This is a genomic window from Sphingomonas paeninsulae, from assembly GCF_003660165.1.
Taxonomy (GTDB): domain Bacteria; phylum Pseudomonadota; class Alphaproteobacteria; order Sphingomonadales; family Sphingomonadaceae; genus Sphingomonas_O; species Sphingomonas_O paeninsulae.
In genome coordinates, this window is record NZ_CP032829.1 from 1,910,573 (window position 1) to 1,968,243 (window position 57,671).

Consider the following 57,671-nt stretch of genomic DNA (forward strand, 5'->3'; position numbering starts at 1 on the left):
GCTGTCGGCGATCACGTCATCCCGCTCTACACGCCCGAATGTCGCCAGTGTAAATCATGCCTGTCGGGTAAAACCAACCTGTGTACCGCGATCCGCGCGACGCAAGGGAAAGGCGTGATGCCAGACGGTACCAGTCGGTTCAGCTACAAAGGCCAGTCGATCTTTCATTATATGGGCTGTTCGACCTTCTCGAACTTCACCGTGTTACCGGAGATCGCGGTCGCCAAGATCCGCACCGATGCGCCGTTCAAGACGAGTTGCTACATCGGATGCGGTGTCACGACGGGCGTGGGCGCTGTGGTCAACACCGCAAAGGTTCAGGTCGGCGACAATGTGATTGTATTCGGCCTTGGCGGCATCGGCCTGAATGTATTGCAGGGCGCACGGCTGGCGGGCGCAGGCATGATCATCGGTGTCGATATTAACCCCGACCGCGAGGAATGGGGCCGCAAGTTCGGTATGACCCACTTCGTCAATCCAAAGGACGTCAGTGATATTGTCGCACACCTTGTCGCTCTGACCGATGGTGGTGCTGACTATACGTTTGATTGCACAGGCAACACGACGGTGATGCGTCAGGCGCTGGAAGCCTGTCACCGTGGCTGGGGAACGAGCATCGTCATCGGCGTGGCAGAGGCGGGCAAGGAAATCAGCACACGTCCGTTCCAGCTTGTCACCGGCCGTAACTGGCGCGGCACGGCCTTCGGCGGAGCCAAGGGGCGGACCGACGTCCCCAAAATCGTCGACTGGTACATGAACGGCAAGATCGAGATTGACCCGATGATTACCCACGTCCTGACCCTGGAAGAAATCAACAAGGGTTTCGACCTGATGCACTCGGGCGAGAGCATCAGGAGCGTCGTGGTTTACTGATCAGGCGAATTCTTCGGTATCGATCGTCTGTTGCTGGGCCGTGGGATAGCGTGATCCGGCGACACTATCCTGATTGATCAGAGCATCGACCCGCGCGATCGTTTCGGCATCGGGTTGCCAGTCGTGCCGCGCGATGTTTTCTTCGAGGTGCGCAATCGATGCCGTTCCCGGAATGGTCACGATGTGGTCACCCTTTGCAAGAACCCAGCCCAGCGCGAGTTGGGCTGACGTCGCGCCAATATCGGCGGCAATCAGCGCAAAAGCGTCGATCAGCGCCAGATTGTACTTCCAGTTTTCAGCGGTGAAGCGTGGCCAAGTCTTGCGCAAATCGCCGTCGGGCAGAGTTGTCGGATCCCGCAACACGCCGCATAGCGAACCGCGCCCGACAGGCGAGAACGCCACGAACGTCGTACCGAGTTCGCGGCAGGCTTCCAGAACAGCGATTTCGGGATTGCGGGTTTGTGGCGAATATTCAGTCTGCATCGCGGCAATCGGATGGACGGCGGATGCTTTGCGCAGAGTGTCGGCGGACATTTCTGACAGGCCGATGCTGCCGATTTTTCCGGCCTTTACCGCATCTGCGAGTTCACCGATTGAATCCTCGATCGGCGTGTTGAAATCGCGGCGGTGGAGGTAATAAAGATCGATGTGATCGGTTTGGAGAAGTTTCAGGCTCTCTTCCAACGCAGCACGGATTGTTGCTGGTCGACAGTCGATCCTCCGCTTTTCCCCATCAACGATGATACCGGTTTTCGATGCGAGAAAGAATTCCTTGCGCCGCCCCTTCAAAGCTTCGCCGATCAGCGTTTCGTTCTTGCCGACGCCATAGATGCGGGCGGTGTCGAGGTGGTTATAGCCAATGTCGAGCGCACGGTTCAGTAAGATCGCGCCATCTTCGGGACTCGGCGGTATGCCATAGGCCCAGGACAGTGACATACAGCCAAGACCGATCGGGTTGACTGCGTGCCCATTAATCGTTCGCGTCATCGATTATATCCTGACTGTCGAGAGGTTTGCGGACGTGTAGCGGATGGTTCTCGTCCGGGTCCAGCGGCTAAAGCGGAAGGGCTGGCTGACGGGATTCTGCCTCAGCTTCGCTCTGTTCGATCCCCGACAATGTGAGGCCGAGCAGGCGGATACCCCTGGTCGTGGGAAGCATCGTTTCCAATAGCGCAACGCCAGCGTCGCGAAAACTGGTTGGTATGTCGGGTGCCACCAACGTCGATCTAGCTCGCGTAATCGTGTGGAAGTCGGAAAAGCGGACCTTCAGCGTCACCGTTCGCCCGCACACACCATGGCGTTCGATACGTGTCCAGGCCGCCTCTGCCACGTGATCAAGAGCCGCCATCAATGCATCGCGATCGGTGATGTCGGTTTCGAACGTCCGCTCTGCACCCACCGATTTGGTAGCACGATGTGAGCGGACAGGGCGGTCGTCGCGGCCGCGCGCTGCGTTGAACAAATAGGATGCACTGCTGCCGAAATGAGCTTGAAGATATTCGAGAGACTGTGCGCACAGATCGGCACCGGTGAGGATGCCGAGGCGCTCCATTTTGGCGGCGGTGACCGGCCCGACACCGTGAAAGCGGCGAACCGGCAGACTGGCCACAAACGCGGCCCCGCTTTGCGGCGGGATGACGCACATTCCATCGGGTTTGTTTTGGTCTGACGCGAGCTTTGCAATGAACTTATTATAGGAAACGCCAGCCGACGCGGTCAGCCCGGTCATTTCGAAAATGCGCGCGCGTATCTGCTGTGCCGTCACTCGGGCCGATCCGACGCAGCGTCGGTCTTCACTTACATCGAGATAGGCTTCGTCGAGGGAAAGGGGCTCGATAAGATCGGTGTATTCGGCGAAAATCTCACGGATCTGTTGCGACACTATGCGGTATGCTTCGAAACGGGGCGGGACGAAGATGAGGTTGGGGCATTGCCGGGCCGCCGTGACCGAGGGCATTGCGGACTTCACGCCGAAGACCCGGGCTTCGTAGCTGGCCGCCGCGACGACGCCGCGCGCTCTGCTGCCACCGACTGCGACCGGCTTTCCCCGTAACTCCGGGTTATCGCGCTGTTCGACCGAAGCGAAAAACGCGTCCATGTCGATGTGGATAATTTTGCGGACAGGCGCCGTGTATGAGTCGGGAAGAGGGGCGGGGGCTGCGATGTCGGCCATCGAGTCGTAGCGTAGCCATCTATAGAACTTATTACCAGAACAAACCGGCAACGATCCGGCGGATTAAACCTTGTCGGAATAAAGCATCCGGCCAGAGCCGAGCAGGCCGATCACCTGCGGCAACATATGTTCGGCAACCGCAAAACAACCTTCGCTGCGGCCGATTTTACCCCATGTGCTGATCTGGTTTTCGCTGACATAGGGTGCGCCATGAATTACGATGGCGCGCGGTTCGGCGTTGTAATTATCGGGGTCCAGCCCCTTCAACCGCATAGCCTGTCCATGCACGCCATTGTAGAAATCTCCGGTGACATAGGCACCTGATGATGACGCCAGCGAGTTCGGCTCGTTCGAAAACCGTTCCAGCCAACCCGTATGAGTGGGGTCTGAACCGCGACCATGAGCGACCAGATAGGATGAAACCGTCCCACCCATCAGATCGACAATATGAAAGCGCAGTTCGCGGGACGGGCGGGAGAAGTCGGCGATGCCTACGCGATCGCGCAAGGCGAAATTGCTGTGATGCCGGTCCAGCGATGCCTTTGCGCGGGCCAGAAGAACGTCCTGTGTCGAGCCCGTCGCCCAGGCCTGCCGCGTGAAGGCTAGCGCGGCCCCGCCGATGGCAAGCGAAGTGAACTGACGTCGATTCATGCTCATCTCATAGCAGACTTCGCATTAATCCCAAATAAACAGACCATTACCGGCGGTAGCGCGGGCTGGACTGGCCGTTCGAACCCGATTTCCAGTCGTCGATAACGGCGCGGGCAACATTGGCGATGATCGCCTGACGCTCGGCGATCGGTCGCGAACTGCGTGCGACCATGACGGCCACGGCATAGATATGGCCATCTGGCGCAGTCAGCAGGCCGACATCGTTGAAGCCCGCGACGACACCGCCCAATTCCTGCCCGGTGCCGGTCTTGTGGGCGAGCAGCCAGTCGGGCTCTATCGCAGCCTTCATGCGCGCGCGGCCGGTCTTGCTGCGCTCCATCAGGGCAAGCAAATTCTGTGTGCCGGTCGGTGTCAGAAGATCGCCGCGAACCAGTCGGGCCAGCGCAAGTGTAATCGCATTCGGCGCTGCGCCATCGACCGGGTTTTCAGCATAAGCCTCGATCGCCGCACGTCGTTTCTCGAGAGGGATGCTAGCGCGAGCCTGTTCGAATCCGTTGCCGCTCGAGAAAGCCTGTCGCCAGGTTATGCCGGCAATTCCACTTTGCAGCAGCCGTTCGCCGGGGCCGAAGCGTACATTGGAAATCCGCAGGCGCGTCAGCATGGAGCGGATGGCGGTGGGACCACCGATGCGACGAAGCAGCATATCGTTTGCGGTATTGTCGCTCTGCGTCATCTGGCGTTCGAGCAATTCGGAAACGGTCGCGCGATAACCCTGTTCGCCGACCAGCGCCCGGATGGGCTGGTGGAACAGCGTCAGGTCGTTGCGGGTAACGATCATGGCATCGTCGGGCCGAAGCGCGCCGCGGTCCATTGCGTCGAAAACGGCAAGGGCGACCCAAAGTTTGCTGACCGACTGCTGCGGGCAAAGGCGATCGCCGTTCCATGAGGTCGACCAGCCTTCGCGAATGTCGCGTACCGAGATGCCGACGCCGGGACCGAAAGCGCGACCGAGTTCGGCGATCTTTGCCGAAATCCGCGCGGGGGCAGGGCGATCGGGTGCTGCCGCGATCGACTGGTATGTAGGGGATGTCGACTGTGCGGGCAGGATCGATTGCGGACGGCGGTTGCCTTCTTCTCCGCCATATTGTGCGTCGCCGGATGCCGACCATGTAAAAGTAGCGGCCACTGCGACCAGCAATGGTGGGATCATCCGGCGCGACATGGCAAAACTCATTGAACCTTCTCACTCACATTGGCTGGAGCTGTCTGATCCGGACGGGGCAGACGCGATGTCATGCCCGACGCATCGGCGTCTTCCTGCATCTGCTGATCCTCTGTCGTATGGTCGACAGGCGCCGCGACCGCTACGTTGGAAGGGGGAGGAGTTTCGTGCAACGTTTCGACAGGCTGCGGGGCCGCCTCGGGCGGAATTTCGCCTGTATTTTGATCGTCGGCGTAATTTCCCGGCTCGTCCGTCTGCTGGTGGTTCGGCTCTTTCGAGCAGGCAGCGAGGCCCAGCAGAGCGGCAAATGCCAGCGGACCAGCGATGCGCGCGACTTTTGAAAACTTCATCATTGCGATACCCCCTGGACTGCCACGGTCATTGCCGCGCGCCGTGTTGATGCTTCGATCTTGCTCGCCAGTAATTTATCCCAGCCATAGGGATCGTCCCGAAAGTTCATCTGCCCGTTACCGCTGGCAAATGCAGTCCAATAAAGCAGATAGACGGCCACCTGTTGCGGAAGCGCGACGCGCTGAGTCGGACCGGCATCAATAGCGGCCTGAACCGCGTCGCCGGTCCACTTCGGATCATCCTTCAGCACGAGTTCGGCCAATTCCACCGGCTTTTCGAGCCGCACGCAACCGTGACTGGCAAGGCGACTATAGCTCGAGAATTTTGCCCGGCTTGGCGTATCGTGGAGATAGACCGAGAAAGAATTGTCGAAATCGAACTTCAGGCGACCCAGCGCACTTGTCGCTCCGGCGGCCTGTTGCAGCCGCTGACCCGTCGCAGGTGTGCCGATAATCTTGAAACCATGCTTAGCCAGATAGCCCTTGTTCGCACGTTCTTTCGGCCAAAGCTCACGCGTGGCGATCGATGTCGGCACGTTCCACGGTGGATTGATGACGATGCTGCGGATGTTCGATTGCAGCATCGGCGTCTCGTCACCGGGGCGGCCAGTGACGGCGCGCATCGACTTCACCGGTCGGTCGCCTTCGAATACCGTGAGCACGGCTGCGGCGATATTCACCTGAATGCGGTGCGTCGGCAATTCGGCGGGCAACCAGCGCCACCGCTCCATATTCGCCATGATCGCGCCAATCCGGTCATCGACGCCGACGTTCAGCGCGGCGAGCGTCTCTGCACCGGCGCTGCCGGTCGGGTTCAGCCCATAACGTCGCTGCGCACGCTGGACGGCATCGCGTAACGGCGCATCGAAGGTTGTCCCTTTCACTGAAACGTCGCGATCCTCAACCGCAAGACGTTGGCGCAAGGCGAGAACGCGCGCATCGGTTTGCCCCATCGACAGCGCGGGGCCAGCAGGAATTGCGCGCCAGCCGCCATTATCCTTGATCGCGCGATAGTTGACCAATCCGCGCCGAAGCCCGTCATAGCCCGCATAGGGAGGCGCAAGATTGACGATCCAGCTTTGCAACTGGTTGCCGGCAACGGCATCGGCAAAGCTCCGCGTCGGATCATAAGCCGCCGGACGCAGCGCCCACACCGTCAGGAAGTCGGTTGTGTCGAGCCGCCCGGCATGGATTGCCCGCGCTCTATCAAGTGCCTCTGCAACGAGCGCGTCGCCCGTAAGTGTCGCGGTCGCGGCCGGATTGGTGCGCGCCAGCCCCGGCGCGGCGACATCGGCCAGCCAGCTTGTCAGCGTGGCTTCCTGCGCCGCAGACAGTCGCGGGATGCGGATTGGTGGCAATGTGGGGACAACCGGCGGTTGAACCAACGTCGGCTGGACCGGAGCGGGCTTTGTCGCGGGCTTTAGCGTGTCGGGCAGGATATTGACCGGCGCGTTCTGGGCCTGCGGGTTCTGAGCCTGCGCAATGCCCCCGGCCAGTGCGGCGGAAGCCATTGATAACGCCAAAAATGTTAGTTTGAGTGCCATTAAGTCCCGCGTTTCTTTTGATGAGCCGTTCGCCACGCAATACCATGGCAAATACAGCCTGTGAATCATATGAACAGCGCCGCTGTCCAGAGCGTCGATTTATAATCGGCACTGATATAGTGGGAAAAGGGCGACATTGCTGCCATTATCGTCTATGCGCGCCGGCATGACAGAATTTGGTAATCTCCCGCCGCTTCTCGCTGAAGCGCTCCTTGACCACGGCTATACCGCACCGACTCCCGTTCAGGCTGCCGTTCTCCAACCCGAAGCGGATGGACGCGATCTGATCGTTTCCGCGCAGACCGGCTCCGGCAAAACCGTTGCTTTCGGCATCGCGATGGCCGCCCAGATGCTCGACGAGAACGGACGTATTCCGTTTACGTTGAAGCCTTTGGCGCTGGTGATCGCGCCGACGCGTGAGCTTGCGTTGCAGGTCAGCCGTGAGTTCATGTGGCTCTATGGCAAGGCCGGTGCGCGTATCGCAACCTGCGTCGGCGGCATGGATGCTTCGAAAGAGCGTCGCAACCTTTCGCACGGCGCGCACATCGTCGTTGGTACACCGGGTCGTCTCCGCGATCACCTTGAGCGTGGCGCTCTCGACCTCAGCGCGCTGAAAGTCGCTGTTCTCGATGAAGCCGATGAAATGCTCGACATGGGTTTCCGCGAGGATCTTGAGCAGATTCTCGACGCTTCGCCGAAAGAGCGTCGTACATTCATGTTCTCGGCAACGATGCCCAAGCCTATCGTGGCGCTTGCCAAGCGTTACCAGAACGACGCGCTCCGCATTTCGACCGTCGGCGAAGACCGCGGTCACGGCGATATCAGCTATCGCGCCGTAACGGTTGCGCCTGCCGATATCGAACACGCCGTCGTTAACCTGTTGCGCTTCTATGAAGCCGAATCGGCTATGTTGTTCTGCGCGACCCGCGACAATGTTCGTCACCTTCATGCCAGCCTGATCGAGCGTGGCTTTGCCGCCGTCGCATTGTCGGGTGAGCATAGCCAGAACGAGCGCAACCATGCGCTTCAGTCGCTGCGCGATCGTCGCGCGCGTGTTTGCGTCGCCACCGACGTTGCCGCGCGCGGTATCGATTTGCCCACGCTGTCGCTGGTCATCCACGTCGAACTGCCCCGCGATGGTGATGCCCTGAAGCATCGTTCGGGTCGTACAGGTCGTGCTGGTAAGAAGGGCACGGCCGTTCTGATCGTTCCGCATCCACGTCGTCGTCGTGTCGAAGCGATGCTGCGCGATGTCAAAATTACCGCCGAGTGGACGCCAGCGCCTTCGCCTGCGGACATTCGCAACAACGATCGCGAACGTCTGCTCGTTGCCTTGATGGCTCCCGTCGAAGCGGACGAAGAAGACAAGGCATTGGCAGCGCGCCTGATGGCCGAACGCACCCCGAGGACATCGCGGCCGCACTCGTTCAGGTCCACCGTGCGAAAATGCCGATCGTCGAGGAAATGCTCGATGCAACGGCACGCGGCCCGCGCGAAGACACACGCGAGCAGGGTCCACGTCAGGGCTTTGAGGATACCGTGTGGTTCCGCATGGATGTCGGTCGTCGCCAGAACGCCGATCCACGCTGGTTGCTGCCGCTGATCTGCCGTCGCGGTCACATCACGCGTACCGAAATCGGCGCAATCCGCATCGACGCGACTGAAACCCTGTTTCAGATTCCCCGCGCCGCTGCTGCCCGTTTCAAGGACGCGTTGAAGCGCAGCGAAGGTACGGGCGATCCCGATGGCGAGGATGGCATCCGTATCGAAGCGCACACAGGCGCTCCACCGGAAGCAGATCGCAGTCATCGTCGCGGTGGTCCGTCTTCTTCGAATCATGGCGGTCCCGATCGCAGCGGCCAGAATCGCGGCGGTCCAAACCGTGGCGGACCCGGCGGTCGTCCCGGTGGCAAGCCTCCTTTCCGTGCTCGACCAACCCAGGGTCGCTGAGCATAGTCGGTAAGGTTTAGTTGATGACCGGCATCGTCCGTATCCTTGTGGATGCCGACGCGTGTCCGGTTAAAGACAAAATCTACAAGGTGGCGTACCGGCTGAATGTGCCGGTCGTCATCGTGGCGAACAGTCACTTTCGGGTGCCTGTCCATCCGCTCATCGAACGCGTCGTGGTCAGCGACGGGTTCGATGCGGCGGACGACTGGATCGCCGAACAGACCAATGCCAAATCCGTTGTGGTTACAGCGGACATATTACTCGCCGACCGCTGTATCAAAGCGGGTGCGACGGTGCTGTCCAACACGGGCAAGCCCTTCACCGGCAATTCGATCGGTGGTGCCATTGCGACCCGCGCGATCATGGCCGATCTGCGCGCAGGCGGCGACATCATCGGCGGCCCCGCACCATTTTCAAAGACCGACCGTTCGCGATTTCTGTCGGCGCTGGACGCCGCGATCATGCGGTTACAGCGTGGCAATTGACTCCCGCTTCGTTAAGACCGTCGGCTTTCTGCACTGCAGAGTTGACATGCGCGCCGTGGCGTTCTTTCGGGGAGCAAAGATGGAGAGCAAATTATGAGCGCAAGCAGCTATGATGTCCTGATCGTCGGTGCCGGACACGGCGGGGCACAGGCTGCTATTGCGCTGCGTCAGGCGGGTTTTGCCGGTAGTATCGCGATGGTGACCGAAGAAGCGGACCTGCCCTATGAGCGGCCGCCATTGTCGAAAGAATATTTGGCAGGCGACAAGCCGTTCGAACGCATCATGATCCGCCCCGCCGCCTTTTGGGGAGAGCGCAATGTCGACATTCTGACCAAACGGCGCATCGACAAGGTCGATCCTGCTGCTCATCAGGTTACTGACAGGGCCGTTGCGACAATCGGTTATGGCAAACTGATCTGGGCGACCGGCGGCCATGCCCGTAAATTGAGTTGCGATGGTTTCGACCTTGAAGGCGTCCACGGTATTCGCACCCGCGCCGATGTCGACAAGCTCGAACAGGAATTGCAGCACGCCGCGCGTGTCGTCGTGATCGGCGGCGGTTACATCGGCCTCGAAGCCGCAGCAGTAATGACCAAATTCGAAAAGTCGGTGACGGTTCTGGAGGCGATGGACCGCGTTCTGGCGCGCGTTGCGGGCGAACCACTGTCGCGATTCTATGAAGCCGAACACCGCGCACATGGCGTTACCGTCCACCTTGGTGTCGCGGTGGATTCGCTGGTTGGCGACGGCGTCAAAGTGACCGGAGTGAAGCTTGCGGACGGTGAAGTTCTGCCTGCCGAAATCGTCGTTGTCGGTATCGGCATCGTGCCCGCGGTCGAGCCTTTGCTCGTTGCGGGAGCCACGGGTGGCAACGGCGTCGATGTCGATGCGCTGTGTAAGACCAGCCTGCCGGATATCTACGCGATCGGCGATTGTGCGCGGCACGAAAACAGCTTTGCCGAAGGTGGCTGGATCAGGCTTGAATCGGTGCAGAACGCCAACGATCAGGCGACCACAGCCGCCAAGGACATCATGGGCGAACAAAAGCCGTATCACGCGGTTCCGTGGTTCTGGTCGAACCAATATGATCTGCGTTTGCAGACTGTCGGCCTGTCCATCGGCTATGACGATATTGTGGTGCGCGGCGACATTGCGGCGCGGTCGTTTTCCGTCGTTTACCTTCGCCGGGGGCAAGTTATCGCACTCGACTGTGTGAACGCGGTGAAGGATTATGTGCAGGGCAAGGCACTTGTTACCGGTGGGATCGCTGTGGCTCCAGCGTTGCTTGCCGACAGCGCGATCCCATTGAAAACACATGTAGGAGTGGCTGCGTGAACGAACGTTATGAAACCACACTCTCACTTCATATCGATGGTGAGTGGATCGGCACCGGTGATCGACAGACGCATGATGTCGTCAATCCGGCCACTGGCGATGTGCTCGGTGTGTTGCCGATGGCGACTGCCGACGATCTCGATCGCGCGCTGGACGCTTCGGCGCGGGGATATCGCATCTGGCGGGCAAAGACTGCTGACGAACGTGGCGCGGTCTTGACGATAGCGGCGCGGTTATTGCGTGAGCGGGCTGACAGGATTGCCACCATCGCGACGCTTGAACAGGGCAAGCCGTTTGCCGAAGCCAAGGGGGAACTCGCTTATACGGCGGCTTTGATTGACTGGTACGCAGCCGAAGCCAAGCGCGTTTACGGGCGTGTTTTGCAGCGTCCGGCGGGCAGCCGCTCGGTCGTCGTCAAGGAACCGGTCGGCCCGGCGGTCGCATTCTGCCCGTGGAATTTCCCGATCCTGAACCCCGCGCGAAAGATTGCGCCTGCGTTGGCCGCAGGGTGTTCGATGATCGTGAAGCCGCCTGAAGAAGCGCCGGGTTCGGCGATCGAAGTCGTCCGTTGCTTCATTGACGCCGGACTGCCGAATGGCGTTCTCGGCATGGTGTTCGGTGTGCCCGATACCGTGTCGCGCCACCTGATTTCGTCGCCGATCATCCGCAAGATCAGTTTTACGGGGTCGGTGCCGGTCGGTAAACACCTGATGAAGCTGGCCGCCGACGGTATGAAGCGCACGACGATGGAGCTTGGCGGACATTCTCCGGTGCTGATCTTCGATGATTGCGATTTCGAAAAGACGGTGCCGATGCTGGCGGCGGCCAAGTTCCGTAATGCCGGGCAGGTCTGTGTTTCCCCGACGCGCTTCTATGTGCAGGAGGGGATTTACGAGCGGTTTGCCAAGGCGTTCGTGGAACGGGTCGACAAGATCAACCTCGGCAGCGGTATGGATGCCGCGACGAACATGGGGCCACTCGCGAACCCGCGCCGTCCCGATGCGATCGAGGCAATGGTTGCCGACGCTACAAAAGCTGGAGCGCGGCTCGCGACCGGGGGCGAACGGAGCGGAGGCGACGGGTTTTTCTATCGTCCGACCGTGTTGCTGGATGTGCCACTCGAAGCGCGCATCATGAATGACGAGCCGTTCGGTCCCGTCGCGATGATGCGGCCGTTCAAGACGCTGGACGATGCGGTCGAGCAGGCGAACCGGCTACCCTATGGGCTGGCCGCCTATTGCTTCACCGAAAACGGTCGGCGTCAGTTGCTGCTTGGTGACGCGATCGAGAGTGGGATGATCGGGATCAACACAGTCGGCATGAGCGCGGTCGATGCGCCGTTCGGTGGCGTGAAGGATTCAGGGCATGGGTCGGAAGACGGCCCCGAGGGACTGGACGTGTTTCTGGTGACCAAGGCCATCCACCAGGCGTGAGGCGTTAAAGGTCGGGCAGCGTCTGGTTTGCCCGACCCCAGCCCGCAAGGTTTTTGGATCTGGACCGTTCGATCAATTCGGCGGCATCTTCGATATGCCAGCGCGCAGCCCCGTCCAGCTTGCGAAGCTCCTCCCAGATGATCGGGGCCGCAACCGGCGCATTGGGCCGTGAGCGCGCACTGTAAGGCATCACAGCCGTCGAACCGCGCTGGTTGCGGAGGTAGTCCACAAAGATGCGGCCCGTGCGTTTCGCCTTTGCCAGCGCGGCGGTAAATCGATCGGGTTGAGACTGTGCCAGTGCGCTGGCGAAACGGTGGGCGAAGTCCTTTACCGCAGGCCATTCGGCTTGCGGGGTCAGGGGCGCGATGATGTGAACACCTTTGCCGCCGGTCACCATCGGGAAGGTCGCCAGCCCCATTTCCGCCAGCAAATCACGGACGTGGAAGGCGGCGGAGATGACGTCCTTAAAGTTCAGCCCTTCGTCCGGGTCTAGATCAAAGACCAGGCGGTCGGCCTTTTCGATATCTTCTATCCGCGCGCCCCAGCCGTGAAATTCGATCGTTCCCATCTGGACGCAGGTCAGCAGGCCGTCGGCACTGTCGACGAAGATGTAGGGTTCCTGATGGCCGTCCTTTTCGGTGATGGCGATTTGCTTAACGCTCTCACCGAACACCCCGGCATCGTGTTTCTGGAAAAAGCATTTCTTGCCGCGCCCCTGGGGACAGCGGACGAGGCTGATCGGGCGGTTCCCGGCCCAGGGGAGCATTATCTCTGCCACCGCCTGATAATAGGCGGCGAGTTGGCCTTTGGTCTGGCCGGACTCCGGGAAGATCATGCGGTCGGGATTGGTGATTTTCACTGTGGATTTTTTCACGGCCGCGACTGGTTTTTCCAGCACCACCGCCTCAGCGTTTTTGTCTTCGCGCAGGCCGATATAGCTGGGGTGGCGCATCACGCCTTCTCCGGTAAATTCTGTAAAGGCTATCTCGGCGACGAGCTTTGGCCTTACCCAATGTGCCCCGCGAACGGCGGCGCGTGGGGCTTCGACTGTCGGGGACTTTACTTCGAGGGGCTCCATCAGTTTCAGGAGGCGGTCCATCTCGTCAGACGAGAAACCGGTGCCTGCCTTGCCTGCATAGCGGAGGCCGTCCTTGTCATTTATGCCCAACAACAGAGACCGGAATCCTCTGGTTTTTTCCGAGGGCGTCCATCCGACAATGATGAACTCCTGCCGCTTGATACACTTTGTTTTCAACCAGTTGGATGATCGGGTGCCGGAATAGGGGGAGTCTGCGCGTTTGGAGATTACGCCCTCCAGACCGGCCTTGCAGAAACTGCTGAATAGTTGTTCGCCCTTGCCGACGATATGGTCGGAATAGCGGATGCGGTCGGTGCCGTTGCCGATCAGCGCGGCCAGTTTCGCTTTGCGTTCAAGGAGGGGGAGTTTGGTCAGATCCTCGCCGTCCAATTCCAGCAGGTCGAACGCGTAATAGATTATTGCTGAGCGGTCGCCCTTCAACGCGGCCTGAAGTCCTTGAAAACTGGTTTTTCCTTCGGCGTCCAGAACGACTGCCTCGCCATCGAACAGGGCAGAGCTGGCCAGTGTCGCGGCGTCATCGACTATGCCCTGAAAGCGGTCGGTCCAGTCGAGGCCGGAGCGGGTATAGGCTTTGCCGGCGTTTCCACCGACCGAGATCAGGGTGCGATAGCCGTCGTACTTCATCTCGTGGACCCAGCGGTCGCCCGAGGGTACGGTATCCACCAGAGTTGCAAGTTGAACAGCGCGAAACGGGGGTGATTTTTGCCCGTTTTTGGTTGGTTTTGGCTGTTTCGTGGCGGCTTTCGGCGCAGAAACGGCCTTTCCGTCGGCTATTTCCTCCATCGAGCGCCCGGTTTTCACACTGGTAAGCTCGCGCGTCACGAGGTCGTCCGATCCGCCCGCGTGCTCGTCGGCGATTTTACGCAACAGCCAGTTCTCACTCTTTTCCTTTCCGCGCGGTTTCAGGCGGATCAACAGCCATTCGCCTTTCATGCGGTGGCCGTGGAGGAAGAAGTGTAGGTGACCCTCGACGATGGTCTTGCGCGGGTCTTTGCCGGGCAGCGATTCCCATGTGCCGTCGTCCCACAGCATGACGGTGCCGCCGCCGTATTCGTCCTTTGGGATCGTGCCCTCGAACGTCGCATAGTCGAGCGGATGGTCTTCGGTGCGGACGGCGAGGCGCTTGTCGTCGGGGTTGAGGCTTGGCCCGCGCGTGACGGCCCAGCTCCAGAGTACGCCGTCCATTTCCAGTCGGAAATCGTAATGGAGGCGGGATGCGGCGTGTTTCTGAACGATGAAGTGATTGTCGGTGGGGGAGGGCGCGCCGCCTGAAGGTTCGGGGGTTTTCCTGAAGTCGCGTTTTTCGCGGTAGAGAGTGAGTGCGGCTTCGGAAGTTGGAAGCGGTTTGGGTTTGGCTGGGGCGCGGGCCATCAGATTGGTGTCCTTGGGCGGGTGTTAGAGGGGGAGAGAACCCCAAAACCCCGCTTCCCTCAGCTTGTCGAAGGGTTGTCCTGCTTGGCTCAGATAGGAAGCAGGGCAGTTCTTCGACAAGCTCAATGAAGCGGGGTTTTTTGCTCATCGGACTTTTCTGCTCATCGGGCTTTTGCAGTTTTGGCGGTACGCTTTTTGGCAGGCGCTTTTGCCGAGGCCTGTGCCGCAGCGGGAGCTGGTTTCTTCCCCGGTCCATCGAGCGATTTCTTCAGCGCGGCCATCAGGTCGATAACGTTCGATCCGCCCTTCACCGGGCCATCATCCTTGTCGATGGTGATGGTCTTGCCCTTCTTCTTGCGCTCGATCAGGTCGCGCAGCGCGTCGACATAGCGGTCGTGGAAGTCGCTGGCGTCGAACTTGCCCGACTTCTTGTCGATCAGCGTGTTGGCGAGGTCGAGTAGATCTTCGTCGGGCGTGGTGTCGGGGATGTCACGGAAATAGCCTGCCGCCTTGTGAACCTCGTCGGCGTAGCGCAGCGTTTCCATGACCATGCCGCGCCCGCATGGTTTCAGGCTGACGACATATTCGCGGCCGCGCATGACAAGCTGACCAAGGCCGATCTTGTGCGCGCGGCGGAGCGCTTCGCGCAGGACGATGAATGCTTCCTCAGCCAGATCGTCGGCGGGGACGACGTAATAGGGTTTTTCGAAATAGATGGCGTCGATGTCTTTGCTATCGACGAACTGGGTCAACTCGAGCGTCTTCTTGCTCTCCAGCTTGACGCCCTCGATCTCCTTTTCTTCGAGCAGGACGTATTCGCCCTTTTCATATTCGAAGCCCCTGATGATTTTATCGACGTCAACCGGGCCGATGCCGGGCACGGTCTTTTCATATTTGATGCGCTGGCCGGTCGGTTCGTAGATCTGGTGAAAAGCAATTGCCGCGCCGCTTTTGGTGGCGGAAAAGATTTCGACGGGAATGGAGACCAGCGCCAGTCTGATCTGCCCGCGCCAATAGGGTCGTGCCGCCATCGGTTATTCCCCTGTATGGGTTTGGTTTCGTTACAGGGTTGAATGTTTAAGAGGCAGGGGTGTTCCGACCAGCACGGTTCACGGCAATTCGCCTGCCGATGCTGTCGATCCGATTGCTGAATATTTCAGACGTAAGGCCGACCGAAATTACCGCCAGATTGTCAGCCGACAAGTCTCGCACCCGTTCCGCCGCGGCGGCAAACTGGCGGAGTGGGTATGGGGGCGCTGGGCGCGGCGATCGATGCGGAGTTCGCGGTTGTGGGCCATTGGCTCCGGGCGGAAGCCTGAATTGAAATGGCGAAACTCGGAAGGGGCTTCGCGCCACCCTATTGCCGGTACGGTGGTCGGGCGGCCGTCGATCGAACGCGCCATTTCGCCGCCGCCTGAAATCTTATCGACCGGAACCGCATTTATCGACCCGGCGCTGAGCGACAGGCTAAGCAACATTACGAACGCAAACACTGTATCCTCCTGCCGCTATGACTCATGCGGCTTGGGTGCGGACTATATATGAACGGCGGGCGACACTCCATACATCTCTCGTTATGCAACGAATGGGCATGGGGGCCGTTCTGACCACGTAACAGGATAGGAAATCTGAAATGAGCCGTTTTACCCGTCTGGCTGTGATTGCCGCGACGTCTTGCCTTTCGCTCGCGACGCCAGTGCTGGCGCAGAGTGCGCAGGACGATGCGCGCTTCAATGCGGCGCAGCGTCGCTATGACAGTGAATATCAGACGTACCGGGCGGAGGTGGATCGTTATGTCGCCGCGCGGAACTATCGGGGCGGGGGATATCAGGATCAGGGTTATCGTCCCGATCCGCGTGATGGCTATCAGGACGATGTGGTCGACCAGAATTACGAGCCTTCGCGTTATTACCGCGATGGACCGAATTATCAGGAGCGCGTGCTGACGTCGGACGATCGCGTTTATCGTGGCAATGACGGGCGCTATTATTGCAAGCGCAACGACGGCACGACCGGGCTGATCATCGGTGCGGCTGGTGGCGGCGTGTTGGGCAATGTGATTGCCGGCGGTCATTCGCGCACTGTCGGGACTTTGCTGGGTGCCGGGATCGGTGCGCTGGCGGGTCGGGCGATCGACCAGAATAATCAACAGGTTAAGTGCCGCTAAAACCATGATATGAGGCGGTGTGGCCGAGGGACCGGTCGCGCTGCCTTTTTCTTTTCGTAAAGAGAGAAATGAATGAGTGAGTCCCAGGCCGTGGCGTTTGTTACGGGTGCTGAATCGGGCATTGGCGCTGCGTGCGCGGGTGCTCTTGCTGCGGCTGGCTATGATGTCGCTGTGCTGTATTTTCATGACATTGATGCTGCGAACAAGACGGTGGCCGTGGTGACGGCTGCGGGTCGGCGCGGGATCACGGTGCAGGCAGATGTTGCCGATGAAGCTGCGGTCGAGGCGGCTTTCGATACGGTGATCGCGGCGCTGGGCGTGCCGGGGGTGCTTGTCAATTCGGCAGGGTTAAACCAGTCGGGTGTGCCGGTTGCGGACATGACTTTGGTGCAGTGGCAGCGGTTGATCGGGAGTGATCTGACGGGACCGTTCCTGACGTCGCGGCGGTTCGTGCAGGAGCGGCTGAAGGCTGGTGGGCCCGGTCAGATCATCAACATATCGTCGATCCACGCGGAGGACGCGCGTGCGGGCGGCGCGGATTATTGTTCGGCCAAGGGCGGCCTGAAAATGCTCACCGAGACGATGGCGCTGGAGTGCGCGGGGGCGGGGATAACGGTGAACGCGATTGCGCCGGGCATGATCCTGACGCCGATGAATGCCAAGGCTCAAGCCGATGCGACGTATCGGTCGAGTCTGGAGGCGGCAATTCCGGTGAAGCGGGCTGGGACGGCGGAGGAGGTGGCGGCGCTGGCCGTGTACCTCGCGTCACCGGCTGCGGCCTATATTACGGGCACTACGGTGACGATCGATGGCGGTCTGTCGCTTGTTCTTGCGCAGGGAGCTTAAGGCATGGGTCTGGATTTTAACGTCGAGGCGATCGATGCGGTGCGGCTGGAGGCGACGGGCGTTCTGGCGACGCGGGATTTGATGAGTCCGTATGTTTGGCAGCTTGATGGTGGGCGGTTCGCGATTTTGGTGCGGGCTGTGCCGCGCGCCGGATCGAGCGATCAGGATACTGGCACGATCTGGTATGGCGAGGGCAGCGACGGGCTGAGCTTTACTATGGACGATACGCCGGTGCTGGTTCCGGGGCCGGGCGCGCTGGATATCGGGGGATGCGAAGACCCTACGCCGGTGCTGATCGATGGGCGCTGGGTGGTCTATTATACCGGGGTCGATGCGACGCATTCTTCCGGGCAGATGCTATATGCCGAAGGGCCAGATTTGCGGTCGCTGGTGAAGAAGGGCGTGGCACTGGCGTCTTCGAAGACTGAGGGTAACACCAAGGAAGCGACGATCGAACGGACGGCGGACGGGCGCTGGCGGTTATTCTATGAATATGCGCGGGACAATGCTTCGCTGATCGGGCTGGCGATCGGCAACGATGTGGCGGGGCCGTGGACTGAGCAGCCCGCTCCGTTCGGACCGCGAACCGACCAGTGGGATTCATGGCATTTGTCGACCGGGCCGATGCTGACGAGCGACCCCGACCAGCCGGTGATGTTCTATAATGGTGCGACGCAAGACGCGCGCTGGCGGATCGGCTGGGTGGCGTTCGACCGGGACTGTACGAAGGTCGTGGACCGCTGCATCGAGCCGCTGATCGTGCCACCGCCGCAGTTGCAGCGTGCAGCGGCCGATATCGCCTTTGCGGCGTCGGTGGTCGATCTGGGCGAGACGGCGCACCTGTATTATTCGCTGGCCGACCGCACGTTGGAACGTGCGGTCGTGCGCAAGTTTATTGAGGTGCCGGCGGGGTAACTTTCGGAACGGTGGTGAAGGGTTTGATGCCGAAGCTCGGGTACACTTCGGTGGGGTAATAGAAGGTGCCGTCCTTCACGACCATGCGGATCGTCTTGATTGCCTTCAGGTCTTTGGTCGGGTCGCCGGGGATGAGGAAGAAGTCGGCGAGCTTGCCCTTTGCGATTGATCCCATGCGCTGGTCCTGACCCAGATATTGCGTGCTGTCGAAAGTTGCGCGCTTCAGAATTTCGGGGGCGGTCATGCCCGCCTTCTGATACAGTTCCAGCTCGCGGTGATACGTGAACGAGCCGCCGGTATCGGTGCCGAACACGATGAAGATGCCGCGATCGTGGAGCATCCGGACGGTCGCGAGTATCTTGTCGAACGCACCACGATAAAGCGCGTCGTCACCGGGCGCGGACACGTCGATCCAGCCCTTTTTTGCGCTGCGCTGATAGCCGATCGGCATATGGTCGAAATAATCGACCGCGCCGGGGGGAATGATGCCGTCGCGGTTTTCGGTGAGCTGTTCGTGGATGCCGAGTGTGGGGTCGATCGCTTTGTGACCGTCGACCATCGACTGGATGGTGTGCTGAACCGGCGCGCTGTTCAGGTCGAGCGCAGGCAGGCGACGGAGCGCGGTGAGGCGGAACAGCGTGCGCGTGTCCTCGCCCGGTTTCAGAACCCAACCGAGCATGAACTGATTGATGTGCGTCATTTCGTCATAACCTGCCGCGATCATGGCGTCGGCGTTGGAGAAAGCGGGGACGTGCCCGGCAACGCGCATCCCGAGCTTGTGTGCTTCTGCAACCATCGCGGGCACCCATGCCGGATTCATGCTGTTGTAGATCTTGATCTGCCAATATCCGCGCGCACCGTACCAGCGCACGGCATCGATAGCGGTGGACTGGCTATCGACAAGGATGCCTAGGTTGGCGCTGAAAGGGCTTTTGCCCTCGATAAAGCCGCTGCGGACAATGTGGGGGCCGCCGATGGTTCCCGCATCCATGCGATCGATCAGCGTGTCGAGCACGGCATTATCGTTGCCCATGTCGCGAACGGTCGTGATGCCCGCCATCAGATTCAGGAGGGCATCATCCTGTCCGAGGTGACCGTGAGCCTCGACCATGCCAGCGATCAGAGTGCCGCCTGCTCCGTCGATGGTGACTTCGCCGCGAGTGGCCGGACTGTCGAGCGCTTCGATGGCCGCAATCTCTTTACCACGCACGATTACCGACATCGGGGCGGTAAGGGCAGAGGTTGCGGGATCGAAGATGCGGACGTTCTTAATGCGGACAGGCGCGCCGTAATTGTGCGCGACCTTCTGCTGGATGGAGACGTAACGGTCGGTCGACCATTTTGCCGCCAACCCACGGAGGCGTTCCTCTTCGCCTTCATATCCTGCGCGGATCATGATCGAATCGGGGCTTACGTAGCCGATCATCGTGCCCTGTGCGTCGAGCAGGATCGTGTCGGGAGTGAGGTCCAGGCCATTGATCGTATAGGCGGTCGTTTGCAGCGGGCCGGGAGTCCCGGTGATTGCCACGGCCTCTCCCTTTTCAAGGCGGATCGTGCCGCCGGGGAGTGCTGGCATAGAGCGGTCGGCGTTTTTTAAAAGAGCGCGGGCGTACAGGCCCAGCGCATAGGTGCTGGAGGATTGCCCGATATAAAGGCTGGGTTCGCGGACGGTGCTGCTGCCCTTGCCGGTAGAGTCGGTCCAGGTGGCTTTGGTGCCGATCTGGTTGAACTGTTCGTTGACTTTGCTGCCGAAAGTCGTTGCTCCGGTGATGCTCCATGCCGTTGGCAGGCCGTTGGCATTGAGCGTTATCGTTTCGGCAATCGTCGGTCCGCGCCCGTTGTCCTTCACGTCATAGTCGATGACTGTCTTGTCGCCAGTCGTGCTGGCGGTGAGGTGTCCGACCTTTTTGCCGCCAGAGATCACCGTGAATTGTTCGGTATTTGCCAGCGCGATCGAAGGCAGGGTGAGCGCGATAAGGCCGAGCGCTGCGATAAATCTGGTTTTCATGAAACATCCCCGTTTGATTGCACGAGGTTAAGACAGGGGCTGGACGTTCGCTATTGAAAAGTGAGTGCGTCTTTTGCGACGATGCGCCACAGAGAGCGCATGGGTATTATTTCAGGCTGGACGATAAAGCGCGCCACCGGGTCGGGTGCGGTGGCTGCGGGCGCAGCGCTGATCCTATGGGCGATCTATGCGATGTTCGCGGGGGCGTCATTCGAGAAAGTGCTGGTATTCCCGCTGGCCTTTGCGCTGGCGGCGACTGCGTTTTGCGGACTGTCGGTGTTGTTTATGACGCTGGTCGACGTTCGAAACCACCGGCGCGGACAGCGGGTGCGCGCTGTGCGGACGTTCGATGTGGCGTTCGGCCTGTTGCTCGCGATACCAAGCATCGCCGAACTGCGTACGCTCGCCGAATGGCTGTAAAAACAAAGCGACTGAAGGTGTATTTCGATGGCGGCTGCCGGCCCAATCCGGGTGCGATGGAGGCCGCCGTTGTGATTCGGGGGGTGGCGCATATTTCCACCGGAATTGGTGTCGGCACCAATTGTGATGCGGAGTGGCTGGCACTGATACTGGCGTTGAAAGTGGCACAGGATTCAGGTGTCGAGGATTTCGAATTACTGGGCGATTCAGCGGTCGTGGTGGCTCAGGCGCGGCGCGAACAAAAGTGTCGAGGTGCGGATTTGCAGCGCCATTTCGACGCATTCGCGGCGCTGGTCGGGGAGCGCGCATGGCCGCGAGTCAAGAAGATCGCGCGCGCGCAGAATCTGGCGGGGATTGCGTTGGTGCGGCTTCACGAACGGTAAAAGAAAAATGGCTCCGGCAAGGGGTTTCCTTGCCGGGGCCATCAGGGGGAGGGTTTGGTTAGAACTTGACCGAAGCTTCGACGCCGAAGGTACGTGGCGCGTTGAAGTTGCCATAATCACCGATGACATTGGCAATGCTGCCGGTTGTCACACTGGTCGTTGGCGCGGCGGGCAGGCTGTTCGATGGATCGCGGCGGAAGACATATTGTTTGTCGAACAAGTTGCGCGCCCATGCCGAGATCGTGAAGCGGTTGTTGCCGCTACCGACGGGAATGTCGGCAAGGGCGATACGACCATTGACGATGAACGACGCGTCAGCCTTCGTTGCGAATTGGTCGAAAGCCTGAGTGGCCTGTGCGTAATTGCCGTCAATATGGAAGCGCAGTTTGACACCGCTGTCGGTCACGGGGACGACATAGTCAGCCGCGCCGCTGGCCGCATTGCGCGGGGTGAAGACGATGTAGAAGTTCTGATACACTGCGGGCGTCAGGCCAGTGGCCGCCGCAATCTGCACCGGTGGGATCTTCGTATAGGTATAGGCATAAGACGCCGACAGTGTCAGGCCCTGAACGGGGTTGACGGTCAGGTCTGCTTCGATGCCGCGAATTTTGGTATTACCCGGCGCATTGATCGTCACAAGGTTGTTGAAGCTGCTTCCGCTGACGAACTGGATCGAACTGATGTCGATCTGGCTGTTCTTGCGATCCATGATATAGCCCGCGACGTTCAGGCGTGCCTTGTGATTGAAGAAATCAGACTTGAAGCCAACTTCGTAGGACTTGATGTCCTCTGGGTTGAACTGCTGATAGTTCGAGGTGCGCGAGCTTGCACCACCGGCGCGATATCCGGTCGCATATTTTGCATAGAGATGGACGTTCTCAGTCGCATCGAACGCCAAGGTCGCCATTGGGTTGAACCGGTTCCATGACTGGTCGAGCGGCTGGTAACCGACGCTGGCGGCAGGCGGGGTGGCGTCATAGTTCACGTTGCGCGAGAAGTGCAGAACGCCGCGCTTTTTATCGTGGGTGTAGCGACCGCCGACCGTCAGGTGGATGGCGTCAGTCGCGTTCCATGTTGCCTGTCCGTAGACAGAATAGCTCTTTGACCAGACTTCCGAAGCGCGATCGATTGAACATCCGTTGACCGCCGCGCCGACGAACAACGGCGTGTTGGCGGTGCAATACGGTATAGGAACATAGTTTGCGCCGGTGACTGCGCCAGCGCCGTTGAGGACTGCAACCGCGCCGATCGAACTTGGCGTGGCGGCATCATCGCTGACATGTTCGTTGAAATAATAAAGACCCGCGACGTAATCAATCGGTCCAACAGTACCGACAGCCTGCAATTCCTGGCTAAACTGGTTCTGACGCAGGTCGGCGAGGCTGTAACGGCTGAATGCACATGGCGCGGCGGCCGTGCACGCTGCGGTGAGATTGACGACAGGTGGACGGTGCGCGCCGCCCGAATTGTCCCACTGGGTTGCTGTTACGCCACGCCATGCGGTGATCGAGCGCAGTTCGATCTGCGGCGAGATCGTCCATTTCAAATTGTTGGTGAAGCCGTGCGTCTTATCAACGCTCGGCTGTTGTGGAACGCCGATATCGGCCGTTTTCATGCGAGAATCGCCGTTGACGACGACACCTGGCAACGGTGGCCGGACTGTGCCGGTCAGGGCCGTATATGCAGTACCGGGCAGGTGGCAATTCGGCGACGCGGCCTGTGTACCGGCGACGCAGCCGTTCGGGTTGAAGTTCAGCAACTGGCTGTAAAATGGCGAGTTCTGATCCTTGGCAACGTCATATGCAAAGTCGTTCGTGATGTTGTCGGTCGGCTGCCAGCGAACGGCGGCACGGAAACCCTGACGGTCGTAATAATTCCAGCCCGTCTGCCCAGCCATAGGGTTTTTCGTTGTCGCACCCTGATATTGCTTCACCGCGTCGAGCTTCAGGCTGAAGCCCTTATATTCGGGCAGATCGATGTGCACGTCGCCGTTATAGGCTCCGTAATTGCCCATTCCGGCGCTCATGCGGCCACCGAATTCGCCGCTTGGCGCGCGGGTCACGATGCTGAGTGCGCCGCCTTCGGTGTTGCGGCCGAACAGGGTGCCCTGTGGTCCCTTCAGGACTTCGATGCGCTCGACGTCGAACAGACCGGCGTTCAGACCGTGCTGACGACCGAGATAGACACCGTCGATATAGATGCCGACGCCCTGTTCGCGTGCAGGCTGGTTGGCGTCGAGTGGCACAATGCCGCGGATGCCCACTGTCAGGGCCGACTGGCGCGCTTCGAAGGTGGCGACACGGAGCGATGGGACCGCGCCGTCGGCAAGGTCATAAAGGCTCTGGACGTGACGATCCTCAAGCGCCTGTGTGCTGAGCACGCTGATGGCGATTGGTGTCTGCTGAAGATTGGTTTCCCGCTTTGTCGCGGTGACGGTGATGTCGGTGAGGCCGTACCCTGCGGCATCTGGAGATTCAGCGTCTGGCTCTGGAGCGGCTTCGACCGTTGCCGGAGCGTCGGCTGCATAGGCGATTTCAGCGGACATCATGCACGCCGCAATTGCCGCACTTGCCATAAGGCACGATCGCGTAAAGTTTGTCTTCGTCATTTAATTTAAGCCCCCAAGTTTCTCAAGGGCGGCCGTTAGGCGCGGCTCGTGACACTATTCTTACGGGAAGATTACAGTTTAAATTGCGACTGAAGTTATTGCCGGACGCGGCCGTCGAGGCTCAGCCCTGTCAAAACGCACAACCACCCCCGGATCGTAGCAACCCGAGGGCGGTTTGCCGATTAGAAGGAAGCGCTTACCGAAAAGAGAATTTTGCCCGCGGCGATCGAAGAACCATCCTTGGTCGAAGAAAAGTTCGGCTGCAGATACAAGGAATCGCCGCGCGTGATGTTGGTGTCGACATAGGCGATGCCCAGCGTGACGGGCGAAATCACATAATCGGCACCGATCAGCCAGTCGGCATATTTGCCGGTGGGTGCAATGCTGGTGCCGTTGGGACCAAGCCCCCGATTACCGTCCGAGTATCCGATATGCCCCTTTATCGTCAGCGCGGTGCCAGGAATGCCAGCACTGGCGTCGCCCCAGATGTAGAGGTTGTCTTCCTTGTCGCCGATGCGGCTCTCTGGAGTGTTGGACCAGTTGCCGAGCGCCTGCTGCTTGGGCGCATAGGCCACGCCCGCGAGCAGCGAAACGGGGCCAGCAATGCCGCTGACCTTTACATAAGGCTCGGCGAAATCGGTTTTGTCCGCGCCGCCTGGATACATATACCAGGTCAGGCCTACATCGACGGTCGCGCCGCCGAATGTGCGTTTATAGCCGCCGATCAGGTCGAGTTCCATGTTCGAACCGCCGAACGTGCCCCAGCCAGCAAGGTTCGATGCCCAAACACCTGCGTACAATCCGCTTTTATGCGTGGCGGTAATGCCGCCCTGCACGGCCATTTCCTCGTCGGACTGCGAAACCCCGCGATATCGGTAATCGTTGACGAGCGTAACACCGCCAGAGATCGTGATAGGTTTCGTCGGCGCTTCCCCCTGAGCGAAAGCCGGAGTGGTGGCACCAGTTGCCGTGGTCAGAACGGCTGTGACCAGAACGAGCAATTTTTTCATTAGAGACTCCCTTTTTTGGATGTCCCTGCCTGCGCTTCGCGGGGTGCAGTCCTCTCAGCCGAATGATCGACCGGGGCTGCATCCACCGCGAAGGCTCCTCTCCTGACTGACTAATTTGCCCGGGATATTGCCCGATTGTTTCAAACTGTTTCCAACGCAGTTAGACAGTGAGCCGCTTCAACTGGCTCGCCGATCCAAGCAGCTCGATATCGAAGCCGCGTTTGCGCTGACGATCGAGCCACTCACGCAGCATCTCGGCGCAGCTATGGTCGATCGACGGTACGCCACCCAGTTCGATGGTGAGCGGCTTGCCCTCTGGGAGATTGTCGAGCGCCTGATTGAGCTTTGGCAGGCTGATAAAGGTCGCGGCCCCGTCGAGACGGACGCGGCAGCGATCGGCATCATTTGCAGTAGCGACCGTCAGGCGAAGGCGACGGAAGCTGGGTGCGAGTTCGACCAGCGACAAAGCGAGGCCAACGAGAACGCCGGTCAGCAAGTCGGTCGTCAGCACCAGCACGAAAGTCACAGCCCAGATTGCAGCAGGCAGCAGGCCATAATTGTGGAACAGGTGCCGGACGTGCTTCAGGCTGACCAGCTTTGCACCGGTCACGACCAACACGCCGCCGAGTGCCGCCATCGGGATTTCACGCAAAACCCACGGCAATAAGGCAACGAAGCCAAGTATCCAGGCACCATGCATTACCGTCGACCAGCGCGAGGTCGCACCGGCCTGCACGTTGGCAGAGCTTCGCACGATAACGCCGGTCATAGGCAGGGCACCGGCGGCACCGCAGAGCATGTTGCCGATACCCTGAGCGCGCAGTTCCTTGTTATAGTCTGTGCGGACACCATCATGCATACGGTCGGTAGCCGCCGCCGACAGCAGAGTTTCGGCGCTAGCGATAAATGCGATCGCAACCGCGCTCAGCAACAATGCCGGATTGACGAGCGGCGCAAGAAAGCCGGCTCCCGGTGTGTCAATCGCAGCGATGATCGACGCAGGAACATCGACGCGCACGACATCCAGTCCGAGGAAGAATGCGATCAAGGTGGCCCCGACGACGCCGATCAGTGCGCTGGGGACGAGTTTGAGTGCCAGCGGTCGGAAACGATCCCAACCAAGCATCAGTGCGATGGTGAACAGGCCGAGGAACAGTGCAAGTTCGGTTGATCCGATGTCGTTCGAAAGCCCAAGTATCCGGGCTGGCATCGCGGCAAGATTTTCCAGACCGTTCGACAGCGGTTTTGCGTCGAACATCGTATGGAATTGCCCCACCACGATCAGCGCGCCGATACCGGCAAGCATTCCGTGAACGACGGCGGGCGAGATCGCGCGGAACCAGCCACCCAGTTTGAAAACACCAGCCAGAAGCTGAAGTAGTCCGGCCAGCAACAGGATCGGGCCGAGCACGGTTATCCCATGGTCGCGGACAAGTTCGAATACGATGACGGCAAGCCCGGCGGCGGGGCCGCTGACCTGAAGTGGCGATCCGGCAAAAAAACCGACGACAAGGCCGCCGATGATGCCTGTAATCAGACCCTTTTCGGGCGAAACACCGGACGCAATGGCGATGCCCATGCAGAGGGGCATCGCCACGAGAAACACGACAATCGACGCGGCGAAATCCTTGACGATCCAACCGCGCGGCTTTTCAACCACGGTGGTCACTCGGCTGCCTCCGGCCATGCAAAGCGGGCGGCAAGACGTTGTCCGGCAGCAAGGGCCACGGGAAGCGGGGTGCCTTCGCGGACAGTTTCGAAGCTGCCAGTTTCGCCATCGAGAGCGAGAACCTGACCAGCGTGAATATCCACGAACCAGCCATGCAGCGACAGGTCGCCGCGTGCGATTCCGGCCGCGACCGACGCATGGGTGCGTAGATGGGCGATCTGCACGACAACGTTTTCAAGCGCGATGGCATGGACGCGTTCATCAGCATTCAGATCGTGATAACCGCTGGTGACGACGGCTTCAGCGGCGTGCGAATGACGCAGCCAAGCCGCGACATTGGGCATTTTGGCGAGCGATTCGGGTTTGCTCAACGCTTTCATCGCGCCGCAATCCGAATGGCCGCAGACGATAATGTCGCGAACACCGAGTGCCATTACGGCATATTCTACGGTCGAGGAAACGCCGCCGTTGGCTTGTGAGAACGGGGGTACGATGTTCCCGGCATTGCGACATACGAACAGGTCGCCGGGTACGGCCTGCATGATGTGTTCTGGAGCAACGCGCGAGTCGGCGCACGAGATCATCAGCGCTTTTGGACTCTGTCCGTCACGCACCAGCTTCGAGAACAGGTCGCTCTGGTTGGGAAACACGGTCTTTTCGAAACTGAAGACCCGCCCGATCAATTCGTTCATGGTCGTACTCCTTGCATCACGCGCAAAACAAATTGCGCTGGAGTACGGAAATTAAGGGGCTAATCTTGCCGCAGAGCAGCACTTATGTGACAAAGCATTGCTGCGGTGAATGTTGTGGCGACCTTTTACTATGGTCGATCGATCTTTATTCGTGCGGATAACCCACCCGACGAACGGTTCGTGAGCGTGAAGACACCACCTTCGGCTTCGACCACGCTTGCGACAATGGCGAGTCCGAGCCCCAGTCCGCTAGTGTTACGTTCGCGCGCGTCGGCAAGGCGGACAAAGGGTTGTTGAACTTCCGCGATTCGGTCTTCGGGAATGCCCGGCCCATCGTCGTCAACGGTGATAGTGATTTCGCTGTCCGAACTCTCCAGCCGAACCTCTGCTCGTCCGCCGTAATGAAGCGCGTTTTCGAGAAGGTTCGATATTGCGCGCCGTATCGCAGAGACGTGCAAGGTTATTTCCAGATGATCGGGACCGATATAATGCGCATTAAGGCCACGATCGGCTGCGTTGTTGACGAGTGTTAAGACGGTCACGGCAAGGTCGGCAAGTGCCGGTTTCTCGGCATCGCTCTGGCGGCCGAAAAAGGCGAGCAGCGAGGCGACCATATCGTCCATTTCGGCGACATCGCTACCCAGTTCTTCGCGCAGACCGGTCTCACGAACAGCCTCTATCCGTAATTGCAGGCGTGCGAGCGGCGTGCGCAAATCGTGACTGACCGCAGCGAGCGCAAGCGTGCGGCTTTCGATCAGCTTGTGGATGCGATCCTGCATTTCGTTGAACGCGTGAATCAAACTTCGGATCTCGGCCGATCCCGCTTCCTCGATCGGCTCCCGCTTGCCAAGGCCAACCTTGCTCGTCGCACCGATCAGCGTGCGGAGCGGACGCAGTGTCGATCTGATCAGCAGGCCGCTGAACAAGAGCAGGATGAGTGCGGGTATCAATGCGCGCAAGATGCGACTGACGGCGAGATTTCCCTGCGAGGTGAGGCCGCGCATCTCGAACGTCATCCAGCTACCGTCGGAGAGCCGGAGGTCGCCCAGCACGGTCGATCCGTTTTGCAGCGCCGGCAGCCGCAGATGCAGGCTTGATCGTGCCAGTTGAGGCTCCCAGGCGAGAATCTGCCGCTGCATCTCATCGAGGTGAGGCCGAAACGACGAGCTGCTCGGCTGAGCGATACTCCATCCGATCCCGTAACGGTCGGTCACAAGGTCGCGCGCTATCCGTTTGCGCTGTTCCTGCGGCCATTTGTCGAGCAGGGCGCGCGACACGACAAGATGTTCGGCGAGCCGGTGCGCTTCGTCTTCTCGCAGCGAAAGCTGGGATGCGCGTTCGTACAATAATGTGCTGGCGCTGAACTCGACGAGGACCGTCAGGAGCAGGATGAGGAAAAGTCGGCCGAGCAAACCGAGGGAATGATTCTTGAGTTGCTTCAGGATCGCGTCACCTCGACCTTTAGCATATAACCGATGCCGCGGATCGTAACGATGGGTGCTTCCAACCCGCTGGCCGACAGCTTTCTGCGCAGGCGACTGACCAAAACATCGATGCTGCGATCGGAGCTGTCCCCCAGCCGGGTGCGGGACAATTCGATCAGGCGTTCGCGGGCGATTACCCGCTGCGGCTGCGACAGGAAGGTGGAAAGCAGGTCGAATTCGGCACCCGTCAGATCGACGATGGCACCGCTCGCCGCGTGAAGCTCGCGGCGCGGGAAGTTGACCGTCCATCCATCGAAATGCGCTTGATCGAGGCGCTTCTCGTTCGCGAATCCGTCGCCCGACCGACGACGCAAAACCGCGCGAATGCGTGCGACCAGTTCGCGCGTGCTGAACGGTTTAGCCAGATAATCGTCGGCACCGAGTTCCAGCCCGATGATCCGGTCGGATTCACTGCCGCGGGCGCTGACGAAAATAATCGGCACGTCACTTTTCCGTCGGATCTGGCGACATAGGTCGATGCCGTTGGTGCCCGGAAGCATGATATCGAGCACGACGAGTTCAACCGGCCCGCCATCGAATGCAATCCACATCTCCGGAGCAGTTGCCGCGGTGCGGACGGCATATCCATTTTCACGGAGTGCGCGGGCGGTGAGGGTGCGCAGCGCGGGATCGTCTTCGACCAATACAATAGATTGTTCGGTCACCAGCGGCTCAGAAAACGAAATAGTACCATAAGTGTCACTTAGCCACGAAGATGCCGTGGATCAACGCGCCTCATGAACAGACCAATGCGGTGCCGGGATCAGCAACACTTTGTCGCGATTCTGCAACCGGCCGTTCGCGATCCAGACACATATCATCACGCCAGCGACAAAGCGCGGCAACGTGGGGCGCCTATTTTGGTGGTCTGATCGATACATGAGGAAGAATAATGATTTTGATTAAAGCCGTAGCAATTTCGATGGCCTTGCTGGCCGTACCCGCAACTGCGCAGTCGCTTAGCGACACGCATGAGATGCACTGGAACCAGGCAGGCAAGGTGCCAGCGGTTCATTATCGTCCCGTGAAGAAACCATGCATTCAGCAGGCGGCTCCGATCCACCTATCGGGCAAGACGCCGTTGATCGTCCATGACAAGAGCGGGTCGAATTGCGCCACGACCATTGCAAGCAAAGAGGCGGATGCAACCACCGAAAAGCAGTAACGCTCTCGGCTATCCCACGTGTTTTAATATCGTGATTGCCAGACCTGAAGGCTGGGTACTGCCCAGTCCTTCAGGACCATCGAGCCGCTAACTATATTTAACCGATCCGCTCGGTAGCGAGCCAGCGGATGCGGTCGGGCATTGCGGTGCCGACCGCAGCGAAATAGACCATCTCGGCGAGGTTGGTCGCATGGTCGCCGATCCGTTCGAGACCCTTAGCCACCGATAGCAGATGAGTGCAGACGCCGATGGTATTCGGGTCTTTCATCATCTGCGCGACCAGTGCCAGTGAGAGTTCGTTGTAGAGTTGATCGATTTGCTGATCGCGTTCCCCAATGTCGCGGGCCGCCTCGGCATCGCGTTTGGCGAATGCAGAAACGGCATCGGCGACCAGTGAAAGGACTGCCTTGCCCATGCTGGCAACGATCCCGCGGCTGTCGATCACGCTGAGGTCTCCTACCACTGACACGCGGCGTGCGATGTTCTTGGCATAGTCGCCGATGCGTTCGAGCACGCCCGCGATTTTAAGCGCAGCAATCACGTCACGCAGATCGTCGGCTAGCGGTGCACGCAAGGCAAGCAGGCGAACGATGTCGCGTTCGATGCCCAGTTGCAGGGCGTCGATCACCCGATCGTTGGCAATGATTGTAGTCGCGGCTTCGGCATCGTTTGTTTCGACCGCCCTCATGGCTGCGACGATCGCGGCTTCGACCAAAGCGCCCATGTGACTGACCGAGGCGCGCAAGGCATCGAGGTCGTCATCGAACGCGTGAAGTGTATGGCGCGTATCGTCGCTCATCGAAATTTCCTTAACCGAACCGGCCGGTGACATAGTCGCGGGTTCGTTTGACGCGCGGGTTGGAAAACAGATCGGGAGTCGGGCCGAATTCGATCATCTTGCCGAGGAACATGAAGCCGGTGTGATCCGAAAGACGTGCCGCCTGCTGGAGATTGTGCGTGACGATCACGATGGTCAGATCGGACTTCAGTGCCATCAGCGTCTCTTCGAGCTTTGCCGTCGAGATCGGATCAAGCGCCGAGGCTGGTTCATCGAGCAGCAGGATTTCGGGTTCGACCGCGATACCGCGTGCGACGCACAGGCGCTGCTGTTGTCCGCCCGACAGGCTGAGTCCGGATGCGTTGAGCTTGTCCTTCACTTCACCCCAAAGCGCCGCGCGGGTCAGCGAGCGTTCTACGATGACGTCCATGTCGGCCTTCGACTTACGCTCGTAAAGTTTCACGCCGAACGCGACATTGTCGTAGATCGACATCGGGAACGGGGTTGGTTTCTGGAACACCATGCCGATGCGGGCGCGCAGGCGGGCGAGATCGACGTTCGACTGGGCAACGTCGCAATGACCGTCGCGTGCTTTCAGGCGCGCGATGCTGGCACGATCGGTAAGGACATCTTCGCCTTCGAGCAGGACACGGCCGGTTGAATGCTGGCCGGGGTATAGATCGTAGATGCGATTGAGCGCACGGAGCAGCGTGGACTTGCCGCAGCCCGATGGGCCGATCAGCGCGGTGATACGGTTGCGCTCGACCGGCAGGTTTATGCCGAACAGCGATTGGGTCTTGCCGTAGAAAAAGTCGAGATTGCGCGTTTCGAGGATCAGTTCGCCGGTCGGGGCGACCATCACGGGTTCGTCCGTATCCACGGATTGGATGTCGAAATTCATCAGCGGTGACTTTCCCGGGACAACACGCGCCCGATGATATTGATGGTGAGAACAGCCGTGGCGATCAGGAGCGCGCCGACCCATGCGAGGCGACGCCAGTCGTCATAGGCTGACAAGGCGAACTGGAAGATGGTGGTCGGCAAGGACGCCATCGGCTGAGTCAGGTTCACACTGAAGAACTGATTGCCGAGCGATGTGAACAGCAACGGCGCCGTTTCGCCCGAGATACGCGCAAAGCCGAGGAGTCCTGCGGTGACCAGACCTGCGGCCGCCGAGCGCCAGACGATCTTGCGAGTGACGAAAGCGCGGGTTGCACCGAGTGCCATGCCAGCTTCGCGAAGGGTGTTGGGCTGGAGGTTCAATATGTCTTCGGTCGTGCGAGTGACTACGGGGACAGCGAGGATGCCGAGCGCAACGGCACCGGCAAGAGCCGAGAAGCCGTGGAACGGCGCGACCAATATGCCGTAAACGAACAGGCCGATCAGGATCGAAGGGGCCGACAGCAGCACGTCGTTCATGAAGCGGACGACCTGCCCATAGCGGGTCTTGCCGCCGTATTCGGAGAGCCAGGTACCCGCGAGGATGCCGACGACCAGCGCAATGAACATCCCGAGGCCGCACATGATGAGCGACCCTGTGATGGCGTTCGACAGCCCGCCTTCGGAACCCGGCGCGGGCTGGGTCATGGTGAAGATTTTTGCATCGATGCCACCGATGCCCTGAATGACCAGCGACCACAGGATCATGACGAGCGCGGCAAGCGCGATGAATGTGGCGATGCCACAGGCGCCGACGAATACCGCGTTTATGATGCGGCGATTACGCGCGCGGGCGATGCCGAATTCCTTTGCCATATCAGCGTTTCGATCTTGCGAGGAGGATGCGGGCGATTGCCAGAACGATGAACGTAATGACAAACAGCACGAAACCGAGCGCAATCAGCGCGGCAGTATGTTCCGGGCTCGATGCTTCGGCGAATTCGCTGGCGATGGTCGATGCGATGGTCGAGCCTGAATCGAACATCGACTTCGGGAAATTATGCGCGTTGCCGATGATGAACGTGACCGCCATCGTTTCGCCGAGCGCACGGCCCAGACCTAGCATGATGACGCCGATCATTCCCTGTCCGACATAGGGAACGGTGACCGATTTCATCACCTCGAACGGAGTACAGCCCAGACCATAGCCAGCTTCGCGGACCTGTGCCGGAACCGTCAGGAGGAGCTCGCGGAAGACGGCGGCCATGTACGGTAAGATCATAATTGCGAGGATCATCGAGGCGGTAAAGATGTTCGCGCCGTTCGGAACACCCTGAACCAGGGTTTCGAGCCAGCTTCCCGGCGTTGCCGCCATCATCAGCGGCATCTGGACGTGTTCGGCGAACCAAGGCGCAAAGACGAACAGGCCCCACATCCCGTAAACAATCGACGGGATACCGGCCAGCAGTTCGATCGCCATCGCTATTGGGCGGGAGAGGCGCGCGGGAGCGAATTCAACAAGAAATATCGAGGCCCCCATCGCCAGCGGCAGCGCCATCAGCAGCGCCAGAAACGCAGTAATCAACGTACCGGCAATGGGTCCGGCCGCACCGTAAACCTCGCCGACAGGATCCCAGGTTGTGGATGTGAGGAACTGGAAACCGAAGGTATGGAAAGCAGGCCACCCCCCGATCGCGAGGCTGATGACGACACCCGAAAGGGTTGCCAGCAGCAGCGTCGCTGCGGAAGCACAGGCCCAGCGAAAGATAATCTCACTGGTCGCACCGGGTGCTTTCTGGGCGAAACCGGATGCTCGCGCGGCGGGAAGGGTGGTTGCTGTCATTTGTTTAAGCGCAAAGTGGCGCGGCGATGAAGAGCACCGCCGCGCCTTTCGCATTATTTCGCTACGTAAACCGGCTTGCCGCCGGACGTAACGCTCGTTGCCCACTGACGACGTATTTGCGCCTTCACAGGGGCTGGCAGCGGCACATAGTCGAGCGCGAGAGCCGAGGCGTCGCCCGTCTTGTAAGCCCAGTCGAAGAACTTCAGCACCGAAGCACCGGTTTCGGCATTCGTCTGGTTTTTATGAAGGAGAATGAACGTTGCACCCGTGATCGGCCATGCGTTGGGACCCGCCTGATCGAGCAGAAGGACATAGTTGCCCGGAGCCTGTGCCCATTTCGCACCCGCCGCAGCCGCCGAAAAGCTGGCTGTTACTGGTGGTGGAAAGCGGTTGGCCTTGTTAGCGACCAATGCATACGCTGCCTTGTTCTGCTTGGCATAGGCATATTCAACATAACCGATCGAACCGACAGTCTGCTTTACGAAAGCGGAAACGCCGTCATTGCCCTTGCCGCCTAAACCGACTGGCCACTGAACGGCATCATTGCCGCCAACCTTGGCCGCCCATTCGGGGTTCTTCATCGACAGATAGGTGGTGAACAGGAAGGACGTGCCCGAACCGTCCGAACGATGGACAACGGTGATCGGGGTGCCCGGAAGCTTCAGATGGCCGTTGAGCGATTGGATCTCAGGGTTGTTCCAGCGGTTGATCTTGCCGAGGAAGATGTCACCGAGAACTGCACCCGTCAGCTTGATACGACCCGCAGCAAGCCCCGGAAGGTTGATGATCGGCACGACGCCACCGACGACCGTTGGGAACTGATATAGACCGGCACCCTGAAGGTCGGCGGGCTTCAAAGGCTTGTCGCTCGCGCCGAAATCGACGGTCGATGCCTTGATCTGCTTGATGCCGCCCCCTGAACCGATGGCCTGATAGTTGAGTTTCGAACCCGTCGAAGCGCGATACATTTCAGCCCAGCGTGCATAAACGGGAGCAGGGAACGAAGCGCCTGCTCCGGCGATGTCGCCAGCTACGGCTGCACCGGCAACTGCCAGTCCGGCGAAAGCTATGATGAATTTTTTATACATTGAATTTCCTAACATGATTGAATCACTGGAACCGTGCTTTTTAGAAGGGATAATATCTGAAGCTTACGAAGCCCATGCTTTGGTTCGCCCTTGGGGCTCCGCCCACAGCAGAAAATAGCTCGCGATCGGTGTAACTATATTGCACTCCAACCTGCGCGCGGCCGAACGCGCCCTGATAGAATTTATCCCAAATCCCGAAGGTTAGCTGACGGACGTCCTTGCTGACCCCGGAGCAAGTCCCACCTTCTATGAGACAACCGCTATTGTTGAGGAGCGGGTTTCCGTAGCCATAAAGCGTGGCACCAACGTTACCAAGGCTTTCACGTTGATCGCGCTCTTCGCCTGCAAATCCGTATAAATCGATGCGCTTTGTCGCGTGTAACGTGGCGCCAACCAAAATCATGGTCTCTCGGATTGGATGGATCGTACCATCAGCGCCAAATGTGACGTCGGGAAGCTGCGACGAGCCATACCGACCGATGCCGCGCCCTGTCATTACAGACGCTTGCAGGTCAAGAACTTTGGGGATCGCCTGGAATACGATGCCGCCACCAAAGCCGCCGCCGGATTTGTTGATGTTATTCGCGCCGTTCACATGGGCGCTGAAATTACGATAAACGCCAAACGCTTCAATATGCAGTCCGTGCCCTCCGAGGTTGGCTTCATAAGCAACCTTGCCGACCATATCGGGAACATGGTTGAGAGAAAGCGTATTCGCCGAATCGAATCCCGATCCGGAAGGTGATGTGTTCGTTATAAAGGCCGGTACAGTACCATTCGAAGTCGTGGCGGGATTTTCAGCAGATACGGCGAGCCACAGTTTGTGATCAAGGAAGTCGGCAGCAACCCGAATCTGAGGCGTGCGGGTCCAGGCAAAGCCGGGAACGTACTGCGCGTCGATCTGTGGCGGCGTAAGCTCATTACGAGGGGTGATGCCTTTAGTGTTCATTGTTACCAGCGACCAGTTTTGGCCCGCCAAGAGATGAATGCCTGAATTCCCACGGTCCCAATCGATCGTGCCGTATAACTGGCGAATGCGAGGGTTGTAGCTGTTGCTCTCGTTCGAGTTTGCAGTTTGAGCAGCGCCCTGAAAATCAAATTCGCCGTACATGCCGAGCGTAACCTGTTTATTCACCTGTCCCTGGGCGAGGAAAGACAGACGACTCTGGCGCGCAGAAAGCCGGCCTTCATTCGTATAGCCCTGGTGGCTTGACGGAAATGGGATCGTATTGAATCCGGTGGATATGTCGTTACCCATGAAGTGCTGACGATAGATGCCTGCCAGTTCCAGAAAACCGCCCGGCGTGATCGTGATGCCTTTGAAGTAAAATTTATCGTTGGCATGCTCCTTCGAAATCGCAGAGGCGATCTGACTGCTCACCTGCGCTTCGGTGACAGATGGAGTCACCGAAACTGCGTGCATCTCCGCTGCCTGCGCTGTCACGGCAGCAGTCTGCGCCTGAACATCGCGTGTTGCGCTTTGTGTCTGGAGTGTTGCCGCTTCCTGAGCGTCGAGGCGGGCGGTCAGAATTTGGATCTGTTCGCGTAAGGCCTTTAATTCGGCGGCCTGAGATGTGCTGGAGGGGCGGGAATGCGTGGGCTTTGCGATAGCGGGGACGGCAACCACGATAGCGGAGAGGCTTGCGGCGCTGAGTAACAGGCGTGAAAGTGGTCTCAAAATTACCCCTAGAGATGGACTCGGCTCCCCAGCACGCGAGTCCCTAGGCTTGGTTTGTGACAGTCAGACGCATGTTTTGTGACAGAATTATTTCAGCATTGTTGCTGGCTTGTATCAGCGGCGGGTAAGGATTTAGGGATCCTGACCTCAACTGCGATTCATTTGCCAGAGAAAGAAAGCAAACTCTTCGGCTGTCTCACGCAGGGATTCGAAACGTCCTGATTTGCCGCCGTGACCGGCTCCCATATTAGTTTTCAGAAGCAAAACATTGTCGTTGGTTTTCAACTCACGGAGTTTGGCGCACCATTTCGCCGGCTCCCAATAGGTTACGCGGGGATCGGTCAGGCCTGCGGTTATGAGGAGCGGCGGGTAGGACTGCGCCTTCACATTGTCATAGGGCGAATAGTCGCGGATCAGGTCGAAAGCCGCGTTGTCGATGATCGGATTGCCCCATTCGGGCCATTCGCCGGGCGTCAGCGGCAGCGTGTCATCGAGCATCGTGTTCAGGACATCGACAAATGGAACGTGCGCTGCGACTGCGCCGAACAGGTCGGGGTCGGTGTTGATGACAACGCCCATCAGTTCGCCACCGGCCGACCCGCCCGCCGCGCAGACTTTGCCGGGGGATGAGAAGCCGAGATCGCACAGGCCGCGTCCAACATCGACGAAATCGGTAAAAGCGTTCCAGCGCTTTTCGAGCTTGCCGTCGAGTTGCCATTGCTGGCCGAGGTCGTCGCCGCCGCGGATATGGGCGATGGCGAAGGCGAAGCCGCGATCGAGCAGACTGATACGTGTTACGGAAAAGCTTGGCGGGATGGCGATACCGTATGCGCCGTATCCGTAGAGATACAGGGGGCGGGTGCCGTCTTTCGGGAAGTCCTTGGCATAGACGATCGAGACGGGAACTTTGGTGCCGTCGCGGGCGGTGATCTCGACGCGTTCGGTCGTGTATTTGCTGGCGTCATAGCCCGAGGGGATGACCTGTTCTTTCAGCGTAGTCATCGCGGCGGTCGCGACGTCATAGGCAACAACGCGATCGGGGGTGATCATGGAATCGTAGGACAGGCGAATGGTGTCGATGGCGTATTCTGGGTTCTCGTCGAGACCGGCGGTATAGCTGGCTTCGGGAAAGGCGATGCGCTTTGGTGCCCCGCCTGCGTAATTGTGGATTTCGATCTGATCGAGGCCGTTCTCGCGACCCTCTACCACGAAGAAGTCGGCAAAGCAGGACACGTCAGTCAGGTAGAAGTCGCGGCGCGGGGCGATGCGTTCCTGCCAGTCGCCCGGTGCAGCAATGGTCGCGGTGGCGAGACGGAAATTGGTGTTCGTATCGTTGGTGACGATGAACAAGGTGTCGTCGTGTGACTCGACATCATATTCGACTCCAGGCTTGCGCGCGCGGACGAGGATCGGTTCGGCAAGTGGGTCGGTGGCGGGTAGCAGGCGGACTTCGCTTGTGGTGTTGTCACCCGTGGCAACCGCGATCCACTTGCGATCGTGGGTCATGCCCGCGCCACACTGAAATCCGATGTCGTCTTCGTGATAGATGATCACATCGTCGGCTACCGGCGTACCTATACGGTGGAGTTTGATCGTGTCGATCCGCCACTGGTCGTTGACCTGACCATAGAGAAATGCCGAGCCGTCGGCGTTCCAGACGAGCGCACCCATCGTACCGGGAACGGTGTCATCGAGCAGCGCGCCGGTCCGCAAATCGCGAATGCGGGCGGTGAAGCGTTCCGAACCATCGTCATCGATCGAATAGGCAAGGAAGCGGCCATCTTCGGTAAGCGAGAGTGCGCCGACCCGGAAATATTCATGCCCTTCTGCAAGGGCGGGTTCGTCGAGGATAAGTTCGTCGGGCCCGCCCGCAACAGGCTTGCGCCACCATTTGCGATACTGACCGCCCATTTCGAACGCGCGCCAGTACAGATATGCGCCGTCCTTTGCCGGCACGGAGGCATCATCCTCTTTTATGCGGGCCTTTATTTCCTGAAACAGCGTTTCGATGAGTGGCTTTTGCGGCTCCATCTGCTCCTCGAAATAGGCGTTCTCAGCCTTTAGGTGATCGAGGATTTCGGTATCCGTGACCTCCGGATAGCCCGGATCGCGCAGCCATGCGTAGTCGTCGGTCAACGTAACGTTGTGATGGGTGGTGGTTGACGGACGGCGTGGGGCGAGGGGTGGAGTCATCGGCGAAGCATACCTATGTTCGTTGAGTCTCCCCCTAGAAGCAAAGATTGCCGTCATGTCCACCTATGCCGACCGCCTTTCCGCCCTTCGCGCCCAGCTTGCCGCGCAAAAGCTCGATGGTTTCGTGGTGCCGCTGACTGATGAACATATGTCCGAATATGTGGGGGACTATGCCAAACGGCTGGAGTGGCTGACCGGTTTCAAGGGATCGGCAGGATCGGCGGTTGTCTTGCCCGAGCAGGCGGCGATCTTTGTCGATGGGCGCTATACTTTACAGGTGCGTGCGCAGGTCTCGGGGGACGACTGGGCCTATATGGGCGTTCCGCAGACGAGCATCGCGGACTGGTTGCGCATGAATGCGAGCGCCGGTGGGCGGATCGGATATGACCCCTGGCTGCACACGCGCGACTGGGTTTCGGCGGCGAAGACGGCGCTGAATGCCAAGGGTGCCGAACTGGTCCCGGTCTTGGCGAACCCGATTGACGCGGTCTGGGACGATCAGCCGGTGCGATCCGAAGCGAGGATTGCGGTTCAGGATACGGCGCTGACTGGGAGGTCATCTGCGGATAAACGTGCGGAGATTGCCGACTGGCTGACCAAAGAGGGTCTTGATGCGACAGTGATGACGGCGCTCGATTCGATTGCGTGGACGTTCAATGTGCGCGGGACGGATGTGACGCATACGCCGGTTGGGCTGGCGTTTGCGATCCTGAATGCCGACGCGACCGCCGACTTGTTTATTGCGCCGGATAAGATCGACGATGCCGTCGCCAAACATTTGGGAAACGGTGTGCGGCTGCATGACCGGACCGAATTTGCGACTGCGCTGGCGGCGTTGGGGGCAAGCGGGTTGCGGCCGATCCAGAGCGGGCGGTGGCGGCGGTGTTCGATGCTTTGGAGAAAGGCGGCGCGAAACTGGTGAAGGTTCGCGATCCCGCAGTGCTGGCAAAGGCGATCAAGAACCATGCCGAGCAGGCCGGTTCGCGCAGTGCCCATGCGCGCGATGGGGCGGCGTTGTCGCGCTATCTGCACTGGCTGTCGGTCGAGGCACCGAAGGGCGGGCTGACCGAAATTTCGGCTTCGGATCAATTGCGTGCATTTCGGGATGAGACGGGCAAACTGCTCGACCTGAGCTTCGATACGATATCGGGTGCAGGGCCGCACGGGGCGATCATGCACTATAAGGCGGACGCGACGACTGACCGCAGGATTGATCCGTCATCGGTATATCTGTGCGACTCCGGTGGGCAGTACGCCGATGGCACGACCGACGTGACGCGCACGATCTGGGTCGGGCCGGGCGAAGCTCCGGCGGAAGTTCGCGATCGTTTCACACGGGTGCTGAAGGGCCATATCGCGCTGGCGACGGCGGTGTTTCCCGAAGGAACCCGGGGTAGCCAACTTGATGGCTTCGCGCGGCAATTCCTATGGGCTGCGGGTCTGGATTACGCGCATGGCACCGGGCATGGAGTGGGCGCTTTTCTGGCGGTGCATGAGGGGCCACAGCGGATTGCCAAGCCCGGCGGTGGGCAGGCGGGGACCGAGGAACCGTTGCGCGCGGGCATGTTCCTCTCGAACGAGCCGGGATATTATAAACCGGATGCTTACGGGATACGGATCGAGAATCTTGTGCTGGTTGAGGAACGGCGGTTTCCCGACGGGGACATGACCATGCTTGGTTTCGAGACGCTGACTTTTGCGCCGATCGACCGGAATATGATGGATGTCGGGTTGCTGACCGGACCGGAGCGCACATGGATCAATGCCTATCATGCCAAAGTTCTGACGATTGTCGGGCCGCAACTGGATGGCGATGCGGCGGTTTGGTTGAGCGAGGTTTGCGCACCGCTTTAGGCTCGTCAAAGTTTGAACACGTCCTTCGGGATGTGTGTGATCCTACAGGCTAGATCGGCCTCTCCCGATGCGACGACGTAATAGTCACCGCCGTCCGCGATGCCGGTCGTGAAGACCACGTCGCGGATATACATCTGGTGGTCGATAGGCTGCGTCAATTCTGTGTTCGCCTCCAGCAATGGCTCGTGCTGGCTATGGATAACGACGCTTGGGTCATCGCGGCCCAATATCGACCAATAGGTTCGATATATCCCGACAATGCCGTTCGGTTCGACACCGTGCCATAGGCTCAGCCAGCCATCCTCGGTCAGGATCGGCGGCGTCCCCCGCCCATGCGTGCTGTCGCTACCGTGGCGGAATGGGGGCGAATGCCGGGTTTTCGATAAGGTTTCCAGAAATGCGCATCGGGAGATAGCGCGAGGTTGATGGAAGGGCCGGAGCGCCACTCGCTGCCCGGTGGATAGGCAAAATACAGGTCGCCAAGCGGGCGAGTTTGGGCCCAGAAATGGTCGTTGATCAGCCCTTCGAAGATCAGCATGTCTTTGTTCTGATGATCGAGGACAATGTCTTCGAATTGCCAGTCGAGGCCGTTTTCGGAACTGTAGAGCGTGGTCGAATGACGCTCTGGGCTGACCGAACAGGTCGTCATCAGATATTTACCCTCAACGCGACTGATCCGCGCATCTTCCAGTCCATAGCATTGGAAGTCGTGCGTCGGCGCAATGATCTTGTCGTAATGAATGGCAACGCGTTGGAGACCGTCGGGGGTCAGTTCGACGGGCAGCAGCCATGACAGCGAGGTTAGCGCCATGACTTTCCAGCCGCCGCTCTGAAGCATGAATTTGCGCGGATCGGCGGTGTTGGCGAGTTCAAGCGGCCATGCGTCGCGGAAATAGCGGCCGTCTTCCCAGCGGATTGCATGAACCTTGCCGTCAACGATGGGGTGCCGCAGCGCCTCGGCTACGCGCGCCATCATCAACAGATTGCCGTTTTCCAGCCGCGTCAGGCCGGGGTTGAACGCACCCAGTACATAGGTTTCCGCACCCAGATGCCCGGCGAGCGGAGAGCGCGACAGGTCAATGTCGTCGGGGACAAGAATCAGTTGATCGACCGCATGTTTCATTCGCGTCCTTGCTTCATTTTCTGACCCTTCATCGATCATTTCGCGCTGCTTGTCCGCAGGGATATGGGATATTGAAAACGACATCGGTTTCGCCGACTTCATCGAGTGTTTTCTGCCATGAAAGCTCCTGGAAACAGAAGGTTTAACGGGGTGCTTGCAATAGCGTTCCCTGCACCCGAAATATAGTAAACGGCGGATTCCTGTGGCATTTTCACGACAAAGCTGTATGGACCCGCTCAACTGCCGATACTTTCCGACTCAGACCTATGGAGTTAGCTTTGGATCAAGCCACTATTCTTCGCGACCGCGCCGCTTCCGAGCGCGCTGCCGCTGCTGCTACGACCCTTCCGCAGCGTCGCGCGATGCACGAACGTGCCGCCGAAGCATGGGACACGATGGCTTTCCAGATCGAAGACACATCCGAGCGCGCGGCCGTGAACAAGGCTGCCAAGGGCCAGTAAACAAGTTGATGCGTTAAGGGCGGGGATTCCAAGTTTCAGAAGGAAAACCATGCCCGCTCCGCAACTGTTTACGCCGTTCAAAGTCGGCGAACTGAACCTTCGCAATCGCATCGTCATTGCCCCCATGTGTCAGTATTCGGCCGTCGATGGCTGCATGACTGACTGGCATCTGATCCACCTCGGCCACCTTGCTCTGTCCGGAGCAGCTTTGTTGACGATCGAGGCTTCGGCGGTGCTGCCGGAGGGGCGAATCACTTACGCTGATGTTGGCCTGTACGACGACGCGACCGAGGCAGCGATGGAGCGGGTGCTGGAAAGCATCAGGCGTCATTCGGACATGCCCATCGCAATCCAACTGGCGCACGCCGGGCGCAAGGCATCATGCGAATTGCCCTGGAACGGTGGCAAGCAGGTCGCGCCGACTGCCCCCAACGGATGGCAGGCGTTTGCGCCTTCCGCCGTGTCGTTTGCTAAGGGTGATAACCCTCCGACAATGATGGACCGTAGCGAGCTGGCGCGCGTGCGCGAGGCTTTTGTGGCGGCGGCAAAACGTGCGGAGCGACTTGGCATCGATGCCGTTCAGCTTCATGGCGCGCACGGTTATTTGCTTCATGAATTTCTGTCGCCGATCTCAAACCTTCGTGATGACGAATATGGCGGCAGCCTCGAAAACAGGATGCGTTTCCCGCTCGAAGTGTTCGATGCCGTTCGCGCCGCTTTCCCCGCACACAAGCCAGTCACCGTGCGCGTATCGGGCAGTGACTGGGTCGACGGCGGCTGGGACCTGGAACAGACGATTGCCTTTGCACAGGCGTTGGAGGCTCGTGGATGTGCGGCGATCCATGTGTCGAGTGGCGGCAACTCGCCCGATCAGCAAATTCCCGTTGGTCCGAGCTATCAGGTTCCACTCGCGCGCGGCGTGAAGCAGGCGGCGAACCTCCCGGTTATCGCGGTTGGTCTCATCACCGATTTCGAGCAGGCCGAAGCGATCATTGGGACTGGCGACTCCGATTTGATCGGGCTTGCCCGAACGATATTGTTCGACCCGCGCTGGCCGTGGCACGCCGCCGCGCACCTTGGCGGCCATGTCGTTGCACCGAACCAATATCTTCGTTCGCAACCGCACCAATATCGCGATCTTTTCGTTCGCCGCTGATTCCGATGCGCAAAAATCCGCAGAAATCAATATTATGTCGCCGGTTTCGCTATTCTGCATAGTGGTGTGGCAACGGTGATGGTGTAGTAACCAAACATCGTCACTCCTATGCCGCGAGCATGGTGACGACCGAGAGCCCGTTGCTCCCGCTTGCTGCAGGAGCCTTGCGTGCATTCATTAGCCGATCTTTCAGCCAGCATGCGCCCATGAAAATGACGACTGAAGGCGACCTGATTGCCGTCGCGCCTCTGCTACCCGCCAAACCTTCGCTCAGGATGGTGTTGCGTGCTGCGACGACTGCCGATCACGAGGCTGTCGATAGTGAATTTGGTCGGTTCGATCTCACCCTGCGCTTATCCTACACGCAATTCCTGATGGCTCATGCACGCGTGTTGGGCGTGCTGGAGGGAGCTGTTGCCGGCATCTGGTCGCCCTGGCGTGCGCGTTTCCCGTTGTTAAAGGCCGATCTGGCTGAACTTGGCGTCACCGTTTCGGAAGGAAAGCCATTGCCGACGCGATCGACTGCCGCGCAATGGGGTGCTCTTTACGTTCTGGAAGGATCGCGGCTGGGCGGAGGCATCCTTGCCGGGCGTGTCGGACCGGAGCTGCCTAAGCGATATCTTTCTGCGACGCATGAAGCGGGTAGCTGGCGGAAGTTTGCCGATGCACTCGAACAGGCCGGTGGCTCCGAAAGTGACAGTTGGCGTGCCGATGCGATCGGTGGGGCCAAGCTTGCCTTCGCCAGATTTACACAATCAGCGACGGAGACGCGTTGATGAACGAAGTTTCCGTAGATCTTACGAATTGCGACCGTGAGCCGATCCATGTGCCGGGCAACATCCAGAGCTTCGGCTATCTAATCGCCGTTTCCTCCGATTGGCTCATTTCTCGTGTGTCGGCGAACATTGCCAATCTGATGGGCAAGTCACCCGACGATGTGCTGGGACTTCCGCTGCTCGATTTCTTGGGGGCGAAACACTGCACGTCCTGCGCAATCGCGCAGCGATGCTGCGCGGGGATGATGCGATCGAGCGCGCTTTTGGCCTGACATTGGTGCCGGGCGGTCCGATGTACGATGCGTCGATACATTTTTCAGGGCGCTCGATCGTCATCGAACTGGAAGCGGTTTCGCAAACGGGCTTCGACGCGGCAACGCTGGTGCGCGGCATGATGTCACGGCTTGGCGAGGCACAAGACATGACGCGGTTCTTTGCGGAGGGCGCACGTCAGGTTCGTGCACTGACTGATTTCGACCGCGTCATGGTCTATCGTTTCGACCGCGAGGGCAGCGGAGAGGTTGTCGCAGAATCGCTGAAACAGGGCGTCGATAGTTTTCTGGGGCTGCACTATCCGGCGTCGGACATTCCGATGCAGGCGCGCGCACTGTATCTGAGAAGCACGTTTCGCATCATTGCGGACGTAAAGGGCAACGTCGTGCCGATCGTGCCTACGCTCGATATAGACCGGCAACCGCTCGATCAGTCGATCTCCATCTTACGCGCAGTGTCGCCTATCCACCTCGAATATTTGCGTAACATGGGCGTCGGTGCGTCGCTGTCGATCTCCATTATCGTCGATGGCCGACTGTGGGGTTTGTTCGCCTGCCATCATTATTCGCCCCGACTGCCAAGTTTTGCCCAGCGCATTGCCGCCGAACTGTTCGGGCAGATGTTCTCGCTGACGCTGGAAGGGCGCGAACGCCGGGCGGGATCGGATTATGAGGCGCAGGCGCGCGCCATCGCCGATCGCCTGATGGCTGCCGTTGCCCAGGACGGTGCGTTGCTGGCCGATGCGGCATGGCTGGGTGAAATCATCAGCACGACGGTCCCGGCGGACGGGGTCGCGGTATATATTAATGGAACTGTCGAGACGTCGGGTAAAACGCCAAATCGCGAACAACTCCATGCGCTCGCGCGTTTGTTGAACACGAATGCTGGCGGACAGGTTTTTGCGACTGACTGGCTCGCGTCTCTAACCGCCGATGCAGCCGATTATGCAGCTACCGCTTCGGGGATGCTTGCCATTCCATTGTCGAGAGCACCGCGCGACTATGTGATCCTGTTTCGCACCGAAAGGCTGCGCAAAGTTCGCTGGGGCGGCAATCTGCAAAAGGAAATCGAGCTTGGCCCTAATGGTCCAAGGCTGACTCCGCGCAAAAGTTTCGAGGAATGGTCGGAACTGGTCAAAGGCCGGAGTGAACCCTTTACTGCGGCGCAGATCCGTGTGGCTGAGACGCTGCGAGTTGCGTTGCTCGAGGTGCTGTTGCGCTTGTCCGAAACGGCGGGCGACGACCGTCGGCGCGCGGCGGATCGGCAGGTTATCCTGATTGCCGAACTTAATCACCGTGTCCGCAACATCTTGGCGCTGATCCGCGGCCTGATTTCGCAAACGCGGGACAGTTCGCTGTCTGCAGAAGCTTTCGTTGCGACGCTGGACGATCGGGTGCAGGCACTGGCCCGCGCCCACGATCAACTGACCTCTGATCGCTGGGGGCCGGCGCGGCTGATCGATCTGATCCGGACCGAAAGCGAAGCCTATCTGGGCGAAAGACGTCAACGGGTCACGCACAGCGGCGTCAATGTGCTAATCGATCCGACCGCGTTTACAGTGATGGCACTCGTGATCCATGAACTGATGACGAACGCCACCAAATACGGTGCGCTCAGCGACGATGGCTCGGTCGAAATCGAATGGGAGATTGAACCCTCGGGCAGCTTGATCGTCAAATGGACGGAAAGTGGCGGCCCGCTGGTTGAACCGCCATCGCACCGGGGGTTCGGATCGACGATTATCGAAAATTCCGTGCCCTACGATCTGGGTGGGACTGCGCAGGTCGAATATCCGGCCGGGGGACTGACGGCCCGCTTCTGCATCCCGTCGCGTTATATCGCGCACGTTCTGGAGGACTATGCGCCAGCTCTTCCGATTGCCCCGAAATACATGATCGAAAGCGACCTACTGGCCGGTGAAATTGTCCTGCTGGTCGAGGACAGCATGATAATCGCCCTCGATGGTGAGGATGCCCTGATCGACATCGGCGCGCGCGAAGTTTTTACCGCGCCATCAGTTGTCCGATCGCTGGCGTTGATCGAGGAGGGGCGGATCAGTTTTGCCGTACTCGATTATAATCTCGGCGGAGAGACGAGTGTTTCGATCGCCGAACAACTGCTCGCACGGGGATACCGTTCATCTTCGCGACAGGCTATGGAGAGGCTCTGGAATTGCCGGGATCGCTTAAAGGCTCAATTATCGTTAAGAAGCCCTATAATGCCGTAGCACTTACCGCTGCGATCGCCATGACGCGCCAGACCAGAGGCGCTGAAAATCAGCCTGAACACGACAAATAGGAAAATATAGAATGTCACGCGCCTTGAATATCGATGCCGAGCACGACCACGTTGTCGCGACTTGTGCGAAGCATAAAGCCTCAATCAGCGCGATCGAGAAATTGCTGTCGGGCGGCACACGCGTCGTGTTGATGAATGGCGAAGGTGCCGCCGCAGTAGCCAAGGCTTACGGGTCGAAGGTTCTGACCGGCCCGGTCAAGCGGACCAGCTCGGTAAAAATGCAGTAATAATACGCTGGGAAGCGTCGCATGGCGCTTCCCATTTAGCTTGCGACGGTCGGGCCTTTTTCCCAGCCACCGCCCAGAGCACGAAACAGCTCGACCTGTGCCTGTGCAATCCGCGCATCGGATGCGGCAAGGTCGGCGTCGGCATCGGCTGATGTCCGGTCGACGTCCAATACACTCAGGAAATCAATCTGCCCTTCGCGCTGGCGGGCGTGGGTGATGCGCGACGCGGTCGCGGCACCGCTTTGCGCTGCATGAAGCGCGACATTGCGTTCGATTTCGCGCGTGTAATTGGACAGCGCAGTTTCTGTTTCCTCCAGCGCGGTCAACACTGTGCCATCGAAGTTTGCGAGAGCCTCACGCGTGTCTGCCTGACTGGCGGCAATGCGCGCGCGGGCGGCGCCGGTGTTCGGAAATGACCAACTGATGAGCGGACCGATCAGCCAGCGCAGCGCGCCGCCACCGAACAGATCGCCAAGGCTGCTGCTGTTCGATCCCACCGAACCTCCAAGCGAAATGCGTGGGTACAGGTCAGCGGTGGCGACGCCGATCCGTGCTGTGGCGGCGGCCAGACGGCGTTCGGCAGCCTGGACATCGGGGCGACGCGCCAACAACGCGCTGCCGTCCCCAATGGGAATGGGCTGCGTCAGGCGCGGCGTGGTCGTGCGTGCTGAGGCAATGGCGGGCAACTCCTGCGGCGTCCGACCTGTCAGAGTTGCGAGTCGGAACAGCGATGCCTGACGTTCGGCAGCGATTGCCGGGACGAGTGCGGCACGCTGGTCGCGCAGCGTCTGGGTCCGCACAACCTCAAGCCGGGATGCGCGGCCTGCATCGGCCCGTTTTGCGGTCAGTGTTGCCGATTTGTCCAGCAGCGTAACGACGCGGTTCGCGACCGCCAGCCGTTCGGCCGAGGACGCTGCATCCACATAAGCGCGCGTCGTTGCCGCAACGATGGCGACGCGGACGGCATCCACATCGGCTCCAGCAGCATTCACGTCGCCGCGGGCTGCTTCGATATTGCGGCGGACCCGACCGGAAAGATCGAGTTCATAGGATATATCGAGACCGACATCGAACGACGACCCGTTGCGATCGGCCCCTGGCAATGTCTGTGTTTCGGCAGTGCGCCCGCGCGATCCGCTTGCGCCGATATTGGTCTGTGGCAGCCGATCCGACCGTGCCCCCGAAGCGAGGCGCGCGCCTTGTCCAGCCGGGCGACGGCGACCCGAATGTCGGTATTCGCGGCCAACGCGTCAGCGATAAGCCCGTCGAGTACCGGGTCGTCATACAGTCGCCACCATAGCGTGGGTGCCTGACCCACGGCCACGGCAGGACTGGTCACCCCGATAAATGGACCTGCCGATTTGGGAGGGGGCAGGGGGGCGACATAATCGGGACCGACAGCGCAGGCGGTGAGAGCGAGAGCCGAGAGCGAGGTGAGCAAAATCTGGATTTTCATGACGTGCCGCTCCTATTCGGCAGGCTGGAAAGTGGCGTGCTGGGCCTTGGACTTGCGTGAGAATCGCGTGCCCAAAGCGCGGCAAACCACGTAGAATGTCGGTGTAAACAACAGGCCGAACGCGGTGACGCCGATCATTCCGAAGAACACTGCCGTCCCGAGCGCTTGCCGAAGTTCCGAACCCGCGCCGCTCGCGATCGTCAGCGGCAGGGTACCGAGAATGAACGCGAAACTGGTCATCAGGATCGGACGAAGTCGCGACTGGGCCGCGTGAATTGCGGCTTCGACCGGCGACATGCCATCCTCTTCTTCGGCCTGCTTGGCGAACTCAACCACCAGAATGGCGTTCTTGGCGGCCAGAGCGATTAGCACCACCAGCCCGATCTGCGTCAGGACGTTATTGTCCATCCCCCGCAAATTCACGCCGGTCATCGCTGCTAACAAACACATCGGTACGATCAGGATGATGGCGAGCGGCAGGGTGACGCTTTCATATTGCGCCGCCAGCACAAGGAAGACGAACACGACGGCCAGCAGGAAAACCAACCCAGCCGTGCTGCCCGCAGCTTTCTGCTGATAGGCAATGTCGGTCCATTCATGCGAATAACCAGCGGGCAATGTGGCATCGGCAAGTTTGTCCATCGCGTTGAGTGACTGACCCGATGAATAGCCTGGTGCGGTGTCGCCGTTGACCTCTACCGCAGGGGACAGGTTATAACGCACCACGCGATATGGCCCGGTCTTGTCGCGGAACGTCGCGACCGAACCGATCGGCACCATCGATCCCGAATTGGACCGCGTTTTCAGATTGGCGATATCGGCGGTCGTATTGCGGAACGGAGCATCGGCCTGAGCGGTCACGCGATAGGTGCGGCCCAACAGGTTGAAGTCGTTGACGAACGCCGACCCCAGATAGACCTGCAACGCTTCGAACACACGCTCTGGCGGGACACCGAGGAGATTGGCTTTCGCACGGTCGATGTCGGCAAAGATGCGCGGCGTCGAAGCTTCGAAGAATGTGTATATCTGGGCAAGGCCCTTGGTTTGGTTGGCTTTGCCGATGAACTCGCCAGCCGTCTTGCTGAGCGCGGCATAGCCGTTGCCCGACTGGTCCTCGATCATCATGCGATAGCCACCCGCCGAACCGATGCCCTGGACGAGCGGCGGCGGCAGCATGATGAGCAACGCATCGTCGATATCAGCGGTCGCCTTATGCGCCTCTGCCATGATGCTGCCGATCGTCGCGTGCAGCTTGGCGCGTTCCTCAAAACTTTTCAGCGGGATGTAAGCGGCGGCGGAGTTCGGCGCGAGCGTCTGCGATGGCCCGTCGAACCCGGCCAGCATGACCGCGCCTTTCACCCCCGCGAGCGGCAGAATGCGCTTCACGACCTTTTGCATTACCGCGTCGGTGCGTTCGACCGAAGCTCCCGCAGGAAGCTTGATGACGGTCAGGAAATACCCTTGATCCTGTGCCGGTACAAAGCCGCCCGGCGTGATCATGAAGATTGCTGCGGTAAGGACGATCAGCCCGGCATAGACTGAATCATCTTGCGCGGTGCATTGACCAGACGACGCGTCATCGCTGCGTAGCTCAAGCTGAGCCGTTCGAAACCGTGATTGAACCGGTCGCCGGCGCGGCGGATGAACTGCTTCACCGGTCCCCCTGTTCCCACAACTTCAGTGGGCTTCAGCAGGATCGCGGCAAGTGCTGGTGACAGGGTCAGAGACAGGATTAGCGAGATCGCGGTCGCTGTCGAAATCGTAACGGCGAACTGGCGATAGAATGCACCCGACAGTCCCGAAAGGAAGATCGTCGGCACGAACACTGCGAACAGGACCAGTACGATTGCGACCAGCGCTCCCGAAACTTCGTCCATGGATTTGCGCGCGGCTTCGAGCGGGGAAAGCCCGGCTTCGAGATTGCGTTCGACGTTTTCGACCACAACGATCGCGTCATCGACCACGATGCCGATGGCCAGCACCAGACCGAACAGCGACAGGTTGTTGAGCGAATATCCGACTGCCGACAACACGGCGAACGTCCCGATCAGCGATACCGGTATGGCGATGACCGGGATGATCGCGGCGCGCCATTTCTGCAGGAAGACGAGGATGACGAGCACGACGAGGATGATCGCTTCGACCAGCGTGTGCTTCACGGCCTCGATTGACTGGCCGATGAACTCGGTCGGATTATAGATGACGTTATAGGCAAGCCCCTTGGGGAACTTCTTCGACATCGTTTCCATTGACGCGTTGATGTTCGCAGCAGCGGCAAGCGCGTTCGAGCCGGGGCGCTGGAAAATACCGAGCAATACCGTTGGCTTGCCGCTGAGATAGGTGTTCACCCCATAGTCCTGCGAGCCGAGTTCGACGCGCGCGACATCGGAAACCTTGACCTGACGACCATCGGCATCGGTACGGATGACGACATCGGCAAACTGCTTTGGATCGGTCAGGCGACCCTGTGTTTCGACATTGATCTGAAAGGCATTGCCAGTCGCATAGGGTGGCTGGCCCAGCGTTCCCGAAGCGACTTGTACGTTCTGGGCGCGCAGGGCGGCGACGATTTCCCCAGCGGTGAGGTCGAGCGCAGCGGCCCGACCGGGGTCGATCCAGACGCGCATTGAGAAATCGCGAGCGCCGAAGATGCGGACATCGCCGACACCCTCGATGCGGCTCAACTTATCGCGAACCTGCGTGAGCGCATAGTTTGAGATATAGCCGCGATCGAGCGAGTTGTCGGGCGACACCAGATTGACCACCATCAGGAAGTCGGGCGACGTCTTGCGTGTCACGATGCCGAGCCGCTGAACTTCCTCGGGCAGGCGTGGTACTGCAATGGCGACGCGATTCTGGACGAGCACCTGCGCCGCATCCAGATCGGTGCCGATCTTGAACGTCACCGTGATCGTGACATTGCCGTCGCCGGTCGATTGCGACGACTGATACAGCATATTGTCGACGCCGTTGATTTCCTGCTCGATGGGGGCAGCAACGGTTTCTGCAACGGTTTCAGCCGAAGCACCGGGATAACCCGCCGTGACCGTGACCGTAGGCGGCACGATGTCGGGATATTGCGAGATCGGCAGCGTGAAATACGCAACCGCGCCGATGATCGTGATGACGATCGCGATCACCGCGGCAAAGATAGGCCGCGTGATGAAAAAGCGCGAAAACCGCATGGGGTTATCCCTTGGTAGAGGTGTTTTAACGAGCGCCGAGCGTGGCTTCGCCAGCCGTTGGAGCAGGCGCGCCCGTCGCATTGACAGTCGCATCGCCGGTATATTTGCCGACGCGCGTGCGGACGTGCGAACCTGGTGCGGCAAACTGGATGCCGCTGATCACGATACGATCATTGGCATTCAGACCCGAACGAATGACCCGCAACCCATCGACGACCGGCCCCAGAACAACTGGCTTTGCAATGACCTGATCATGAGTATCGACGGTCAACACGATTTTGCGCGCCTGATCGGTCTGCACCGATGCGTCGGGGATTAGCAGCGCCGAGGCTGTTCCCCCGCTTGCCAGCCGCATGTTGCCGAACATCCCCGGTGTCAGGAAATAGCCAGGATTACTGAGCACGGCACGTCCACGGATCGTTCCCGAACGCTGATCGAGGCCGTTATCGGTGAAGTCGAGTTTGCCCTTCCAGCGGTGCTCAGTTTCGTCCTGCAACTGGATTTCAACTGAAGGTGCTTCTGCACCAGGCTGTCTGGCGCGCTGATTCTTCAGGTAGAGGGCTTCGGACCCATCGAAGTTGAAGTAGATCGGGTCAAGCGCGTTGATCGTCGTCAGCACGGTGCCGCCAGTGCCTTCGCCGCCAGCGACCTGATTGCCCGCATCGACGCGGCGGTCGGAAATCCGGCCACCGATGGGTGCGCGAACTGACGTAAATTCGACATCGAGCGAACGTGCGCGGACGCGGGCGTCCGCTGCGGCCAAAGCTGCGGATGCAGCCGCAACCTTGGCGCGGAGGGAATCCACTTCGCCGGCCGAAATCGCTTCGTCACCGATCAGGCGATTGGCGCGGCTAAGGTCGGTGCGGGCGAGCGTAAGGGCACTTGCCGCGCTGGCCGAATTGGCGCGAGCCTCTGCCAGAGCGGCAGCGAACGGGCGAGCGTCGATCGTAAAGAGCAATTGCCCTTTTTTCACGATGTCACCGTCATGGAAAAATATACCGGTGACTTCGCCAGCGACGCGCGGACGAATTTCGACTGCACGGCTGGCGGCGAAACGACCAACATAATCGTCCCATTCGTTGACTTGACGGACGAGCGGTGCTGCCACGGTTATCATCGGGGGCTGGGGCGCGGCGACCGGTGGCGGGGCGCTGGCAAGCTTTGCACCCACGGTTCCGATCAGGACAATCGGCAGCGTGACCAGAGTGACGCGCTGCCAGCGGGACAGACGGTTAAACCGACCAAGGACAGGGCGATCGACCAGTTCGTGATCGGCCTGAATAGGGGAAATCATGTTCATGCTGTGAACCGCCGTGATGGTGGAGCGATGCGCTGTCCGGCGACGCTCGCGAGGAGGATTTCCGCCTTGTCCATCGTGAAACCGGCGGCGACGAATTCGTCCAGTTCGGAGACTGGCAGGGCGAACCCCCGCCGCCACGCGTGGATGGCAAGTCGGCGCAGCGCTTCCAATTTTGGATCGGCAAGGCGTGACTGGGTGCCGCGTCCAAATACCGAACCCATCGCACGAGCGACGCGGCCGGGACTTTTCAGGCTGTTCAAATTGTCGCTTTTGGCGAGTGCGATCACGCTCCATTCCAGAGCGGTAAAGGTCGAACGCGCCACATCGGCAAAGCTGACCGTGTTGCGCGCGGTTCCCCCTCGGCGGGCAGTGCGAAAGTGTTGCTTGTGTCCATATAGGCCATTTGAACTTCCCTGAATTGGCCGCGCTGGTCCGCTCCGCAAACACAGACGTTTGCGAATGGCCTTCGACAGGCGTGACGAAATGGTCGCGACATCCCGTGGATGCGCTTTTACCGACCATTATTTGAAACTTGATATCGGTGACGAAGGCCCGAAGCCCCCGCACAGGGTCAGGTGGTTGCTGTCACCATGAGTATAATTCCCTTGTCGCTGCCGAACTTCCCTTGAAGCACGACTTCAATACCAGTCGGTATAGATTGTGTTGCTGCGTTGCGTCAACCGATATTTGTACCGACCAGTAAATAAATTTATCGGGTCGGCCAAACGCTCATGCTGGTGGCAACCAACTGACGCAAAGTGGCGCAGCTTGCACCGCCGCTCGCCTGCACCGACAGCCCCTGAAGAATGGACATCAGATAGTTAGCCAGTGCATCGGCCTCCATATCATCGGGCAACTCGCCATTCTTCTTCGCCTGCTCGAATCGAGCGACAAGAGCGGCATTCGAGGATGCGCGGCGCGCTGCTATGTCTGCCTTGATCGTGTCCGATTCGCAGCCACATGCAACCGATGCGATGACTGCCAGACACCCTTTCGGGTCCGACGTGCCAGATTGCATTTCAAGGGCGCCAAGCAATAGTTTTTCGGCGACCAGCCGCGCGGTCGGCTCCTGCAACGCAATGCCGACATAGGCGAGCTTTTCACGCTCATAAAGGTCGAGCGCCTTGTGAAAAAGCGCCTCCTTGTTGCCGAATGCAGCGTAGAGACTCGGCTTGGTAATGCCCATCGCCGAAGTCAGTTCGGCCATCGACGCGCTCTCATAACCACGACGCCAGAACACCGTTAACGCAGCGGCAAGAGCCCCATCAAGGCAGAACTCCCGAGGTCGACCTTTCGGTGACGCAACGCAAACATCCTGTTCCATACCGAACGGTATGTAGTGTGCTTTGCAATTTCGTCCAGTGGGAAACTCAGTAACTTAGCCGCTCATCGACTCTGCCGAGGATGGAGAGCACGCCGTCGCAACCTTTGTTTTGCCAGAAAATGCAGTAAGTTGCAGAGAAGGACTTATATCAAACGTAACACACTCATGTCTCCAAGGAATCTGCTTTGCCCGCTTCGAACTGGGATTCGATCGACGACTCTAAATATAGGGATGAAGGGGAGGTCATTGCCGATCTGCTCGCGGCCCAACCCTTCTCGCCCGAGGATCGCCAAGCCGTCGTTATCGAAGCGATCGGACTGGTCGAATCGGCACGGGCGGCGGCCAATAAGCAGGGCATAGTCGAGGATTTCCTGAAGCGATTTTCTTTAGACACGCGTGAGGGGCTGGCCCTGATGTGCATGGCGGAGGCACTGTTGCGGACGCCCGACGCCGATACGCGCGACCGTTTGATTGCGGAAAAGATCGGCTCGGCGGACTGGGCAAATCACATCGGCAAGTCCGACAGCCTTTTCGTCAACGCATCGACCTGGGGCCTGTTGCTTACGGGTAAGCTGGTCGATGCCGATGAAAGCGCAAAAAGCGATATTGGCGGCTATGTGAAGCGGATCGCGGCGCGGATCGGCGAGCCTGTCATTCGGCAGGCGGTGGGAGCGGCCGTCAGGATGATGGGCGAACAGTTTGTGCTGGGGCGCACGATCGAGGCTGCTCTGGCGCGGGCGAAACGCGAAAAGACTTTGTGCTCGTTCGATATGCTGGGAGAGGGCGCACGCACCGCCGAAGATGCGGCGCGCTATGAACGGATTTACGCCGACGCGATCGAGGCGGTCGGCAAGGCGGCAGGGGACGCCGGGCCTGAAAACGGACACGGGGTTTCGGTAAAGCTGTCAGCACTTTGTCCGCGATACGAAGCGGTGCAGGAGCACCGGGTTTGGACGGAACTGTATCCGCGCATGAAGCGGCTCGCGCTCATTGCGGCCCGCTACAACATCAACTTCGCAATCGATGCAGAGGAAGCCGACCGCCTCATACTCTCGCTGAAGCTGGTCGAGCGTCTGGTTGGTGAGCCGGAACTTGGCGACTGGTGCGGACTGGGTGTGGTCGTGCAGGCATATCAAAAGCGCGGTCCCCTGGTCATCGCGGCGCTGGCGAAACTGGCGCGGGAAAGCCGCCGCCGGATCATGGTCCGGCTGGTCAAGGGTGCCTATTGGGATACCGAGATCAAGCGCGCGCAGGTCGCTGGTCGTCCCGATTATCCGGTGTTCACGACCAAGGCGGCGACCGACCTTTGCTATCTGGTCTGTGCAAAGGCGCTGATCGATGCGTCGCCCGACCTTTATCCGCAGTTCGCCACGCACAATGCTCATACGCTCGCGGCGGTGCGCAAAATGGCCGATGCTGTGGGGGTGCGGATCGAACATCAGCGCCTCCACGGCATGGGTGAAGCCCTCTATGCGGGGGCAGAGCGGCGCTATGGCGGGATTACGCTACGCGCCTATGCCCCGGTCGGAGGGCATGAGGATCTGCTGCCCTATCTTGTGCGGCGCTTGCTGGAGAATGGCGCGAATACCAGCTTTGTCCACGCGCTGCTCGATGCCGATGTTCCCGCCGCCGACGTTGTGCGCGACCCCATCGCTATCGTTGAAGCACACCCGGCTCGCCACGCGCGAATACCCGTGCCGCCCCGTCTGTATGGAAACGCGCGGCAGAACTCGAACGGACGCGATTATTCGATCGCCCAGACCCGCACGACTGCCCTGAAAGCAGCCGATGCGCTGCAAGGCGAAACTTTGCGTGCCGGGCCGATCGTCGGGGGCTGGATGGTTAATCGTGCGCTTTCCCCGGTCACCAATCCCGCCGACCGTTCGCATGTGATCGGAGAGGCGAGCAGCGCCACCGTCGACGATGTGAACGAAGCCATCAGACTGGCGCGCGATGTTCAGCCGGCGTGGAACGCCGCAGGTGGCGTATATCGCGCCGGAGTGCTTCGCGCGATGGCCGGCGCACTCGACGCCGCGACTGACCGACTGGTTGCTTTACTAACGGTCGAAGGCGGCAAAACGCTGAACGATGGCGTGGCAGAGGTTCGCGAGGCGGTCGATTTCTGCCGCTATTATGCAATGCTGGCCGAGCGACAGTTCGGCGCGCCGATGATCCTCGACGGCCCGGTGGGTGAGGTCAATCATCTTGAGTTGCACGGTCGCGGCGTGTTCGCGTGCATCTCTCCGTGGAACTTTCCGCTGGCTATCTTCACCGGGCAGATCGCGGCGGCGCTTGCGGCGGGTAATGCAGTGATTGCGAAGCCCGCCGAACAGACACCGCTGATCGCGGCCGAAGCGGTGCGCCTTTATCACAAGGCAGGACTTGATCCCGCGCTGCTGGCCTTGCTCCCCGGAGACGGCGGGACGGTGGGGGCTGTGATCGTCAATCATCCGGGCATCGACGGTGTTGCCTTCACGGGCGGCACCGATACGGCGACGGCAATCAATCGCAGCCTTGCCGCACGCGCCGGACCGATCGTGCCGTTCATTGCGGAGACCGGCGGGCTGAACGGCATGTTCGTCGACTCCACGGCTCTGCGCGAACAGGTCGTCGATGACGTTATCCTGTCGGCATTCGGTTCTGCAGGCCAGCGATGCTCTGCGCTGCGATTGCTATACTTGCCGCACGACACTGCCGACGACATCGTGAAGGCGCTGGTCGGGGCATTGCAGGCGCAGGTCGTTGGCGATCCTGCCGATCCTGCGACAGATATCGGGCCTGTGATCGATGATGAAGCGCGCGATGCGTTGCGCAGCCATCTGGCACGGCTTGAGAAAGAGGCTAATGTGATCGCCCGCTACGACACCGGGACGCTGGCCGGGCAGGGGACTTTTTTCGGACCCGTCATTGCCGAAATCCCGACACCCGATTTTCTCGAACGCGAGGTATTCGGGCCGATCCTGCACATTTATCGATACGATCCTGCCGACCTTGCCGATGTCGCCGGAAAGCTGGCCGCGCGGGGCTATGGCCTGACGCTCGGGGTACACAGCCGCATCGACCGGTTCGCCGATGAAGTGCGTGCCGCAGTTCCTGCCGGAAACGTATATGTGAACCGCTCCATTATCGGCGCGGTCGTCGGCGTCCAGCCTTTCGGTGGCGAGGGCTTGTCAGGCACGGGACCGAAAGCAGGCGGACCCAATGCCCTGTTGCGCTATGCAGTCGAACGCGCCGTGTCGGTCAATATCGCGGCACAGGGAGGCGATCCCGCGCTGCTCAATCTATGAGCGAAACCCGTCGTCCAGCGATTTGGGCCATGCGCCGGGTTCGATGACCGGCCGCGCTTGAAGTTGACCCAGGTCGAGCTGGCAACGCGCGCCATCGTCTCCGAATATAATCTCTTGCGGGTCCATCGCATGGAGACGTTCGCCAACACCACCAACCCCGCCTTCGCTGACCACGACATAGGCGAGTGTGTTGTCGGAACCGCGCATCATGCCATCGATGATCTGGCCCAGCGGCTTACCATCCCTGCCGATCAATTTGCGACCGGCGATGGACCCGACATCGACCAGCGTTGGCACCGGCGCGATCGCGCTGCGTTTTGCCGCCGCCGCGCCGCCGTCTTCATAACGCGACTGCCGCCCAAGCCACCGCCAGATGCCGAGCGCGTTGACCAATGTCAGAAACCCGTTGGTGAACAGCAAATTATGCTGCCCGGTCCCAATGGCGACGAAGCACCAGCATATCGACCCGATAGTGAAGACCACGAATCCCCAGCCGGTAATGCGGGCGCCAAGATTTGCCGCCGTCATTACTGCTGCGATGATTGTGGCGACTGGAGCAATCCACGCTGCAATGTCGTTCATATGTGCAATATCTCAAGGAGTTCTGTGGGCCAAAGCTCGTCTTTCCACACGATCAGCGAACGCGCGACGCGTCGGTTCGATCAATTGCAGCCTGGA

The 57,671-nt window shown here is 59.8% G+C and carries 44 protein-coding genes and 5 pseudogenes (1 of these 49 cut by a window edge); 19 read left to right on the forward strand and 30 right to left on the reverse strand.

All coding sequences use genetic code 11. The features are described 5' to 3' along the window. A protein-coding gene (locus D3Y57_RS14825) for an S-(hydroxymethyl)glutathione dehydrogenase/class III alcohol dehydrogenase (protein ID WP_121153816.1) crosses the window boundary here: on the forward strand, nt 1-873 show its 3' portion. The gene continues 234 nt to the left of window position 1, outside the view; the window shows 873 of its 1,107 coding nt (coding positions 235-1,107); its start codon lies beyond the left edge, outside the window; the stop codon is at nt 871-873. Here the strand turns inward: D3Y57_RS14825 and D3Y57_RS14830 are convergent, their stop codons facing one another. From D3Y57_RS14830 to D3Y57_RS14855, 6 genes are all read right to left on the reverse strand, one after another. Continuing rightward, complete coding sequence (locus D3Y57_RS14830) at nt 874-1,860, reverse strand: aldo/keto reductase (RefSeq protein WP_121153818.1); 987 nt, start codon at nt 1,858-1,860, stop codon at nt 874-876. It lies immediately after the preceding gene. Between the two features lie 67 nt (nt 1,861-1,927). Then, a complete protein-coding gene (gene dinB, locus D3Y57_RS14835; protein WP_121153820.1) occupies nt 1,928-3,046 on the reverse strand; it encodes a DNA polymerase IV in 1,119 nt (372 codons plus the stop codon). 63 nt (nt 3,047-3,109) lie between these two features. Next, nucleotides 3,110-3,697, reverse strand: a complete 588-nt coding sequence (locus D3Y57_RS14840) for a murein L,D-transpeptidase catalytic domain family protein (protein ID WP_121156008.1) — start codon at nt 3,695-3,697, stop codon at nt 3,110-3,112. A 46-nt stretch (nt 3,698-3,743) separates the two neighbouring features. After that, nucleotides 3,744-4,892 carry a serine hydrolase gene (locus D3Y57_RS14845; protein ID WP_239025868.1) on the reverse strand — a complete coding sequence of 383 codons (1,149 nt, stop codon included), beginning with the start codon at nt 4,890-4,892 and terminating at the stop codon, nt 3,744-3,746. Next, nucleotides 4,889-5,233: a hypothetical protein gene (locus D3Y57_RS14850; RefSeq protein ID WP_239025869.1), complete on the reverse strand. Its 345-nt coding sequence runs from the start codon at nt 5,231-5,233 to the stop codon at nt 4,889-4,891. The genes D3Y57_RS14845 and D3Y57_RS14850 overlap by 4 nt, the downstream gene beginning before the upstream one ends. After that, nucleotides 5,230-6,741: a L,D-transpeptidase family protein gene (locus D3Y57_RS14855; protein WP_121153822.1), complete on the reverse strand. Its 1,512-nt coding sequence runs from the start codon at nt 6,739-6,741 to the stop codon at nt 5,230-5,232. Before D3Y57_RS14855 ends, D3Y57_RS14850 begins: the two co-directional genes overlap by 4 nt. Before the next feature lie 199 nt (nt 6,742-6,940). Here D3Y57_RS14855 and D3Y57_RS14860 point away from each other — a divergent pair. The 4 genes and pseudogenes from D3Y57_RS14860 (at nt 6,941) to D3Y57_RS14875 (ending at nt 11,977) form a co-directional block, all read left to right on the forward strand. Continuing rightward, nucleotides 6,941-8,724, forward strand: a pseudogene (locus tag D3Y57_RS14860) (DEAD/DEAH box helicase). 23 nt (nt 8,725-8,747) lie between these two features. Further along, the gene (locus D3Y57_RS14865; RefSeq protein WP_121153824.1) at nt 8,748-9,209 is read left to right on the forward strand and encodes a YaiI/YqxD family protein; all 462 of its coding nucleotides are present in this window, start codon (nt 8,748-8,750) and stop codon (nt 9,207-9,209) included. Between the two features lie 93 nt (nt 9,210-9,302). Continuing rightward, a complete protein-coding gene (locus tag D3Y57_RS14870; protein WP_121153826.1) occupies nt 9,303-10,544 on the forward strand; it encodes an NAD(P)/FAD-dependent oxidoreductase in 1,242 nt (413 codons plus the stop codon). Then, the gene (locus D3Y57_RS14875; RefSeq protein WP_121153828.1) at nt 10,541-11,977 is read left to right on the forward strand and encodes an NAD-dependent succinate-semialdehyde dehydrogenase; all 1,437 of its coding nucleotides are present in this window, start codon (nt 10,541-10,543) and stop codon (nt 11,975-11,977) included. The genes D3Y57_RS14870 and D3Y57_RS14875 overlap by 4 nt, the downstream gene beginning before the upstream one ends. Nucleotides 11,978-11,981: 4 nt before the next feature. Here the strand turns inward: D3Y57_RS14875 and ligD are convergent, their stop codons facing one another. The 3 genes from ligD to D3Y57_RS14890 form a co-directional block, all read right to left on the reverse strand. Continuing rightward, nucleotides 11,982-14,447: a DNA ligase D gene (gene ligD / locus D3Y57_RS14880; protein WP_121153830.1), complete on the reverse strand. Its 2,466-nt coding sequence runs from the start codon at nt 14,445-14,447 to the stop codon at nt 11,982-11,984. A gap of 161 nt (nt 14,448-14,608) precedes the next feature. Continuing rightward, nucleotides 14,609-15,478, reverse strand: coding sequence for a non-homologous end joining protein Ku (gene ku, locus D3Y57_RS14885; RefSeq protein WP_121153832.1), 870 nt, complete (start codon nt 15,476-15,478; stop codon nt 14,609-14,611). Nucleotides 15,479-15,625: 147 nt separating this feature from the next. Further along, nucleotides 15,626-15,940, reverse strand: a complete 315-nt coding sequence (locus tag D3Y57_RS14890) for a hypothetical protein (RefSeq protein ID WP_162987151.1) — start codon at nt 15,938-15,940, stop codon at nt 15,626-15,628. Between the two features lie 140 nt (nt 15,941-16,080). Between D3Y57_RS14890 and D3Y57_RS14895 the strand changes: the two genes are divergently transcribed. The 3 genes from D3Y57_RS14895 to D3Y57_RS14905 all read left to right on the forward strand — a co-directional run bounded on the left by D3Y57_RS14895 (nt 16,081) and on the right by D3Y57_RS14905 (nt 18,375). Next, nucleotides 16,081-16,614, forward strand: coding sequence for a glycine zipper 2TM domain-containing protein (locus D3Y57_RS14895; protein ID WP_121153836.1), 534 nt, complete (start codon nt 16,081-16,083; stop codon nt 16,612-16,614). A gap of 72 nt (nt 16,615-16,686) precedes the next feature. Next, a complete protein-coding gene (locus D3Y57_RS14900; RefSeq protein ID WP_121153838.1) occupies nt 16,687-17,460 on the forward strand; it encodes an SDR family oxidoreductase in 774 nt (257 codons plus the stop codon). Nucleotides 17,461-17,463: 3 nt separating this feature from the next. Further along, nucleotides 17,464-18,375: a glycoside hydrolase family 130 protein gene (locus D3Y57_RS14905; RefSeq protein WP_121153840.1), complete on the forward strand. Its 912-nt coding sequence runs from the start codon at nt 17,464-17,466 to the stop codon at nt 18,373-18,375. On the opposite strand, the gene D3Y57_RS14910 is transcribed toward D3Y57_RS14905, so the two are convergent. Next, nucleotides 18,353-20,383, reverse strand: a complete 2,031-nt coding sequence (locus D3Y57_RS14910; protein WP_121153842.1) for an amidohydrolase family protein — start codon at nt 20,381-20,383, stop codon at nt 18,353-18,355. The genes D3Y57_RS14905 and D3Y57_RS14910 overlap by 23 nt on opposite strands. Nucleotides 20,384-20,482: 99 nt before the next feature. On the opposite strand from D3Y57_RS14910, the gene D3Y57_RS14915 reads away from it, so the two are divergent. Further along, on the forward strand, nt 20,483-20,803 hold the full coding sequence (locus tag D3Y57_RS14915) for a hypothetical protein (protein ID WP_121153844.1): 321 nt from the start codon (nt 20,483-20,485) through the stop codon (nt 20,801-20,803). Continuing rightward, entirely contained in the window at nt 20,794-21,186 is a 393-nt protein-coding gene (locus D3Y57_RS14920; protein WP_121153846.1) for a reverse transcriptase-like protein, read from the forward strand. The genes D3Y57_RS14915 and D3Y57_RS14920 overlap by 10 nt, the downstream gene beginning before the upstream one ends. Before the next feature lie 58 nt (nt 21,187-21,244). Here D3Y57_RS14920 and D3Y57_RS14925 read toward each other — a convergent pair whose 3' ends face one another. The 6 genes from D3Y57_RS14925 to D3Y57_RS14950 all read right to left on the reverse strand — a co-directional run bounded on the left by D3Y57_RS14925 (nt 21,245) and on the right by D3Y57_RS14950 (nt 29,314). Then, nucleotides 21,245-23,794: a TonB-dependent receptor gene (locus D3Y57_RS14925; RefSeq protein WP_121153848.1), complete on the reverse strand. Its 2,550-nt coding sequence runs from the start codon at nt 23,792-23,794 to the stop codon at nt 21,245-21,247. 182 nt (nt 23,795-23,976) lie between these two features. Beyond that, nucleotides 23,977-24,804, reverse strand: coding sequence for a TorF family putative porin (locus D3Y57_RS14930; protein ID WP_121153850.1), 828 nt, complete (start codon nt 24,802-24,804; stop codon nt 23,977-23,979). A 160-nt stretch (nt 24,805-24,964) separates the two neighbouring features. Continuing rightward, the gene (locus D3Y57_RS14935; protein WP_239025870.1) at nt 24,965-26,473 is read right to left on the reverse strand and encodes a SulP family inorganic anion transporter; all 1,509 of its coding nucleotides are present in this window, start codon (nt 26,471-26,473) and stop codon (nt 24,965-24,967) included. Continuing rightward, the gene (locus D3Y57_RS14940; protein ID WP_121153854.1) at nt 26,470-27,165 is read right to left on the reverse strand and encodes a carbonic anhydrase; all 696 of its coding nucleotides are present in this window, start codon (nt 27,163-27,165) and stop codon (nt 26,470-26,472) included. The genes D3Y57_RS14935 and D3Y57_RS14940 overlap by 4 nt, the downstream gene beginning before the upstream one ends. Nucleotides 27,166-27,293: 128 nt before the next feature. Next, on the reverse strand, nt 27,294-28,577 hold the full coding sequence (locus D3Y57_RS14945; RefSeq protein WP_239025871.1) for an ATP-binding protein: 1,284 nt from the start codon (nt 28,575-28,577) through the stop codon (nt 27,294-27,296). 26 nt (nt 28,578-28,603) lie between these two features. Continuing rightward, nucleotides 28,604-29,314 (reverse strand): response regulator transcription factor, encoded by a 711-nt coding sequence (locus D3Y57_RS14950; RefSeq protein WP_121153856.1) that lies wholly within the window; start codon nt 29,312-29,314, stop codon nt 28,604-28,606. 227 nt (nt 29,315-29,541) lie between these two features. On the opposite strand from D3Y57_RS14950, the gene D3Y57_RS14955 reads away from it, so the two are divergent. Beyond that, nucleotides 29,542-29,814, forward strand: a complete 273-nt coding sequence (locus D3Y57_RS14955; protein WP_121153858.1) for a hypothetical protein — start codon at nt 29,542-29,544, stop codon at nt 29,812-29,814. Between the two features lie 97 nt (nt 29,815-29,911). Here the strand turns inward: D3Y57_RS14955 and phoU are convergent, their stop codons facing one another. The 7 genes from phoU to D3Y57_RS14990 all read right to left on the reverse strand — a co-directional run bounded on the left by phoU (nt 29,912) and on the right by D3Y57_RS14990 (nt 38,273). After that, nucleotides 29,912-30,613, reverse strand: a complete 702-nt coding sequence (phoU, locus tag D3Y57_RS14960) for a phosphate signaling complex protein PhoU (protein WP_121156015.1) — start codon at nt 30,611-30,613, stop codon at nt 29,912-29,914. Nucleotides 30,614-30,623: 10 nt separating this feature from the next. Further along, nucleotides 30,624-31,493 carry a phosphate ABC transporter ATP-binding protein gene (locus D3Y57_RS14965; protein WP_121153860.1) on the reverse strand — a complete coding sequence of 290 codons (870 nt, stop codon included), beginning with the start codon at nt 31,491-31,493 and terminating at the stop codon, nt 30,624-30,626. Beyond that, a complete protein-coding gene (pstA, locus tag D3Y57_RS14970; protein WP_239025872.1) occupies nt 31,493-32,347 on the reverse strand; it encodes a phosphate ABC transporter permease PstA in 855 nt (284 codons plus the stop codon). The genes D3Y57_RS14965 and pstA overlap by 1 nt, the downstream gene beginning before the upstream one ends. Before the next feature lies 1 nt (nt 32,348). Continuing rightward, nucleotides 32,349-33,314: a phosphate ABC transporter permease subunit PstC gene (gene pstC, locus D3Y57_RS14975; protein WP_121153862.1), complete on the reverse strand. Its 966-nt coding sequence runs from the start codon at nt 33,312-33,314 to the stop codon at nt 32,349-32,351. 53 nt (nt 33,315-33,367) lie between these two features. Then, nucleotides 33,368-34,402, reverse strand: coding sequence for a phosphate ABC transporter substrate-binding protein PstS (gene pstS / locus D3Y57_RS14980; protein ID WP_121153864.1), 1,035 nt, complete (start codon nt 34,400-34,402; stop codon nt 33,368-33,370). A gap of 40 nt (nt 34,403-34,442) precedes the next feature. Further along, nucleotides 34,443-36,029, reverse strand: a complete 1,587-nt coding sequence (locus tag D3Y57_RS14985) for a hypothetical protein (protein ID WP_121153866.1) — start codon at nt 36,027-36,029, stop codon at nt 34,443-34,445. Between the two features lie 198 nt (nt 36,030-36,227). After that, entirely contained in the window at nt 36,228-38,273 is a 2,046-nt protein-coding gene (locus D3Y57_RS14990) for a S9 family peptidase (RefSeq protein WP_121153868.1), read from the reverse strand. A 55-nt stretch (nt 38,274-38,328) separates the two neighbouring features. On the opposite strand from D3Y57_RS14990, the pseudogene D3Y57_RS14995 reads away from it, so the two are divergent. After that, a pseudogene (locus tag D3Y57_RS14995) lies at nt 38,329-40,127 on the forward strand (aminopeptidase P family protein). 5 nt (nt 40,128-40,132) lie between these two features. Here the strand turns inward: D3Y57_RS14995 and D3Y57_RS15000 are convergent. After that, nucleotides 40,133-41,250, reverse strand: a pseudogene (locus D3Y57_RS15000) (glycoside hydrolase family 130 protein). Between the two features lie 278 nt (nt 41,251-41,528). On the opposite strand from D3Y57_RS15000, the gene D3Y57_RS15005 reads away from it, so the two are divergent. The 6 genes from D3Y57_RS15005 (at nt 41,529) to D3Y57_RS15025 (ending at nt 46,441) form a co-directional block, all read left to right on the forward strand. Further along, nucleotides 41,529-41,711: a hypothetical protein gene (locus D3Y57_RS15005; RefSeq protein WP_239025873.1), complete on the forward strand. Its 183-nt coding sequence runs from the start codon at nt 41,529-41,531 to the stop codon at nt 41,709-41,711. A gap of 49 nt (nt 41,712-41,760) precedes the next feature. Then, nucleotides 41,761-42,867 (forward strand): NADH:flavin oxidoreductase/NADH oxidase, encoded by a 1,107-nt coding sequence (locus D3Y57_RS15010; RefSeq protein ID WP_121153873.1) that lies wholly within the window; start codon nt 41,761-41,763, stop codon nt 42,865-42,867. 206 nt (nt 42,868-43,073) lie between these two features. After that, nucleotides 43,074-43,643: a biliverdin-producing heme oxygenase gene (locus D3Y57_RS15015; RefSeq protein WP_162987152.1), complete on the forward strand. Its 570-nt coding sequence runs from the start codon at nt 43,074-43,076 to the stop codon at nt 43,641-43,643. Then, entirely contained in the window at nt 43,643-43,915 is a 273-nt protein-coding gene (locus tag D3Y57_RS21415; protein ID WP_347400389.1) for a hypothetical protein, read from the forward strand. The genes D3Y57_RS15015 and D3Y57_RS21415 overlap by 1 nt, the downstream gene beginning before the upstream one ends. Next, nucleotides 43,873-46,143: an HWE histidine kinase domain-containing protein gene (locus tag D3Y57_RS15020; RefSeq protein WP_347400390.1), complete on the forward strand. Its 2,271-nt coding sequence runs from the start codon at nt 43,873-43,875 to the stop codon at nt 46,141-46,143. Before D3Y57_RS21415 ends, D3Y57_RS15020 begins: the two co-directional genes overlap by 43 nt. Before the next feature lie 82 nt (nt 46,144-46,225). After that, entirely contained in the window at nt 46,226-46,441 is a 216-nt protein-coding gene (locus D3Y57_RS15025) for a hypothetical protein (RefSeq protein ID WP_121153877.1), read from the forward strand. Between the two features lie 35 nt (nt 46,442-46,476). Here the strand turns inward: D3Y57_RS15025 and D3Y57_RS15030 are convergent. From D3Y57_RS15030 to D3Y57_RS15050, 5 genes and pseudogenes are all read right to left on the reverse strand, one after another. Beyond that, a pseudogene (locus D3Y57_RS15030) lies at nt 46,477-47,897 on the reverse strand (efflux transporter outer membrane subunit). Nucleotides 47,898-47,909: 12 nt separating this feature from the next. Continuing rightward, nucleotides 47,910-51,082, reverse strand: a pseudogene (locus D3Y57_RS15035) (efflux RND transporter permease subunit). A 25-nt stretch (nt 51,083-51,107) separates the two neighbouring features. Further along, nucleotides 51,108-52,382 (reverse strand): efflux RND transporter periplasmic adaptor subunit, encoded by a 1,275-nt coding sequence (locus D3Y57_RS15040; protein ID WP_121153879.1) that lies wholly within the window; start codon nt 52,380-52,382, stop codon nt 51,108-51,110. After that, nucleotides 52,379-52,705 carry a hypothetical protein gene (locus tag D3Y57_RS15045; protein WP_239025874.1) on the reverse strand — a complete coding sequence of 109 codons (327 nt, stop codon included), beginning with the start codon at nt 52,703-52,705 and terminating at the stop codon, nt 52,379-52,381. The genes D3Y57_RS15040 and D3Y57_RS15045 overlap by 4 nt, the downstream gene beginning before the upstream one ends. Before the next feature lie 386 nt (nt 52,706-53,091). After that, a complete protein-coding gene (locus D3Y57_RS15050; protein WP_121153881.1) occupies nt 53,092-53,706 on the reverse strand; it encodes a TetR/AcrR family transcriptional regulator in 615 nt (204 codons plus the stop codon). A gap of 185 nt (nt 53,707-53,891) precedes the next feature. Between D3Y57_RS15050 and putA the strand changes: the two genes are divergently transcribed. After that, entirely contained in the window at nt 53,892-56,993 is a 3,102-nt protein-coding gene (gene putA / locus D3Y57_RS15055; protein ID WP_121153883.1) for a bifunctional proline dehydrogenase/L-glutamate gamma-semialdehyde dehydrogenase PutA, read from the forward strand. On the opposite strand, the gene D3Y57_RS15060 is transcribed toward putA, so the two are convergent. Further along, a complete protein-coding gene (locus D3Y57_RS15060) occupies nt 56,988-57,575 on the reverse strand; it encodes a PRC-barrel domain-containing protein (protein ID WP_162987153.1) in 588 nt (195 codons plus the stop codon). The two genes, putA and D3Y57_RS15060, sit on opposite strands and share 6 nt — an antisense overlap. Nucleotides 57,576-57,671: the final 96 nt, after the last annotated feature.

What these genes read in the sequence shown, in the direction of transcription:
- D3Y57_RS14830 (WP_121153818.1), bottom strand. Translation starts at nt 1,860, where the DNA reads ATGACGCGAACGATTAATGGGCACGCAGTCAACCCGATCGGTCTTGGC.
- dinB (WP_121153820.1), bottom strand. Translation starts at nt 3,046, where the DNA reads ATGGCCGACATCGCAGCCCCCGCCCCTCTTCCCGACTCATACACGGCG.
- D3Y57_RS14840 (WP_121156008.1), bottom strand. Translation starts at nt 3,697, where the DNA reads ATGAATCGACGTCAGTTCACTTCGCTTGCCATCGGCGGGGCCGCGCTA.
- D3Y57_RS14845 (WP_239025868.1), bottom strand. Translation starts at nt 4,892, where the DNA reads ATGAGTTTTGCCATGTCGCGCCGGATGATCCCACCATTGCTGGTCGCA.
- D3Y57_RS14850 (WP_239025869.1), bottom strand. Translation starts at nt 5,233, where the DNA reads ATGATGAAGTTTTCAAAAGTCGCGCGCATCGCTGGTCCGCTGGCATTT.
- D3Y57_RS14855 (WP_121153822.1), bottom strand. Translation starts at nt 6,741, where the DNA reads ATGGCTTCCGCCGCACTGGCCGGGGGCATTGCGCAGGCTCAGAACCCG.
- D3Y57_RS14865 (WP_121153824.1), top strand. Translation starts at nt 8,748, where the DNA reads ATGACCGGCATCGTCCGTATCCTTGTGGATGCCGACGCGTGTCCGGTT.
- D3Y57_RS14870 (WP_121153826.1), top strand. Translation starts at nt 9,303, where the DNA reads ATGAGCGCAAGCAGCTATGATGTCCTGATCGTCGGTGCCGGACACGGC.
- ligD (WP_121153830.1), bottom strand. Translation starts at nt 14,447, where the DNA reads ATGGCCCGCGCCCCAGCCAAACCCAAACCGCTTCCAACTTCCGAAGCC.
- ku (WP_121153832.1), bottom strand. Translation starts at nt 15,478, where the DNA reads ATGGCGGCACGACCCTATTGGCGCGGGCAGATCAGACTGGCGCTGGTC.
- D3Y57_RS14895 (WP_121153836.1), top strand. Translation starts at nt 16,081, where the DNA reads ATGAGCCGTTTTACCCGTCTGGCTGTGATTGCCGCGACGTCTTGCCTT.
- D3Y57_RS14900 (WP_121153838.1), top strand. Translation starts at nt 16,687, where the DNA reads ATGAGTGAGTCCCAGGCCGTGGCGTTTGTTACGGGTGCTGAATCGGGC.
- D3Y57_RS14905 (WP_121153840.1), top strand. Translation starts at nt 17,464, where the DNA reads ATGGGTCTGGATTTTAACGTCGAGGCGATCGATGCGGTGCGGCTGGAG.
- D3Y57_RS14910 (WP_121153842.1), bottom strand. Translation starts at nt 20,383, where the DNA reads ATGAAAACCAGATTTATCGCAGCGCTCGGCCTTATCGCGCTCACCCTG.
- D3Y57_RS14915 (WP_121153844.1), top strand. Translation starts at nt 20,483, where the DNA reads ATGGGTATTATTTCAGGCTGGACGATAAAGCGCGCCACCGGGTCGGGT.
- D3Y57_RS14920 (WP_121153846.1), top strand. Translation starts at nt 20,794, where the DNA reads ATGGCTGTAAAAACAAAGCGACTGAAGGTGTATTTCGATGGCGGCTGC.
- D3Y57_RS14925 (WP_121153848.1), bottom strand. Translation starts at nt 23,794, where the DNA reads ATGACGAAGACAAACTTTACGCGATCGTGCCTTATGGCAAGTGCGGCA.
- D3Y57_RS14930 (WP_121153850.1), bottom strand. Translation starts at nt 24,804, where the DNA reads ATGAAAAAATTGCTCGTTCTGGTCACAGCCGTTCTGACCACGGCAACT.
- D3Y57_RS14940 (WP_121153854.1), bottom strand. Translation starts at nt 27,165, where the DNA reads ATGAACGAATTGATCGGGCGGGTCTTCAGTTTCGAAAAGACCGTGTTT.
- D3Y57_RS14955 (WP_121153858.1), top strand. Translation starts at nt 29,542, where the DNA reads ATGATTTTGATTAAAGCCGTAGCAATTTCGATGGCCTTGCTGGCCGTA.
- phoU (WP_121156015.1), bottom strand. Translation starts at nt 30,613, where the DNA reads ATGAGCGACGATACGCGCCATACACTTCACGCGTTCGATGACGACCTC.
- D3Y57_RS14965 (WP_121153860.1), bottom strand. Translation starts at nt 31,493, where the DNA reads ATGAATTTCGACATCCAATCCGTGGATACGGACGAACCCGTGATGGTC.
- pstA (WP_239025872.1), bottom strand. Translation starts at nt 32,347, where the DNA reads ATGGCAAAGGAATTCGGCATCGCCCGCGCGCGTAATCGCCGCATCATA.
- pstC (WP_121153862.1), bottom strand. Translation starts at nt 33,314, where the DNA reads ATGACAGCAACCACCCTTCCCGCCGCGCGAGCATCCGGTTTCGCCCAG.
- pstS (WP_121153864.1), bottom strand. Translation starts at nt 34,402, where the DNA reads ATGTATAAAAAATTCATCATAGCTTTCGCCGGACTGGCAGTTGCCGGT.
- D3Y57_RS14990 (WP_121153868.1), bottom strand. Translation starts at nt 38,273, where the DNA reads ATGACTCCACCCCTCGCCCCACGCCGTCCGTCAACCACCACCCATCAC.
- D3Y57_RS15010 (WP_121153873.1), top strand. Translation starts at nt 41,761, where the DNA reads ATGCCCGCTCCGCAACTGTTTACGCCGTTCAAAGTCGGCGAACTGAAC.
- D3Y57_RS15015 (WP_162987152.1), top strand. Translation starts at nt 43,074, where the DNA reads ATGAAAATGACGACTGAAGGCGACCTGATTGCCGTCGCGCCTCTGCTA.
- D3Y57_RS21415 (WP_347400389.1), top strand. Translation starts at nt 43,643, where the DNA reads ATGAACGAAGTTTCCGTAGATCTTACGAATTGCGACCGTGAGCCGATC.
- D3Y57_RS15020 (WP_347400390.1), top strand. Translation starts at nt 43,873, where the DNA reads ATGCTGCGCGGGGATGATGCGATCGAGCGCGCTTTTGGCCTGACATTG.
- D3Y57_RS15025 (WP_121153877.1), top strand. Translation starts at nt 46,226, where the DNA reads ATGTCACGCGCCTTGAATATCGATGCCGAGCACGACCACGTTGTCGCG.
- D3Y57_RS15040 (WP_121153879.1), bottom strand. Translation starts at nt 52,382, where the DNA reads ATGAACATGATTTCCCCTATTCAGGCCGATCACGAACTGGTCGATCGC.
- D3Y57_RS15050 (WP_121153881.1), bottom strand. Translation starts at nt 53,706, where the DNA reads ATGGAACAGGATGTTTGCGTTGCGTCACCGAAAGGTCGACCTCGGGAG.
- D3Y57_RS15060 (WP_162987153.1), bottom strand. Translation starts at nt 57,575, where the DNA reads ATGAACGACATTGCAGCGTGGATTGCTCCAGTCGCCACAATCATCGCA.